A 56,079-nucleotide genomic window follows, 5' to 3' on the forward strand; every position below is an offset into this window, starting at 1 on the left:
ATGCCTACCTTTATCTTCTGACCTGCCAATATTGTTGATAGTTTCTGCCAATTATCTTCTTTCTGTCAAAAAAGTCTGTTAGTGAGAGAAAACTTATCGATTAATATTGGAGAATCTTATGAAAATTGCAGTTCTTGGCGGAGATGGTTTTGTAGGCTGGCCGACATGTTTGCATCTGTCCGACAAAGGGCATGAGGTTCATATTATTGATAACCTCTCACGCCGATGGATCGATACGGAGCTGGGTGTTCAGTCGCTTACACCAATGGATTCCATTCAGGAACGGACCCGCATCTGGCACGAAGAAACAGGGCGTCGCATTCATTTCCATTTGATTGATCTGGCCAAGGATTATGACGTTTTAAAAAATTGGCTGGCTGAACATCGTCCTGATGCGATCGTGCACTTTGCCGAGCAACGCGCTGCGCCTTATTCAATGAAATCGGACAAGCATAAGAATTATACCGTTAATAACAATGTTAGCGGAACTCATAATCTGCTTAACGCAATGGTAGAAATTGGGCTTGATGCGCATTTGGTGCATTTGGGAACAATGGGCGTTTACGGGTACTCCACTGTGGGTGCGGCAATTCCAGAAGGGTATTTGCCTGTTGGCATTGAAACTATGGATGGAGAAACGGTCAAGCAGGATATTTTATATCCAGCCAATCCAGGTTCGATATACCATATGACAAAGTGTCTTGATCAATTGCTGTTTCAATTCTACGCAAAAAATGATCAGGTTCGTATCACTGATTTGCACCAAGGCATCGTCTGGGGCACGCACACCGAGCAAACGCGCGTTCACCCGCAGCTGATCAACAGGTTTGATTATGATGGTGATTACGGCACAGTTCTCAACCGCTTTTTGATCCAGGCAGCGATTGATTTTCCTTTGACTGTTCATGGTACAGGCGGGCAAACACGTGCATTTATTCACATTCAAGATTCGGTTCGCTGTATTGAACTTGCGTTGAATGAGACACCAAAAGCCGGTGATCCAGTTCGGATATTCAACCAGATGACGGAAACGCATAGAGTGCGTGACCTTGCTGAAATGATTGCTAACCTTACGGGCGCAAAAATTGCTTACCTGCCAAATCCTAGAAAAGAAGCTGTTGAAAATGAGCTCGTTGTTAAAAACGATCAATTCCTCGCTTTGGGGTTAGACCCTATCACCTTGGAAAACGGCTTGCTGGATGAGGTTATGGAAGTGGCCAAGAAGTTTGCTTATCGTGTGGACCGCAGCCGCATACCGGCAGTATCGGCATGGACCAAGGACATTTCAAAAACTGTGGAAGCTGACCCTGAAAAACTGGGCCTAAAAATTGTCTCCTAATATGGTTACAAAAAAAGCCTATGTGACGCTGGTTACCAATGATAATTATGCAATGGCCGCACATGCTCTTGTGCGGTCGATCGTCCTTTCAGGTTCTAAAGCTGATATCATTGTCTTGCACACGATAGCGGTTTCGATCAGTTCACTGGAACCGTTGGCGGAGCTTGGTGCGAAACTACGCGCAGTATCTCATCTGCCAACTTCGGACGAGTTTAACCATCGTCATGGCAAGCAAAAAATCCATGCAAACTCACCATTTTTAAAGGGTGAGAAGCCTGAATTTCATACCCCGCTCGATAATTTTATCAAACTTCGGCTTTGGGAACTGGTTGAGTATGAGCGCATTATCTTTCTTGATGCGGATACGATTGTCATACGCAATATTGATAAGTTATTTTCCTATCCAGAATTTTCTGCCGCGCCTAACGTGTATGAAACTGTGGCAGATTTTCATCGCCTTAATTCTGGTGTTTTCGTGGCCACACCTTCGCTTACAACATTCGAAAACATGATCAAAGAACTCGACACACCTAACGCCTATTGGCGACGTACGGATCAGAGTTTTCTTGAACATTTTTTCCCTGATTGGCATGGCCTGCCGGTCTTTTACAATATGCTGCAATATGTTTGGTTTAACCTTCCGGAATTATGGGAGTGGAAGTCGGTTCATGTCATTCATTATCAATATGAAAAACCTTGGCAGGAGGATCATCCTAAGTCAGAGCAACTTGGTATCTTGATCAACCTTTGGAAAGCTTATTACGCCGGATCAGACATCCCAGATTTGGACAAGTTGCCATCACCACCGCATAAAGCGACATGAGTAAAAAACGCATCATTGTAAGCGGTGCAACGGGTTATGTAGGGCGCTTTATTGTTGAGGGGCTGCTATCCGAAGGTCATGAGGTGCTTGCGCTTGGGCGAAAAGAACCGAAGCAAGGCTTTTTCAGCCAGCCAGTTGATTTCGAGCCAATGGTACTTTCGCAATCTGAATATAATCTGGATGTTTTTCAAGGTTGCTCTGGGCTGGTGCATACCGCATTTCACCATGTAGCGGGTAAATATCGCGGCGGCGAAGGTGATCAGCCTGAGGAATTTGTGCAGCTTAATCATGAAGGTTCAGTGGCGCTTTATAATGCTGCAAAAGCTGCTGGCGTTTCCCGCGCCGTGTTTTTATCAAGCCGGGCGGTTTACGGGCAACAAGAGCCCGGCGAGATGCTTTTTGAAACAATGGCACCCTCACCCGACACGTTGTATGGTCAGGTAAAACGGCAAACCGAGCTGGCCTTGGCTGAGCTATCAGATCAGCATTTCCTGCCCATAATCCTGCGTGCCACAGGTATTTATGGCCCTGCAAATCCTTCATCAAACCATAAATGGCATACACTGTTTGAAGATTTTAGAACCAACAAACCCATTGAACCGCGCGTGGCAACAGAAGTCTATGGCAAGGGTCTCGCCAATGCAATTAATCTGTTGTTGGGCGCAGGAACTGATATTCTCAGCGATATATCGGGTGGCGAAGATGCGCCAATTTTCAACATCTCCGACATTGTTTTAGATCGATATGAGTTGCTGCAAGCCTACGCAAAAATGACAGATCTTGATAATCAAAACCTGCCGCAACGCGCAGATGCCGCGAGCTTGAATGCAATGGATTGTACGCGCCTTAAGGCGCTTGGCTGGAAACCTTTAGGACACGTTGATCTATCTTGGTTGACATAAACAAGATAGATCAAACAGTATCATTGCAGTTTGACCAAGAGGTGCTACTTCATCGAGCTTAAGCCAAACATGTTGCCTTCGGTATCCTGACACAAAGTCACCCAGCCAAATTTTCCGATTGAAAATTTTGGTCGCATAACCTTTCCGCCTGCTGCCGCAACTCGTGTTTCCTCAACAGCGCAGTCTTCGACGGAGAAATATAATACCGTGCCACCCATCCCCGGGTTTGCATGTTTTGACTTTACCAAAGCGCCACCTGCACCATACACGTTCATATCAGCGGGAAAACTCATCATCTGCGTTTCACCCGTTGGATCGACAATTTCTTCGAGTTTCTGGCCCAAAACAGTTTCATAGAATGCAACGGCTCGATCTAATTCATCTACATAGATATCAAACCATCCAACTGCGTTCATCTTTGACATATTCAACTCCTGTTTGATGTAAATATGCCAGACACCTATCAAGATGCTGTTGGTGTGTATTGTATATTTCAGACATCGAATTTTTTGGAATATCTTGCCGGCGTATAACCCGTGGCTTTGCGAAACGAATGAATGAAGTGAGACTGGTCAGCATAAGACAATGATGGCTCGCCATTTAGCGCTTGTTGCAATCGCAGAACTTTAAGAAAATCATGCGGCGCAAACCCTGTTGTGCGTTTTAGCGTTCGTTGAAGCTGGCGCGGAGATATATTTGAAATTTCAGCCATGTCGGCAACCGAATAAATATCATCAAGATGTTGGAATATTTTTTCCGTAACAGGGTTCGCAACCACCAAATTATTATCAATCAACATTTCCACGAAACGAGACAAGGCCTGCTGGTTCGCAGAAAAATCCCGTTTGAGTAGATCCTGATTTATATCGATCAATGGCAGAGCGCCATAATATATATTGTCCACCAACCCGTATTCCGCTGGCTCACGATCATTTTGCCAAACACCGGGCAAAAACCGAATATTGATAAAGTGAAATTCCCTGCCCAAATTTAGCTCTTCCGACGATGCACGTAATTTGGTGACACCTGCAATTTGCGCATCTAACTGATCAAAGACGATATAGGTGCATGCATCTGGCAAGGCGTGAAATCGATAATCTTCGGGCAGTGTGCCATTGGTTTTAAGTTCCAGGAAACGATGGACAATGCCGCGTAAATGGCTTGGCGGCTCTAGCTCGACAAATTGCACAGATTGTACTGTTTTTTCTTTGCCATTTCCTTTTGGATCATACATGTCTACTGCATTTCTCAGTTTAGTTTTGAAAACAGTGATACAGCAATGACGACTATATAGGGAATAGTAAAGTCTGCTTGGTTCAACCGCGCTTCAAACAGCTGATTTTGCAGATCCATTTACCTGTTAACAGCCATGTGTGAAATCAAGTGGTTACCCCTCCTCCAACCGATCTGTTGCTGGTGCAGGTGATTTGCTCAAAGCGGTGATTTGCTCATAAAGTTCTTGCGTCATCTCAAAATCCACTGCGGCCAGTGAGGGTTTCAACTGCAAGGCCGAACGAGCCGAGATAATGGGTGATGGCTGGGCGGGGTGCGCCGCTGCCCAGGCAACGGCCAGCGTTGCAGAGGCGATGCCCATATCAGCCGCAATTTCTGCAAGATCATTTGCAGTTTTATGCATCCAAGGCTGATCATAACGCGCCTTATAGCGTGCATCCTCGCTCAACCGCCCTATCCCGCTGCTTTTCGAATATTTACCCGTAAGCAAGCCAGCACCAAGCGGTGAGTAAGGTATCAGGCGAATATCCTGATCTTGTGCCATTGGGATAATCTCAACCTCGGCTTGACGTTTAACAAGACTGTACATTGGCTGAATGACATCAATCTTTGTGCCGAGAGATTTTGCGACACCTTGCGCCTTCATCACTTGCCACGCGGCATAGTTTGAAACGCCAATATAGCGAATTGCACCAGATGATTGGAGCTCCGTTAATGTCTCAAACGTTTCTTCCAATGCGACATCTTCATCAAATCGGTGCATATAAAGCAGATCAACGGCATCTTCTTGGAGCTGCCGTTTGCATATCTCGAATTGTGTTATGATATTCTTGCGCGACGCGCCACCAACATATCCAACCTTGGTTGCCAGAAAGATATTATCGCGCTCATGCTTTATAAATTCACCAATTAACTTTTCAGATCGACCATCCGTATAACCCATAGCCGTATCAAAATGCGTGATGCCAGCATGTCGGACAGCTTCATACATTGCATAGCTTTCGCTCGCATCAGCATTGCCGCCAAATTGCATGGTTCCAAAAGTCAATCGTGAAGTGGATTGCCCGTTTCTGGTTGTGAGTTGTGTATAAGGTTTTTGCATTTGCAGCGGCTAACATGCCTATATGACAGAGTAAAGACTGGCCACTTAGACGCATTTTTGCATTAAATACGTGCAAACAGACATATTTTTGCATTCGCCAAGCCATTTGAGTGCTATAAATGCACATAACTAAAAAAACAACGGGACTAAATCATGTTGAAATGGGGCATATTATCGACCGCCAAAATTGGGGTTAAGGATGTTATTCCGGCAATTTTTCGATCAGAGAATTCAGTCGTTGAAGCCGTTGCATCACGTGACCTGACGCGGGCACAGAATGTGGCCGATCAATTTGGTATCCCTCAAGCATTTGGGTCTTATGACGAGCTTTTGGCTTGCGATGATATAGACGCTGTTTACATACCGCTCGTAACATCTGAACACGCCGAATGGACGATCAATGCGGCCAATGCCGGCAAGCATGTGCTTTGCGAAAAACCAATGGCGCTAAAAGCTGATGATATTCACGCGATTATTTTGGCTGCAGACCGCAATAAGGTTGTCGTTTCTGAAGCTGTGATGATCACATATCACCCGCAATGGCTCAAGGTCCGCGAACTTATTGCATCAGGAGCTATTGGCGAGCTCACCCATGTGCAAAGTGCTTTCACCTATTTCAATGATGACGCAAGTAATATGCGAAATATACCCGAACTCGGCGGCGGAGCATTGCTTGATATCGGCATATACCCTATTGCAGCTACGCGCTTTGCAACGGGCAAAGAACCACATCGTGCGATGTCCGAAATTAAGTTTGATGAGACATTTGGCACTGATACCTATTCATCGAGCCGCATTGATTTTGGTGATTTTGAGCTCTCTATGTATGTCTCGACACAGATGGCGCACCGCCAATCTATTGTTTTCCACGGCGATAAAGGCTGGATCGAACTCAGCGCTCCATTCAACGCTGGAAAATATGACGCTGATTGCGTGACATTACATAATGCTGCGCATAATAAGGTTGAAACTTTCCGATTTATAGACATCAACCAATACACGGAACAGGCGGATGCATTTACACGTATGGTTGTAAATGAAGTGCAACCAGATGGTATTGAAGTTCTTTCGTTGGAGAGCTCATACAATAATCAAAAGGTCATTGACACTCTATTTACTGCCAGCATCATAGAAACGTGGACCCAAGTATAGTTTTTATTGCTTGATGTTTTACTCTAAATTACAAGTGTATTTTGCAATACACATGTCATAAAATTAGAAACTATCAAGAGATACAACCGAATACAACTCTATTTTCACTTTCATAAAAGTGACAATAAACTGCCATAATTTTGAATTTCCCATACAAATCATATAATTAGTAAAATCCATTCACTTGTCATGAATACTTGGAAGTACATGAGATTGCACTAGTACAATTTCGTTGATTATTGCAAGGTTTTGTTAATCATAAATATGACATTCTAAGGAAGAAATAATCGTAAAAAGTGTATTTATCTTTTCCTCTACGTACACTTTAAAACCAACCTGTTAACTGCGAGCTATAATGATAAAAGCAATGAGCACAAATACACTCGACGAGCGGATGGGTTTTATAAAATTCGGTGAGAATGAAAAGAAAGCGCTTCTGGAAGCCAAACCAGCTATCAACGATGCGCTCGACAATGCCCTCACAAATTTCTACGAGCAAATTATGAAATTTGAAGAAACCGGCAAATTCTTTGATAGTAGAGACCATATGGATGCGGCCAAAAGTGCGCAGGCACTCCATTGGGGACGTATCACCGATGCAAATTTCGATAGTGATTATGTTCACGCAGTAAGCCAAATTGGTCTTGCACATGCGCGTATAGGGTTGGAACCACGTTGGCATATTGGCGGATATGCACTTCTTATTTCAGACCTGTTAGACGCTGTTATCAACGATGAATGTAAGGGTTATTTCAACCGTAAGATTGCTGATGGGCTTTCAGCAAAAGCAGGTGCAATTGTTAAATCCGCTCTACTGGATGTGGACTATGCTATTGAGGTTTATCTGAATCAGATTGCAGGTGAAAACCAAATCGCTGAAGATAAAGAAAAAGTACAGAATACAAAGCGAGATGACGCCTTAGCAATATTTTCAGACGCACTGGATCAACTTGCAGAGGGCAACCTTGAGGTCAGGCTTTCCGACGCCCTACCGGAAGAATTTCTGGACATGGGTGCAGCCTATGACAAAGCAATGGAGCGTTTATCCGGTACGCTTGCGTCTGTGCGATCATCCACCAATGCTACACAGGAAAACTCCGAAAGCATATCTCAAAGCGCATTGCACTTGGCCACACGCACAGAACAACAAGCAACGTCGCTAAATGAGAGTTCCGCAGCGTTACACGAGCTTACAGAAAGCGTTCAAACGACCGCCGATATTACCGCTGAAGCCAAAGAAACAATTTTAAACTTTACGACAGAGATAACACAAGCAGAAGGCGTCATGGTCGAAGCACTAAGCTCAATGAATGGCATTGAGAGTTCATCTAAACAGGTGGCCAATACAGTTGCTATTATTGATGAGATTGCTTTTCAAACCAATTTATTGGCGCTTAATGCAGGTGTTGAGGCCGCCCGCGCAGGTGAAGCAGGTAAAGGCTTTGCTGTGGTTGCGCAAGAAGTACGCGAACTTGCACAAAGGTGCGCAAGTGCTGCGAAAGAAATATCAGATTTAATAAACGCCTCCGGCAAACAAATTGATGCCGGTGTCATTAACGTGAAAGACACATCAGACGCGCTGACCAAGCTCGTTGGTGAAACGTCGGGACTTGGGTCGCTTATTAATCGCGTTGAATCATCCGCTAAGGAGCAATCATCCACCCTTAGCGAGATTAATAACGCAATTGTTGATTTGGACACCATCACGCAACAAAACGCCGGGATGGTTGAAGAAACTACAGCTGCAACAGCATCGTTGAGAGATGATGTAAATCAGCTTGTAGGGGCAATGGCGCAGTTCAAAACTAGACAGAATCCCCATTCTAGATCTGGTGGCTCGCAAGAGGCAGCTTAGCCATTGCCCACAAATTTGTGGTCTGTCATTTCCCCCAAAAATGATCATGATCACAAGCGTAGAGAGGGTGATGGACCCACATTGCACAAGGTCCATCACCCTTTTCATTTTACAAAGATTTATAACCGTATTTTGGAATACATTTTACAATCGGTTGGCTCGCTTGAGATGTTTGGGTGAATAAAGTAACGCCTAAGGGTACCTTCATATTCCAGTCCGCACTTTTCAATTACACGCTGGGAATTACGATTATCCACATGGCAGAATATCTGTGCACGATAAATCTTATCTTGCGCTAAAGCCCAGTTGATAAGCATAGTGAGTGCCTCGGGCACGATTCCCCTCCCCCAATAGGCACTTGCAATCACATAGCCAAATGATACTCTAGGCGGCATAAGATGCATACCCGCCATGCCCATAGGCTTGCCTTTATACTCGATGACGAATTCATAATTTTTCCCGGCTTCCCATTGCTTGATGCAATGATCGATCCACCATTCGGACTTGCTTAATTCTGTGTGAGGCTTCCAACTCATAAATTTAGGTACATCTGGATCAGTCATATAGGCATCATGCAAAATGGCAGCATCAGATGCCTGAGCTTTGCGCAAGATCAAACGCTCGGTTTCTATCCGTTCTGGTGGCTGGAATACATCTCTGTCTGACATACTTTATACTTTCCAAGTAACCTACTCAGTAGAGCATCAGACCACACTGTAATCGAACTCTTGCTTCCATTCGAATTCAGACTTTTGATAGGTCCATTATTGTCTCTTATTGATCTTCGTTATGTTATCTCTCAATAACCCTCTTGAGCTTTTGACAATGGAGTTTAGTGTGCAACATATGTCTTACTCAACATCATCTTTCAGGTGATTCGCAGGTAATCTCATGAATAAAAACCTTTTTCCGCTCTTAGCACTATTATCCGGCTCTGGCTTTCTGTTCTTTGCCGGTGGTATCAATGGGTTGATCCTGCCCATTCGCGGTGCTGATGAAGGGTTTTCCACCTTCTCACTTGGCCTTTTGGGTACGGGTTGGTCGGTGGGATACATTTTGGGCTGTATCTATGCCCCGCGCTTGGTCTCGCAAGTTGGACATGTGCGCTCTTTTGGAGCGATGGCGGCTGTGGCTTCGCTGTCGGTCCTGCTCTCGGCTTTGATCATTTCTCCTGCGGCATGGATCATATTGCGCTCGCTGGCGGGCTTTGCCTTTGCCGGTGCTGCGATGATTGTGGAAGGTTGGCTCACAGATAAAACCGATGCAAAGTCGCGCGGTTCCGTTTTTGGCATCTACACGATGGTCAATCTGGCGGCCTCGACAATGGGGCAAGTTTCGCTTGCCGTTAGCGGTTCAATTGGCGTTGAGATATTTATTTTAGCCGGAATATTTTACTCGCTTGCGTTGCTGCCAACCGCAGTTTCTGCCTCAGTTACACCCACACCCATTGTGGAAGCAAAGCTGGACATCAAAGAACTTTGGCGAAACTCGCCCATTGCTATCGTCGCGATTTTATTTGTAGGCATATCTAATGGTGCATTTGGAACGCTTGGCGCAGTATATGCAAAAGACATTGACCTTAGCATTACTGAAATTTCCATATTTATGAGCATCCCTATTTTAGCCGGTGCTTTGGCACAAGTTCCAATCGGCTATCTGTCCGATCACATGGATCGCAGAATAGTATTGATGGGAGTTTGCGCCGTTGCGCTTGTCGCGGACGTGGCGTTTGTCATGTCTTCACCCGATAATGTCACACATCTTATTATATTGGCCGCAGTCTTTGGTTCCACGATTTTTTCAATGCACCCTATTCTGATAGCCCATGCAAACGACCACGCGGCACCTGGCTCTTCACTTAGGGTATCTGGTGGACTACTTCTCATGCTCGGTATTGGTTCCGTCATCGGGCCAATCGTTGCAGGTATTCTCATGTCCGTAGAAGGGCCGTCTGGACTGTTTATCCTCATCACAGCAGCTCATGCGGTCATTATTTTATTTACGGTCGCGCGAACCTTGATCCGAGATGCGGTTGATAGGAAAGACAAAGGCTACTTCATTTTCCTCAACCCAACCCGGAATTCTACGCCTCAAACATCAGTTTTATCGGGCATATCAACCGAAGAGACGATTGAAGAAGAGGATAAGTCAGATGAAAGTGATACGAAATCCTAAGTAACTAGCACTTATATGAAAATCGTTTATGGTGTCCGATGATGTCACTATTAACACTACCCTCGCTGGATTCTATCCTCATTATTCTGACCGTTATCGCGACTGCTGTTATGGCGGCATCGGCTGCCTTGCAAGGTGTGCGGCAGGGTTTTGATCCATTTGGCACCACCGTATTAGCGGTTGTAACCGCTGTTGGTGGCGGTACGTTTCGTGATATGTTAGTGGGCTCCACACCTGTTTTCTGGCTTAATGATATGACCTATTTATCTGTAGCCATACCCATTGGCCTACTGACCTATTTTCTGGGCAGTAAACTAGAAGCTGGTGGTGGGCATCGACTGACGATTTTGCTATATCTGGATGCAATCGGTCTGGCGCTGTTTACGCTTGTGGGCGTGGAAGTTGCATTAGCTCATGAATTATCATTCCTGCCGGCCGTGATATTGGGTTGCACAACAGGCGTTGTCGGCGGCATGTTGCGCGACCTTTTGTGTGGGCAACAACCGGTCATCCTAAAGCAAGATCTTTATGCTACAATCTCTCTATTAGGTGGCGGCGTATTCATTATTGCATTGAACTATACACCACCGGAGCTGAGCCTTACGATCGCATTCCTTTTCATGGTAATCTTTCGCTTTATTGTGATTTTTCAGAAGCGAAAAGCAACTTAGGTTTCAACTCTATTTCGCCCAATTTTGAGCTTCTGCAGCTTTTTCACCAAGCCATAGAACATCATATCCGCATATCACTTTGTAACCCTTGGCGAAAAGCTCATCGACATAGTCTTTTGTCATCGCCACATTCCCTAAAGGTATGCCTGCCTTGTTCGCCACCTTTTCAATCCGAGTAATGGCTGCAATAACTTTTGGATGATTAAACTGCCCTGAAACGCCAAGATCAGTCGACAAGTCAAACCTTGCAGGAATTATTAGATCAACGCCCGGGACAGCGCAGATTTCATTTATGTTTTCAACACCTTCTTTTGTTTCTACCAACAGGCAACAAGCGACGTTTCCATCTGCCATTTCTTTATAATCCGACAGATTTTTCTGCCATCTAGATTGCGCCATGAAAGGACCAAACCCACGCACGCCGACAGGCGGATAGTGAACAGAAGCGACGGCACGCTTCGCATCTTCTGCATTTTTAGTCATTGGAAAAAGAATACCCTCGGCACCCAGATCAAGCGCACGTTTAACCTCAACATGATCATTTTGTGTTACCCGCACCAATGGCGCGCAAGAGGTCCCTGCCGTAGCGGCAATCATGGCATGCGCAGAAGCTTGATCAATAGGCCCATGCTCAAAATCAATAATCACCGCGTCACTACCGGCAGCGGCAATGGTCTGAGTAACCATTGGAGACGGGATAGAACAAAAGTGCGCCGTCAGTTTGGCGTCTTTTTCTGCCAACTTCTTCTTAAATGTGAACTCAGTCATAATTGCCTCTTAGATTACCACTTTAATCAAAGCACTTTGCAGAAATATTTAAATCGGCGCAATCACACAATTTTACAGGTGTATTAGGTTCAAGCGCGTCAATCACCTGCCACTCATCATTGGCATGAATAAGGCTGATGGGGTGAATAGCGCGCGGCGACGTTGACCTTGCATTAATGCGCACTATATTTTTTTGATCAATGGCTTGGGCAAATGCGGCTATGCGTGGGTCAGGTTCAGGCAAATTGTCTGACGCAAATTGGTATTTCTGCTGTGTTGTTTTCACCCGTTCGCGCACAATATCCGGCAAAGATTCAACAAGCTTGCTACGTGCGCGATTAGCAGCTGATGCTAAACCAAGCTCTTCAAGTTCGGGAATAGGTTTGGATAAGATTATGGCCAGTGCCATGGCTTCATCTGCGGCAAGCCCCGTGAGCCGTGTGCGATAATTAAAACCAAGCTCGATGCCGCCCTGATTTCCCTGCAGAACAACAATTGGCAGCCCTGCTTCCGTCATTGCATCCACATCACGCATAATCGTGCGGCGCGTAACCTCAAGTTCTTGAGACAATTCAAGGCTGGTCATCCGGCCTCGGTTTTGCAAAAGCAACATGATTTGCAACAATCGCGCAGCACGCATTTTTATGAGTCCCCTCTCAAATATGACATAAGATGTCATATAAGGGTGTTTATATGAAACAGTCAATCAACGAGGAAACGCAATGAATTACATAGAATTTTCAAGCAAGATTGACGCAACGCCTGCCGTTATCTGGGATATATTAACTGATAAAGACCAACTCCTTGCTGGCAACGTGGGCATCACCCGCCTTGAGGGTGATATTCGTCTGGGCAACAAAATTAAGCTCTGGGCGGAAGTTGGGGGTGATCGCGCTTTCCCTATCAAGATTATTGAAATGGATATGAACAAAAAAATGGTTTGGCAGGGTGGCATGCCTCTTGGACTGTTTACTGGCACAAGACAATTTAACATTACACAAGATGGCAATGGTTCTATCTTTCATCTGCGCGAAGATTACACTGGGTTGCTCACCAACATGATCAGAAAATCCATGCCAGACATGAACCCGTCATTTGAGAAATTTGTTCTTGCTATAAAACGCCTTGCGGAAGCCAAAGCTGGAGAGACACAATCATGAGCATGATTACCTATGGTACTGGAGAGCCAGACGACCCCTGGATTTTAAAGACACCACCACTCAGTTCGGAATATCTGGCGTGGAAAGATGAAAGCCTGACCCCGCCTGCTCTCGTTATTCAAGTGGGCAAAACCAAACTTTCCTATCAGTTACGCTGCATTGAAGATTTGCATCAAATGCTGGTTGCGCGAGGCGATTGGATGTTGCTTGGCAATGCCGATGAAGGCAAACCGGTCAAAGACGATAGTGTCGAAGCGTGGGCAAGATCAGAAGATAATCCGGTAGGCGGTTACTATGGTTTGCGAAAGGGCTACCGTGGACGCTTTGCCAATTACGTACCACCTGTTCTCGAGTTATTGGGACTTGTTGAACTGGAGCATGAAAAGCGAGGCAACCGGGTACGAGCTGATCAAATCCCCCAGTAACTATTAATAATCAATCATATAGGTTTCATTAACCAAGCTCCCCAATAATAAGAGTGCCTGACTTACACATAAAATAACATAGCATCAGGTGTTTATGGGGAAAACTATGTCACTGGTTAATAATAACTTTACGGGCTGTCAACTTGCGCTTCCTTAAGGCAACATTGATCGCTATTGTCTTATCTTTTCTGACTGGCTGGGCACCCTCATTTAGCGCAGCAACAACAGTCCGCGCCTCTATAGAAGAACTTAAATTTCTATATAAGAGACCACGATTTACAGTGTTTGATGATGAATCCAGCTATAAACCTCAGATCGTAACATTGGGCAAAATGTTATTCTTTGACCCACGCTTGTCCAAAGCAAAAAATATGAGTTGTGCCACTTGTCACAATCCATCTTTCGGGTGGGAATCCCCTGTTGCCAAATCTATAGGTGCGATGAATGTGAAACTTAAACGCCACGCACCAACAGTGATAAACTTAACTGAAGCAAATCATCTTATCTGGGTTGGATCACAACTTTCTTTAGAAAAACAAATAGAAAGACCCATAATCAACTCTCAGGAAATGAATAACAATTTTGATGACCTTGTAAAACGACTACGCAAAATAAAAAGTTATAATAAATGGTTTCGCAGATATTTTCCGAAGCAAGGCTTAACAGAAGATACAATAATAGAATCATTAACTACATTTGTACGGATTTTACAAAGTGGGCGCGCGCCATTTGATCGCTGGATTGAAGGAGATGAAGCAGCTATTTCTCCACAGGCAAAAACAGGATTTGAGCTATTCAATAACAAGTTTGGCTGTGCAAACTGCCATACTGGATGGAGTTTTTCCGATCACGCCTTACATGAAGTAGGGAGTACCAACGACGAGACTGGTTCAACCAATCAAGATCAACTAGATTCATATCTGGAGAGCGGATTCAAGACATCTGGGCTGCGCGAAATATCCTCACGAGCGCCTTATATGCACAATGGTGCAATCGAAACATTGGAAGATGTAGTCGATCTTTATGCTGAAGGCAGCCAAAGAAGAGACGTCCGTACAAGCTTAATCAAACCGTTTAACGCAACCCCCGAAGAAAAACGGGCACTTATCGCATTTCTAAAAACGCTTACATCTGATGGACAGCACTTTCAAACACCAATGTTGCCGGCGGATTGATGACAAAAGTAAAAGACGTAAAAACACGTTCTGTAAAGCACTTGCTAAGCATCCCGATATTGATCTTGATCACTGTCTCCTTTTTAACGCTTAGCAGTATAGCATATTATGCCTTCTCCCTTTCAGAAACGAGCACTCAACTCATAAATGAAGCTATTTCATCGGAAGAGTATGCGGATCGAATTATTGCAGACGAGCAGAACATTTACAGGCTTGTCGCTTCCACATTTGATATGACGTCTATTAGCAATCAAGATACCATTAGTGATTACTATTATATGCATTCCAGATCATTAAAGATGCATATTGACCTACTTATGGAAACCACGTCTGACTTCCGTGTCAAAGAAGCGATGGCCGAAATCTTCACGGATCTTCAAGAATTACGCAAAAATACCAAAATCATACTCGGAATTGAGAAATCCAAATTCATCCCCACCCAATATTATTATGAGAATGTAAGAGCCAACATAACACAGAGGTTGCACAAAGTATCTGCCCTGGCTCGACGAGACTTGGTAGAATACACAACAAACTCACAGATACAATTCAAACAAAACCTCAAAATGATCACAACGGCATTGTTCATTGTACTGGCTGTAATTGCCTATATTGCATACATGCGCGCGACGCGTATTTCTGTATTGCTGAAAGATTTGTCAAAACAGATGAGTGAAATTCGCAAAGGCAAATACGACACAGAAATTCCAGCGACTATTCGGCACGACGAGATAGGAACTATGGCACGCAACCTGCAACATTTTGCACAAAGTCTAGCCCAGCTTGACGATGCGAAAGTTAAAGCCGAAGATGCCAACAAGGCAAAATCCGAATTTCTTGCCAATATGAGCCATGAGATCCGGACACCGATGAACGGCATTCTGGGTATGGCCGAGTTACTTTCAACATCGACCCTAACTTCAAAACAAAAGATGTTCACTGATATTATAGTAAGATCGGGCAAATCGCTTGTTGCAATTATCAATGATATTTTAGACTTCTCCAAACTTGGTGCTGGTCAGATGACCCTTGAGAATGAATCTTTTCATCTGGGCAAAGCGATCATGGATGTGATTACGCTGTTCTCGGCAAAAGCTGGTGAAAAAGATCTGGAGATTATCGTGCGTATGGAACCTGGCATGCCCGTTAACCTGATTGGCGATGCAGGTCGCTTGCGGCAAATCATGTCTAACCTTATCGGTAACGCCATAAAATTTACAGAGGAAGGCCATATATACCTTGAAATTGGCAAATTTGAATCCAGTGACCCTAAAAAGTTCGGGCTGAAAATCAGTATCACTGACACCGGTATAGGCATTCCCAAAGAAAATCTTTCAACGGTATTTGAGCAGTTCTCGCAGGTTGATACAACCGCAACTCGAAAACACGAGGGAACTGGTCTTGGGTTGGCAATTTCATCTTCCTTTGTCAAACTTATGGGTGGCCATATCTGGGTAGAGAGCGAGGAAGGCAAAGGCGCCTCATTCCAGTTTACACTTGAACTTCCCATTGATGAAAGCCTACCAGTTAGCACACACATATATGATGATCATCTAGCGAATAAGCGCGTACTCATCATCGATGACAATCCATTAAAAAGACAGATCTATACTGAACACATGGAGCTTGGAAAAATTGATAGTGCTGCAGTTGCATCGGGTGGCGAGGCGCTCGAATTTTTGTCTGCTGCTCAAGCACGTAATATCCGTCCAGATGTCATATTACTCAGCTATGAAATGAAAACCGACATAAACGGCCCTGCGCTCCTCGAGCGCTTAAATGCAAATGAGCAAACAAGAGACATTCCTGTTATCGTCTTTGTATTGACGAAAAACTTGAGTGACGAAAAGCTTGTAAATAATATCAGCACAGCAAGAACTCTTGTTAAACCAACGCCGCGACCGGTCATATACAGAGCCATAAAGCAAGTATTGGATGGTACCGAGCGCTCCACAAGAGCTGCATAATAACCAGTGCTGATCTCTCAGTTGCGAAATAATGTCGCTGCGAAGTGATGTCACAGCGACACCATAAAAGGTTTTATTTAGTTTCATCGCGATATCACGACCACATTGGAGACAACATGCGTATCATCGCTATCACGACATCAATTTTACTCGCTCTCAGCGTTTCAGCATTTGCTGAAGGCGATGTAAAAAAGGGCAAAAAAGTATTTAAAAAATGTGCAGCGTGCCACGCTCTTGAAGAAGGGAAAAACAAAGTTGGCCCAAGCCTTTATGGCATTCTGGACCGCCCTGCAGGAACCGTTGAAGGTTTTAAATATTCAAAAGTAGTCTTAGAATCCGGAATTATTTGGGATGACGAGAGCTTACGTGCCTATATTACCAAGCCGAAAAAATTCTTAAAAGGCACCAAGATGGCATTTGCTGGTCTTAAAAAGGAAAAAGACCTCAACAACCTTATGGCTTACTTGATTGAAAACACAAAGCCAGCAGAATAAACTAAGACATTCAGTCAGTTTACATTTAAGAGAATTGGCGTCTCGCACTTTACTGCGGACGTCACTGGTCATCTAAGGTGGACGTTTAGATCAAATCTTTGCGCATCATTGCACATAAATCATTGCGGGGATTTATGATGGTGATCTCATTACAGTTTGCAGCGCGAAACCCGCAAGCGAGATAAAAACCTTTGGCATTTCTTGATGCCTCCAACTGCAAAAAATTCAACCCAAAACCTCGTGCACGTTCTTCCAGTGCAGCGATGATCTTTTGGCCAAGACCTAAACCCTTTGCCGAGGTTTTCACAAAACAGCCACTAATCAAACCCGTGGCAATGTTCATTTCACCAAATCCAATGAGGTCTTGATCTCTTTCAGCAACAACTCGCAATATATGGTCTTTGCAGATGGCAAGTTTTTCAAGGTGGGATTTGCGATCTCCCACCCACTCTTCCAGCTCAGATGCAGAATAAAAGGCGGCATCAATGCTTCTTATAGCTTCATAGCGAACGGCCTCCATCGCCGGTGCATCCGCGGCAACTGCTAATCGTATAAGCGCTTGAAAATCACTCAAACCGATCTCCCCATCCATATGGTACGGCTTACTTCAGAAGCAGGAATTTTGATCTCATCAAAACCTTGTTTTTGCCAAAACCCAACCGCACGATGGTTTGACCGGTTGGCACCGATATGCACGCTCTCAACACCTTTCTTCGCTGCATTATCTAGCCACCGACTAAGCAGTTTACGACCTAGACCTGCACCTTGAACACGCTCATGCAAATTCATGTGAATATGGGCAGGAAACAACTTCGTGACTGTTTGAGGCGGATTATCAGGATAATGGATCATATATGCGCGGCGCTGATCCTCAGTCCTCTGATTTGGTGGAATATGTGAAGGGTCTTCGAGCTGTTCGCGCAATGATGGCCACCACTCTCTCTCCAGAAGATCCGACCATTCCAACGTATCAGGTACGCCAACAACAAAACCTGCAACGCCCTCATCATCCTCTACAACAAAGGAATATTTCGGCATCAGCATTGCATATGGCGCTGAATAGATATTGCCTAGCAGCTTACCGTCTGCGTACAGATGCGATGCATCCTCGCCCATATCACCCGTTGCCAGAGTTATTGCATAAAGCGCATCGAGATCATCTGCTCTATATGATCGTATTTTGTGTGTCATTTAGACTAAACCTCCCCTGCGGAGAAAAAGACGCATAAAAAGTGGCACCTTCTTTGGTTCCATCACCCTTTTTCAATTTTTGACCTGCTGCCGGCAGATAGCCGAGGCTATTCCAAAGTATTTTTGAACTGGCGGCTAGATGATGTCTCTATTTTTTCTCCGCAAGCTCGGTCATTTCTATAGTCGGATCGATCGGATTGACAACACATCATTTACTTTAGCGGCTATCATTTTCATAATCATTGTGCCAAATATTATTGCATGGAGGGCGGGCTGTAGGGAAGACTGCCGCTATTGCCTTTCCAGTCGTTAACAGTTGGTGCATTTTTAGTACTACCCGTTAGATCTTGTCGGACAGGTGGTTCGAACATATTCACTGCGAAGATAAGGAATAATACAAATACGATACCAATTGCGATTAACAAGCCGCTTGCGCGTTGTTGAGTAACTTCTTTAATGGTCATAATGATAATCCTTTAAATGGAAATGGTGTTACTTCTGTTATTTCGTATGATTTTTGGTCATGGCAGAACCAACCGATAAATAGAGATACGGAAACGCAAATACGGTATATGTTCGCTGTGCCTCTGCGGGATCAAAACCAAGTTCTTTGATAAGCTTTGTGCGCGATAAACCAATATCCATTAAGGTGTCATCGTCATAAGATAACAGCTTCTTACGCATTGTTTTATCTCTGTTTTTATTACGCCATGTTATCAATCGCTGCATAATGGAGGCGATCCAATTATCTTCCTTTGCAATCGAGATGGCCTGATTGGTACGGTCGGTATTTCCTTCCATTTCAAAAACTCCTTCTTCTGTGTACAAATAATATAAGACGGAGCTAGACATTTATAAAATGAATAATTAGAATGATTATCATCAATTTAATTCATGTATTGGAGCACCCCATGAATCAACGCTTAGAAAGCGATCTTCTGCGTACATTGGTTGCGATTTCGGAGGCCAAAAACTTTACAAAAGCTTCAAAGATCGTCGGGCGTACTCAATCTGCTGTGAGCGTACAAATGAAAAAGTTGGAGGAAATTGTTGGAGGACGACTGTTTGAACGCGGACCTCGTGGTGTCACACTTACTCTGTCTGGAGAGCAACTTGTAAAGGATGCTAAGCGAATAATTTCGTTACTTGATCAAGCTGTAGCTTCATTTCACTCCGATCCTCTCGATGGATTTATCAGAATAGGCGTACCGGAAGAGTATGGCGGTACAATACTACCTCGCGTTCTGAGTACATTCTCCAAGGCACATCCAAATGTAGAAGTAACGGTTCATTCTGCATCATCCACCGAGCTAAAGCGTGCATTTGATACAGGCGAACTCGATCTTGTGGTGACCCATGAAGACGCCTCTATGATTGGCGGAGAACTTTTAATCAACGACCCTGTTGTCTGGGTAACATCTGACACGCACATGCAACACGAATGTAACCCGATGCCGATTGCGATATGTGAGCGTGGGTGCTGGTGGAGAGAATGGGCGGTTGATACTCTTAACTATCAAGAAACAAACTATCGTGTTGCCTACGAAAGCAATAGCATATCTGGCCTTCAAGCTGCCGCATCATCCGGCATGGCCGTGGCAATTCTTTCTCAAAGTCAGGTACCCAGTGACTGTCGTGAACTGACTGCTGCAGAAGGTTACCCTCCGCTTCAGGGATCAAATATCACTCTTCGACAACAACGGAAGAGTAAATGCAATATTGTTGCGGGAATGGCACAGGCAATTCGTGAAGCATTCCAGACATCTTTACCCTTTAGCCAACATTGAGAGCAATTCACCTGATAGAATGAAAATCAAAACACCGCCAGCCTGAACGGATTAGCGTTGCGTATATCAAGAGAATGCTTAGCCTAACTAATTCAGCTAGGCTAAATTTGTTAATTTAAGCCGCTTTAAGCAGCTGGGTAACATCCACATGAAGTGCTTTATTAGCATCGTCTATTTCTTTAAGGCCATCCATCAATGCCTTTTGAAAAACACCCAAATCATCAATCAAAGCATCCAGACTTGATATTGATGAACCGAGCGATGCGCTTTCAATCTTGCCCATCACACGCGTGACTTCCAAACTGGTAGACAAGCGACGCATATCTGCACAATTTTCTGCAAAGGCATTAATTTGTCGCGAAATTTCAACAAGGCTCGCTGCTGCATTTTTTGTGTGTATTGCCTGTTGAGACTGAAGGTTATTCAGCTCATCTTCATGATCGAAAAAACCGGATGGAGTTTCATTGCCAAACGCTTCGATCATCTCACTTTGAATTTGAGCTGCAGCTGTGAGAAACTGACCATTGTCGATGGTTCGTGCCACCTCTTTACTTTTTTCAGTAAATACCGCCATATCAGACTGCAATTCCTCTGATATTGCCGTGTAATTGTTAGAAACAATACACATGGGTAAGCCGACATTGCCCAGCTGAGTTGCTTGAACACGCAGATTCAACGGAACATACTCATTTTCGGAATAAACTTTGAGAATTTCCTCTGTTTTACCCAAAAGATATTTTGCAGATGTTTCCAACCTGTCAAAGCAGCCAACATTACCATTAACCGACCTGCCAAGTTGCTCATCGCGCGCTTTGATTTCTGCACTTAGTGCATGGGCCATAAAAGATTTATAATCACGAAAACCAAGTTCCTTAATGCGCTCCAACAAGATTTTGGCACTATCTTCTGCATCAAGATTTCGCTCATTTTCGACGATGCGAAGTGCTTCATACTCGCGTTCGATCAGTTTGAATACATCACTACTTGGCTTTATGCGAGTTGACGAATATCCGCCTTCAATAGGCGTTACGATTGCAAACACCCAATAATAGCAACCGTCTTTGGCTTTGTTTTTTACATAAGCGCCAATTGGTTCACCTTTTTTGATAGTATCCCACAACAGCCAAAAAACAGCTTTGGGCATATCTGGATGACGAATAACGCGATGCGGCGCTTTTATGATTTCATCCCAATCGAACGCACTTACTCGCTGAAATACACTATTTCCTGACTGGATAACACCGCGTTCATCAGTTCGAGAGAAGAATAATTCTTCAATAGAGAATGGTTTTTCTTCGTTTATTCGCTCATCAATATTCGAAACTGTACTCATGTTAGTTTGCCTCGTAGCAATACACTTTTGATTGGTTCAAAATGCATCGAATCAAACATAGTGCTATTATTTATTCATGCTAGAAATGCTCGAAAGAAATTAAATTTTGCTGAATCGGGCTTGAATTTGAGTAGCTATGGTTTTCAAAACTTTAATTTTTAAACATACAAACTGAGACAGCTAATAATTGTTGATACGTGTACTAAACTCGCAAATAAGTTTGGGCAGTATCAGGCAATTCGCGCTCAATAAAAATGCGCTCGTTGCGCATCTGTTGAATAAGCACAGGCATCATTTCGCGATATGCATCCAAGATAGAGGGATTTGGCGCTGGCAAGTCATGTTTGAGCATTTCATGTAACTGCGGCAATGCATGATACGGCACCATAAGGAACATATGGTGCTCAATGTGATAATTCATATTCCAGTAGATAAACCGGCTAATAGGGTTCATCAGCACCGTGCGCGAATTCAACCGATGATCAATCACATTTTCAGCCAAACCACCATGCTGCAATAGCCCGGTCATAACATGATGCCAGGCACCATAAAGGCGCGGCAAGCCAATAAGCATAAGTGGTATAAGTGACATCGTCCCAATTGCGATCAGGATAGTTATTAAATAAATGATAAGCCAAATCAGTGCTGTATTGATTGCAACGCGCTCTTCCTTCTCAGGCACATAACTTTTCTCGGCAGCGTTCAATCCGTTGACGCTAATGCGGATCATACTCGCAATGCCCTCATAGGCATCGATTATACCGAAGAAATTTGCGATTATCCTCATCATATCTACAGGTCGCATAATCGCAATTTCAGGATCTCGACCCACAATGATTGTATCTGAATGATGACGCCGATGACTATGCCGCCACACCACCGGATTGCGGATCATCATGAAGCAGGCAATATGGTAGACAAACTTGTTCATCCAGGGTGTTTTAAACGCTGTACTATGCCCGCACTCATGCCAGCGGCTGTCGGCAGCAGAGCCATAAAACACGCCATAAATCAGCCAAAACGGCACACACCAGATGGTGCCCCAAAAGTAAACACCACCCCATGCCGCGCAAATCAGGATGGTAAACCAGATCAGCGTGTCACGAATGGCAGGCTGATCTTTGCGCTTCATGATGGATCTGAGCGAATCTTTGCTAACATCAGTTCGATACCATTTAGCACCAACCAAACCTTGATCTTTGGCCCAATCAGCCCCCTTTCCCAACAACTCATAATCACGAACCATATCTGACATAAGCCGCTCCTTCCGAACATGAACGCTAGATGGCTGGCCTCTAAAGTGTCAAGTGATGTTTAATCCCATCATAAACATTATATCAGCAACTGACCCACGGCAGAACATGGGCTTATCTCAGTTTTCCGCCTTTATTGCTTTACTCATCATCGTTTGGCCGATGCTGGAACGGCCTGACATTGCGCTTCTCCAGATTAAAATCACATTGGCAGCGATCGCCATATCGGCTATGAGCAGACAAACTAATCACAAACGGGCTATTAGACCATGATACTCTCAGATCACGAACTTTCCATCTCTCGCATTATTGAAGCACCGCGTGCAACGGTTTGGAAAGCATGGACAATTGCCGAGCATTTTGAAAAATGGTGGGCGCCGGCACCTGTGAAAACCAAAGTCGGTAAAATGGACGTCGTGGCTGGCGGCGCTTTTGATAATGTTATCCAGATGCCTGATGGCTCTTCTCACATGGCGCGGGGCGTTTTTCTTAATGTTGTACCTGAAAAAATCATCGTCTTTACCGATGCCATGACCGAAGGTTGGATACCATCAGGTGCTGGTTTTATGACGGCCTTCATCACCATGAGTGACCATGAAGTCAATGACGATGGTGAAAGCAAAGTATACACAAAATATGATGCACGCATTGCCCATAAATCCGAGGAAGAGATGACCCGCCACAAAGAAATGGGCTTTCACGAAGGTTGGGGCCAAGCACTTGCGCAACTCAATGATGTGGCGAAAGAAATAGGCTAACCCTGGGTTACGTGCAAATGTGATATGTTATTTTGCTTAGGTTTATTTAATTTAGAAGTTTGAATTTCAACGATACATTGCAGCAGTTGGCCAATTACTTTATCGATAAGCAGTTAGAGCCGGCATGATTCGTCGGTATGGGCTGTTCTGAAAATGACATATACCAGTAGACAAAAAGCTGCACTCGACCATAGCCAATTTCTTGAGCTTGTGGAAACAGTTGCCGGTATTGGTTATTGGCGCCTTGATCTGGTTAACAAACATATTTTCTGGTCAGATGAGGTGTATAAAATTCACGATGTCACGCCGGGTCAGTACAAACCTGGTGTCACAGACTCCATTAATTTTTACCACAAAGACGACCGCGCCAAAGTTCAATCTGCCGTTGATCATACGATTGAGACGAAAGAGCCTTTTGAGTTTGAACTTCGCCTGATAACAGCGTGTGGCAAGCAAAAACATGTGTTTTCAAAAGGGGTCGCGGAAACCGATGATAATGGCCAGATCGTTTCCATATTTGGTATATTTCAAGATATTACCGAACGTGTACAGCGTGAAAGAACCCACCTGCTAGAACAACAGATCCACCGGAACTTCATAGAACAAAGTCATGATGGGTTTTGGGATTGGTACATTAACGAAAGTTACATCTATATATCTCCCCGTTTTTGGAACATGTTAGGTTATGATGGGAAGAAAAACGGCCTCAACCCGGCAGAAATTATCCCATACGCCTTTAATGAAGACTACAGCGAAGCCAGAAACCGTCTTATCAAGCATTTCAGGAGTAATGGTGAAGTCCCATTTGCACATGAGTTACGTCTTTATCACAAAGACGGATCGATAGTTCATGCCTTATGTAGAGGTACCGTCGTTGAATGGGATGAAAATGGCCGCGCCACCAGAATGGTCGGCACGCACACCGACATCACAACACAAAAGAAATTACAAAGACACCTGCAAGATGCGCTCGGTTTTCAGCAACTAATAATGGATAACAACCCCAACCTGATTTTTGTGAAAGACAATCAACATCGTATTGTGCAGGCCAACCCGCAATTTTTATCACTCTACGCAGAAGATAAACGCGACTCCATTATTGGCACCACGACACTGGGACAATATAGCGAGCATGAAAAAGCGACGTTTATGCGAATGGATAAAGAGGCATTGGAGACAGGCTATTCTCAATCTATTCAGACCATCAATTTTCCAAATGGCAAATGTCTGACCTATGACATTCAAAAAACCAGATTTAGCGATGCCAGAGGAGATATGTTCATTCTTGCAATTGGCCAAAATGTCACCCAACGAGAAGCGCTGATCGATAAACTCAGTGACTCTAATGAGCAATTGGAGAGGTTTGCACATATCTGCTCCCATGATTTGCATGAGCCGCTGCGAATGGTGAAGAGTTTTACCGAGATGCTAGAAATGCATCTATCTGAGGTAACGTCTGTCGATGAAAAAGCAAAACGTTATATGGATTTTATAACCAATGGCGCAAAACGCGGACAGCAATTAATCACAGATGTTTTGGCCTATTCTAAGATTTCTAAAGATGTGCGAGCATTGGAAGAGGTAAATGTTTGCGAAATTATCTCAGATGTAAAGCAAGATTTACCTGCATCTGCCTGCCTGAATTATGAAATGCCAACGCCTATCGTGCACGCAAACCATACTCAGATATATCAATTGTTTCAGAACTTGATTAGCAATGGTGTAAAATATCAACCTGCGGGTCAAGATGCTAAATTATCCATCACATGGAAAGAGCAAGACGAATTTTGGCAGTTTTGCATTGCAGATAATGGTATCGGCGTAGAACCGTGTCATCAAGAGAAGATATTCGAGGTTTTTACGCGGCTTCACAGATATCAGGCTTATCCGGGCACCGGAGTTGGGTTATCCATTTGCAAGAACATTGTTGAACGTTATGGCGGCTCTATCTGGATGGATTCCAAACCCGAACATGGCAGTAAATTTTACTTCCAACTCCCGAGAGCATCAGCGAAATGAACCATCAAAAAATTGAAATATTGTTAGTTGAAGATAATCCAGGCGATGTTGAACTCACACGGCAAGCCCTTGATGATGCTGACTTTAACAATAAGCTTAATGTTACCCTTGATGGCGATGAAGCACTGGATTATCTTAATAAACGTAAGGGTTTTGAAGACGCAAAAATGCCCGATATCATCTTGCTGGACTTGAATTTGCCGCGAACAGATGGCCGCGGCGTGCTGAAAGAGCTTAAAGCAAGTGATGAGCTGAAACATATTCCGGTAATTGTACTGTCCAGCTCAAGGGCAGAGCGCGATATTAATGACGCCTATGCGCTCAATGCCAGTTGCTATATTGCCAAACCTAACGGGGCGATGAAATATATGGAAGTTGTGCGGACGGTGAGCAGTTTTTGGTCGCAGACCTGTTATCTTCCTGTAAAATAACGGGGTGGTTTGCGCCCTATTCATCCACGTACAGATCAATACCAGCCACTTTGTGCAGAAGCTTTATGATCTGCTTTTGCTCGGATTCATCTAAGTTGCTGAGGTGATGTTCGTTGGATTCTTTAATGATATTGGGGAGCTGCATGGCTTTATCCCTGCCCGCTCTCGTCAGATAAATCAGAAACGATCTTCGACTATTGGGATCAGGTCGACGTTCGGCGAATCCCTCTTTGACCAGCATATCAATATTGCGACTTGTATAATAATCGGGGAAATCAAGTAAATCACCCAGTTCCCGCTGATTGATACCGTCTCTCTCGAGCAATATCATCAGATTGGCAAAAATCTTCACATCAATGCCGATTTCCGACAATCGCTCTTTCATACCCATATCAATGCGCCTGGCAATGCGCTGCATCAAATAACCAAAACTATGCTCTCGGTTTCGCTGTGCTTGGGAAATTATCCCGTCTGGAATTTGAGTCATTAAGTAGCATCTCCCAAGTATCGAATAGGACATCCAGTTATCTCCAAAAACTTGCAAAACGCAACAGTTGCATTGTTGACTCTTGCATTTTGTATATTTATGCATTTACAATACTTGCAATTACAACTAATGTAAATGCAAATTACCGACAATCTTTAAACAGGAGAAAACTATGACACATCCACTATCCACTTTGCTGTTGGCCGCATGCATAACCACCGTTGGCGCAAATGCAGCCCCGGCTGATCAACTAACAGAAGGCAAACAACTAGCCATTGCCACCTTCAAAAGCATTGACGAAAACGAGCGCGGCTACATTGATATGGGCGAATATAATGCCTTTGGTGATAATATATTTATCTCCATGGATGCCGATGATAACGGCAAAGTGGATGTCGACGAGTTTCTGTTTTGGGATTTTGGTTGGCAGCCCCTTGCAGAAGAACGCGGTTCAAAAGCGGCTCTTGAAACAGCTATGCGCATTGTTCATGCCTTCTGGGATCGCAATGGCGACGGACAACTCACCCGCTCCGAACAGCGCTCATCTTCTCTTTATGATTTCCAACGCGCTGATCTCAATAGTGATGCTGTTCTAACGCAAGCAGAATTCCTGTCGGGTTTCACGGTCATGAAAGCCATCCGCGCAGCTGTCGCGCAAGAAACCAAGTAATCCACTCATAATGGGAGAAGCCCAATGTTAAGAAAGCAAGGCGTTTACGCAATTATTGTGATTATTGCGCTGTTTATGGCGCTGCATCTGGCATTTGCGCCAGAAGCACATGAACCACGTACGACAGGAACAACGATGCTGGGCGGCATTGCGTTTTTATTAATGACGACCTCGATGATTTTATCCACGCGGGCACGGTTTTTGGAAGACCTGTTTGGCGGACTTGATCGCATGTATCAGGTCCACAAAGTCACTGGCACCATGTCATTGATCTTCGTATTAATCCATTTCTTTGGCGTGCCAAAGGAATTGCCAGCTGGCGTGGATGAAATCGCCAATGCACTCGTGCCCTCCGCCCCCATGGGCATGATTGCGCTTATCGTGCTTGTTTTATCCTTGGCGATCACGCTGAACCGTAAAATTTCCTACAGTCGCTGGCGGCCCATGCATAAGCTCATGGGGCTGGTATATTTCCTCGTTATCGGTCACTTTATGACGGCACCTGCGATCTTTTACGAGCGGTTTAGCACCTCTGGAATTTTGATCTTCATTGCCGCTATCATCGGCGCGGGTTCCTTTCTTTACTCGGTCTTTGGTATGAACCGCAAAACAGCACTGCCGTACAAGCTTGCCGCGATCAACGCGCATGAGCGGGCAAAAGAGCTGGTATTAGCACCAATGGGCGCAAAGATGAGCTTTACACCGGGGCAATTCGCCTTTGTGGAAGTCGCTGGCAAAGACTGGAATGAGCCGCACCCGTTCACCATCTCCAGCGCACCCGATGAGGACAATCTTCGCTTCACTATCAAAGTTCTGGGTGACTGGACACGGAAAGTGCGCGAGGAACTAGAAGCTGGTGGCGAGGTTAAAGTGCGCGGCCCCTATGGGCGCTTTGATATGAGCAAAGGTGGCAACAAGCAAATCTGGCTTGCAGGCGGCATCGGCATCACCCCTTTCCTATCCACCATTCGGAATATGAAGGATGATGATGAACGCGACATTCACCTTGTCTATGCAACCAGAGAAGAAAAAGAAGCGCTTTTTCTGGATGAGCTTCTAGACCATGCAAAACGGCTCAAAGGCCTTAAAATCATTCCGCTCTTCTCTGATGAAGGAAATTTCGCCCGCGTGGACATCATGGAAGAAAAATTACCTGATGCACTACCCGGCTATGACTATTTCCTCTGCGGACCCAAAGCCATGACAGGCCCGATCTCCAAAGATCTGAAAGCCAAAGGTGTCAGCCACAAACAAATCCACATGGAAGCCTTTGAGTTCAGATAAGCGCTACAAAATCAGATCTTTAAGCAGCCCTTTCGAGGGCTGTTTTTAAAAAACTTAAGTCAGGCATAAAGATTAAATGTACTTCTAATCAAGCAAATTATGTTGAACTCTTCGGACATGACGCAAGGTGTCCGTTACCATTGCCGTCATAATCCCAAACATTAAAAACCCATTTGCTGCGGTCATACCGCCCAATAAACGCTTATCTGTTGGAATAGCAACGTCACCAATGCCCAACGTCGTATAGGCCACCAGAGAATAATAAACAGCCTCCTCCAAGGTGCCGAAAATTGACATTTGCTTGAAAACAATTGCCCATAGCCAAACCCCAAATGTCATCATAGCCATTGTCGAAAACACAACCATAAAAATCACCAGAAGCGATTTGGCCGGATAAGGCGGACGCCGCAGCCAGGGCTCCATAAATAAAAGCACTTCGTTCAAAACCCACCATAGCACAGCGCCACCAACCAATGAGACGAGAGTTATGGCAGAGCCAAGCAATAATTGTTCGAACATTATCCGCTTATCCTTTATTTACGTTACCACTTATCAAAACTTTATAACTGAACCAAGATCGGTTTAACATGATTAGAAGCAATGATAAGTCCATTCTCTAAGGACTAATTGGGGTCGATACGCGGGATGTCAGGCTAATACTATGATATTTGCACAGATGTGAACATTTGCGCCGCAAGCGGACCTATGCACGATGTTGCTTTCTCAGAAATGTGTCTACATGCTCTGCACTCAGTGGTCCTCCGTGACCAAGGTAAAATTTCTTTGCCCCTTCGTTGAGCAGGAACTTAAGCGACGTTAAAACGGCTTGCCTATCTTCCTCAAAGGGTGGTGGCTTTGGTCGATCCTTTAACATTATGCCGCCTAACAGGATGCCTGAGGCAACCAGATCGCCTGCAACAACCTCTCCATCGTCTAAAAACACCGAAAGAGATCCCGGCGTGTGACCCGGCGTATGTAAGATACGCCCCCTGAAGCCAAAATCTTCCAGAGACAACTCATTGTCGATCATGGTTATGTCCGGTTGGAAATATTTAAATGGTTGCTCAATGGCCCTGGTCTTTATAAAAAATTTTCCAAATGTGCCTGTTGGGTTTAACATGGGGCGCTTTCCGTCCTGAATATAAGGTACATCCCCTGCGTGCGCGACAATAGGTGCGGAGCTTAAAACCCTGGCATGATGAGCTGAACCTACATGATCTATGTGACCGTGAGTGAGGATAATCAGGTCAATATGTAACCATTCCAAGCCCGCTTTTTTTAAAACTTTTTCAATTCGATTAGCTGAGTTGGGAAGACCGGTGTCAATCAATATAGCTCTTTGCTTGCGTATTATGAGATAGGCGTTCAGCATGCCGAACGGCAGCATGGAAATAGGGACTATGACTTGCTTATCCATGAGGTGAAAATCCTTCCAGTTAATTGCAAGCAAACATAAAGTGCTTTAATTGGAAGCTTTCAATTAGGTACTTTTTTGTAACTGGTGATATCTTGACGAATTTAGACGACCACACTAGCTCGTGGGAAATTTCTGAAACTGGAATATGCCCTGTAGCCGAAACACTGCGCATGCTGGGCGGAAAATACAAACCACAAATTCTGCATTGCCTACTGGAACAGGAAACGCATTTCTTAGAATTAAGTCGTAAAATCAAAGGTATAAGTCGAAAAATATTGTCGCAACAATTAAGAGATCTTCTATCTGCGAACCTGATAAATCGCATCGAAAAAAATGATGCCAGACAGCGCGTAGAATACTCACTCACCGAGAAGGGATATTCGCTGACTCTTATTTTATCCCAGATTAATGATTGGGCGATAACCCATGGTAGCTTCGCCGAAGTCACGAAAGATGTTTGAATGTCTTTTTCAGGTCAATTTTTTTGAACAAAACTTCTTGGCTTGAATGACCGCACTCGGGTGTAACTCAGAAACTCTATATGACGCTATCTAATTGAGTATTACATCACACCAATTAGCGAAAAGAAAAAACAAAGAGTGGCATTGGACACAATCCTCCCCATTCTCCCGACCGCATCAAACGCGACGTTATAGCGTCTTACGCGGCCGATTTTCATCAGCTAGAATTTATGCGCGGCATGGAGAGACATGGATAGACATGGATATGAGTTGGCGAGATGATTTCAAACAGAACCAGACACTTTCAATTGCCCTTCATATGATTATATGGGCAGTTTTGAGTGGGGTTGGTATTGTTGTAATCATTGTCATGAAACTGTTTACCTGGCCGTTTATTATCACCGCCATGGTGGGTACATTTATGATCAGTTTTCCAATCAGCGTTTTCATTGCCAAGGCAATGAACGCGCCATCACGCGCGAAGTCAGATGAGACATAGATGACACGATCTGGTCCTGGTCTTGTTCTACTGCATGCACTCCCCTTTAATGGAGGTATGTGGGCTGGTCAGATGTCCCTCTTGCCGGAGCAAACCTATGCACCAAATCTTTATGAGTTTGGTGATGATATTCAAATTTGGGCCGAGCAATGCCTTGCGCAAATCAAACAGGACAAATTCATTATTGTGGGCTGCTCGGTTGGTGGATCCTGCGCGATTGAAATAGCGCGACTAGTGCCCGAACGGGTCACTGCTTTAGTGCTTATCGGCACCAAAGCACGGCGCGACCCCGATCCGAACTTCTTTCAAGATACACTCATAATGCTTGAAACTAAAAATATTGACACCATGTGGCAGACCTATTGGCGAGACCTGTTTGACGGGGTCAGCGATGAAGAAGATGTACAATTTGCCGAACGACTTGCATTACGCCAAAATCAAAACTTACTCAGAAACGGATTGACAGCTTTTCATACACGCCCAAGTCGCGAGCAGGTCTTATGTGATTGGAAATTTCCCATTCATATTGTCACGGGTGAACATGATAAGCTCCCGGGAATTCAATATAGCCAAAACTTAGCGCACAATGCGAAAAACGCGACGCTGCATATTGTCAAATCAGCTGGTCATTATCTGCCGATGACGCACGTTGCTGAAATAAACGCGATCATTGAAAACTGTATTACAAATGCCAGTATTGATGATTTTCTGCCACCTGATTAGACGCTCTGAAAGCCACCTTCGACCCGACTACAGTTACAATAATGCAAGACTGGGCAGAATTAGAATAAAGGAAATACAGCTGTTTTCTTAACGACACCATAAACGAAACTGCTATCAATTGACCCTATGCCCTCAATTGGTTGCAAGTGATTGCGAACAAACCTTTCGTAATCTGCAAGATCAGTAACCACTACACGCAGCAGGTAATCGGATGTCCCAGTCATGATGAAACACTCAAGAACCTGATCGACACGGCTTATCAGTTGCTCAAAGTTTTTGACAACTTTCTCTGAGTGGTTAGTCAGGCTAATGCTCACGAATACAGTCACAGGTAAACCGTAGGCCTGTGCATCGACCTCGGCGCTGTAGCCTTTCAAAGCACCACTTTGTTCAAGCAGTTTAACTCGCCTTAGACAGGGAGAAGGCGATAGGTTCACCTCTGCTGCGAGGTCTTGATTCGTCATCCGGCCATTGCGTTGCAGTGTTCGCAGAATTTGTCGATCTTTTAGGTCCAAAATGGCTATCCTTAGCATATTATGCTAATATCATGGTATTTCATGGCATAAATAGCAACAACCTAATGGTGAAATTGATCTACGCTAGATGAGAAACATTCATCGGAGCCTGACATATGCGTAATCATCCCAATAGCTTTTCCACACTTGCCATTCACCATGGGTATGATCCGATGGAAAACGAGGGTGCGCTGACGCCGCCATTGCATCTGACCTCAACCTTTGCGTTTGAGACGGCAGAAGCTGGCGGAGAGCTGTTTGCGGGAGATCGCGCAGGTCACATCTATTCCCGCATTTCCAACCCGACTTGCGACTTGCTGGAACGCCGCATCGCGATACTGGAAGGCGCAGAAGCTGGACTAGCACTTGCATCGGGCATGGGCGCTATCACGGCTACAATGTGGACACTTCTTGCACCCGGCGATGAGGTCATCCTTGATAAAACCCTCTATGGCTGCACATTTTCATTCATGCAGCACGGGTTAACCAAATTCGGTATTACCGTAACCCATGTGGATCTGACTGTACCGGACAATCTTGAGCGGGCTATCAGCGCAAAAACCAAAATTGTATATTTTGAAACACCGGCAAACCCAAACATGCGCCTTGTGGACATTCAGGCTATTTCTGAAATCGCGCATGCCAATGATACTTATGTGGTGGTTGATAACACCTATGCGACGCCATATCTGACGCAACCGGCCAAACATGGCGCGGACATTGTGCTGCACTCTGCCACCAAATATCTAGGCGGACATGGTGATGTGGTCGCGGGCCTTCTGGCGGGATCGGAGGAGTTGGTTTCTCAAATACGCCTCTACGGGATGAAGGATATGACGGGGGCTGTGATGGCACCGTTTAACGCTATGCTCATCCTGCGCGGCTTAAAAACGCTAGAGCTGCGCATGGATCGTCACTGTTCAAGCGCTGCCACCATTGCCGCAATGTTGGAAGATGTACCCGCCGTGCAAAAGGTCTGGTATCCGGGGCTTGACAGTTTTGAGCAGCATGATTTGGCCAAGCGCCAGATGTCGCAATTTGGTGGCATGATCGCATTTGAGCTGGAAGGCGGTATCGACGCAGGTCGCAATCTGATGAACAATCTGCAACTGATAACCCGTGCGGTATCACTGGGCGATGCAGAAACACTGGTGCAACACCCCGCCACCATGACACACTCCACCTATACGGCAGAAGAACGCGCACTGCATGGCATCAGCGAAGGATTGGTACGTTTATCTATCGGCCTAGAGGGCGTGGATGACGTATTACAAGATCTCGAACAAGCGTTACCCTCCACCCCCAAAAGCCGCGCCGCGTAAAACAATTCGATATGCAAGCATTTGAGTTTCGGCAGGCCAAGGTGAGTTTGAGAGGTCGTGTGGATAGCGTGATATTTGCACAAATGAAATGATGATAGTTTTAAAAGTCTCATTATGTAGGTGAAGCGGAAGAATACTTAGAAAGTAATGAATAATTACATGTGCCAATTACAGTCATGTTTACTGGTAAGAGTGCATATTTTGAATTTTCTTGCAGGGTTCAGATAAGTGGATTTTTGGGACAATTTATATATGGATGGATTGGTAAAGCAATATCTTGATGTTAACTGAGTTTCATGTCTAAGTCATTCGAAGTGGGATTTTCCCAGTGCATGGAACTTGGGGGCATTTATGGCAGATAAAAATATACCTCTTTTCGCAAAACGGGACAGTGGGTTCAATGTGGCATCACTGGTATGGGCTTCCCCAGAGAACCTGCAGAGATAATATTCCGCGGGCGGACGCTATATTTGATACCTTCGAGATCCTCTGAAGATAAGGATAAATACGGAGACCTTTACCCTGTCATTGCGCTTGAACACAGCGGTATGTCCTTCGAAGATGGGCAACGTCTGATAAGCGCATTCATCAATAGCGTTGCATGGGTGCGTAAAGCTGGCATCAACACCGCACAATTCGGCGGCGGTTCACGTGTCCATGGCCTTGGTGGACCAGATGCCCAAGCATTGTATGATGATCATTTCGAACTAAATTACGTGCCTGACCCAACTGACAAAAAAGCGAGGTTAGCGCTTGCATTCTATCGCGAGGGTCTCAATCTCAATTCCGTCGCGTATCAATGCCTCTCGTTCTTTAAGATTCTTAATATTACGCTTCAATCTTCTAAGGCTCAAAAAAAATGGATCGACACGAACATAAAAGCTGCAATGGCACGCGACAAAGTTCGAACCTATGAATGGCAGAAGAAATCGGATTTTGATCCGAAGAAAGAAACTGCAGGAAGCTACCTTTATGTTTCCAACCGATGCGCTGTGGCGCACGCATATAATTACCCCCTAATCGATCCCGATGATCCCTTAGATCGCCGCCGCCTTGCATGCGACCTGCCAATGGTTAGGGCTCTTGCAGAACATTTCATCGAACAGGAATTCGGGGTAAAGTCCAGCACAACAGTGTGGCGCGAACATTTCTACGAACTTGCCGGTTTTGGAGAGATATTTGGCGCCAATCTGATAGACCGGATAAAAGCAGGAGAAGAAGTACCCCTCGAAGATTTTCCCGATGTCCCTCTGTTGTCAGTGCGATTAGCGTTTCATGAGAGATTTCCCTCATTCGAAGAAATGGGTGTACGAGTAATTGATTGCGCCGACGGGACAGTAAATCTCGAGTTGACCTCGACCAATCAACTTGTATCGATATTGCTTGTCCTGAACTTTGGTACAGAACGTCTCGACTTCGAGATATTCGACCATTTAGCGACTGAGGACGATAGCAGTTATGACGGGGCGCAGGCGGAATTGGATAAGTTGCGGTTCATTGATTTTTATCTGATGAATGGGAAGCTGGAGATTTGGGCAGGTATGGACCGACTTTCCAGGAAGGAAGCTTACCTACCAGTAAATGTTGACCTAAACGCCACTCATAAAAGTTACCAAGAAATGATTTTGACCGCCGAGAAAATTCTCGCAAAGCGAAACAGTTAGCATACTGCAACGGTCTTGATGGAGCTCTAAACAGACGTTTATAATCAGTGACTTTGCACAACTTCAAAATCTAATGCAAGTCTCGTTAGGGCCAAACTCCGAAAAATTATGTCGGGTTTGAATGACTGCAATTGATTGCAGTCCAGTAGTTATTAGTTTCGAGTGATACTAATTTTCTGGTTCAAATATCATGACCTTTGCACATCGACATGCCACCACTTTGGGCGACGTCCTTTGTAAGAGTGCGCTAAAGGAATAAGCTCTTTGTTGTTCGTTTTGTCGAAGGTCCCAACCAACAAAGCGATGGTTGGTTCATCATCAATTGCACCTAATGTACTGCCACATACGGGACAAAAGGCGCGGCTAGAGTACTCCGAAGATCGATATGTCGTCGGCATGCCTCCTGCTCCGTTCCAAGATACGGATTCTTTGGGAAATTCTACCCAGACTGCCGTAAGGGAGCCGCTGTGGCGTTGGCACATTTTGCAAGAGCAAGTATGAGGTTTCAGCGCTGGGCCCTTCGCTTGGAAACGGATTGCGCCGCAAAGACACCCTCCTACATGTACTGCTTTGCTCACCATTGCTTGACCTCCTCTAATCTTCTCAAGATACACCTATTAGAAAGCATAAGACATGCGATCAACGAATAAATAAAACCCGCCCTCAATGGTAGCTTTGTCCTCTGTCCGGAGCATGATGGGTCAAGGACCTGGCAAATATCATTGATTCTTTTCAATGTCTTCGAGATAGGTTTTCATAAATTGATTCATGGTTTTGCGGTCTGTTTTGGCAAAGCCTGATACGAGTGTTTTTTGTGTTTTAACATGCGCGCCAACAACTTCATCGATGAGGGTGAACCCTTTATCTGTGAGTTTGATGAGGAACCCTCGTCCGTCATTTTCGTTGGCGATACGCTCGACCAGACCACGTTTAACAAGCTGATCTATCCGATTGGTCATCGTGCCGGATGTGATCATCATTGTTGTCATAAGATCGGTGGGTGACAGCGCATAGGGTGCGCCTGAGCGCCTGAGCGTGGCAAGTACATCAAAGCTTGCAAGATTGAGATCATACTTCGAAAAAGTCTCCCCCATACCTTTGCCAAGGTGATTTGCGATCCGCATAAGTCGCCCTATCAAAGCCATCGGCTCAACATCGAGGTCAGGCCGTTCGCGGTTCCACTGTTCTATAATTTTGTCCACATCATCCATGAAATATCTATATGAAAAATTTATCTTGACGTCAAGATAAATCACCCCTAAGTATCTTGACGTCAAGATAAATTGGATTACTCGCTAGGAGTTTGGTATGAACCGCCCTTTGAATATTGCCCTCACTGGCCTTGCGCCCATGATATGGGGAAGTTCCTATATCGTTATCACGCAGCTTTTGCCCGATGGTTATCCGCTTATGTCAGCGGCCATCCGAGCGTTACCTGCGGGTTTATTGCTGCTGCTTTTCAGCCCTAAACTGCCAACAGGCGAATGGTGGTGGAAAACGCTCGTGCTGGGCGCACTTAACTTCTCGGGTTTTTGGTGGCTGCTCTTCGTCGCGGCCTATCGCCTGCCCGGCGGCGTTGCTGCCACGCTTGGCGCTATGCAGCCGCTGATCGTGGTGTTTGCGGCATTCTTTATCTTGAATGTGCCAATTAGAAAAGTCAGCATTTTCAGCGCAATACTCGGTATTTTCGGCGTTGCATTGCTCCTCCTCACTGCCGAAGCGGGATTTGATCTCATCGGCATTATTGCAGGCTTTGGCGGCGCGGCATCCATGGCGCTTGGTGTGGTGTTAACCCGTAAATGGCAGCCGCCTGTCCCGCTCCTGCGCTTTACTGCTTGGCAACTCATTGCAGGCGGATTGTTGTTGCTACCCGTTGCCATTGCGCTCGAACCCAATTTCCCTGCTTTTACGATGAATAGCCTGGTAGGTTATGGCTATCTGAGCATTATTGGCGGTGCCCTCACCTATATTATCTGGTTCCGAGGCATTGCCAAACTTGACCCCAACACGATCTCCCCGCTCGGCTTTTTAAGCCCATTAATGGCCGTGCTTATGGGCTGGTTGGTGCTCAATCAAAGTCTCACATATCTTCAAATTCTGGGCACAGCTATTGTTCTTCTGAGCATCTGGCTTGCCACTCGAAAACCCGCCGACGGGTAAGCAACATAACAACACTTATCAACACGACCAATAATGGTTACAACAATGACATTAAAATGGAGCAAAGCATGATCACTTTATACACTTGGGGTACACCCAATGGCCGCAAGGTTTCTATCGCACTGGAAGAGATGGGGCTGGACTATGAATGCGTGGGTATTGATATCACCAAAGATGATCAGTTCGGGGTGGATTTCCTCAAGATTGCGCCAAACAACAAGATCCCTGCCCTGACCGATACAGATGGCGACGTTGCGCTGTTTGAATCCGGTGCGATCTTGATGTATCTGGCTGAAAAGACGGGGAAATTTATGCCCGCATATGGCACCTCCCAATATTGGCAGATGATGCAGTGGCTAATGTGGCAAATGGGCGGCTTTGGCCCGATGCTTGGTCAGACCCACCATTTTGTAAGGTTTAATCCTGATATTTCCGAATATGCGGCAAACCGCTTCCAAAACGAAGGTAAAAGACTTTATGGCGTGCTCGACAAACATCTTGCCACCAGCAAATATCTGATTGATGAAATCAGCATTGCAGACTTTGCCATCTGGCCGTGGGCATCGCGCTTTGAGTGGCAGGAGATTGATCTGAACGAGTACCCCAATGTTTTGCGCTGGTACAACGAACTCGCCGCCCGCCCCGGTTTTATTGAAGGCTACAAAAAGCCAACCGATACAGGGCCAATTCCGGCGGCATGATTAATATTTGTAAACGTGTTTGAGGGATGGCATTGAACATTTTGACAATAGTTACAAACGGTTGCAAAACGTAAGGCAAGTTAAGACAATGAAATCAGATTTTGCATGGCTCGATAAATGGTCAGATGACTTGAATGGTAAAAACGTTCTTGAACTTGGCTGTGGCCCGGCAGATGATACACGTAAAATTGCAGAACTTTCGAGTTCTGTAGTTGCTTGTGACTTGTCGCCTCCATCCCAAATAGAAGGCGCTAAACAGGTTTTGGTTGTAGACCACAGCAAGGAGCTCCCCTTCAAACCCTGCACTTTTGATGTGGTCATTGCCAGCTTGTGTTTGCACTATTTCAGCTGGAACACAACGCAAAAAATTGTCTCTGAATTATCGCGTGTTCTGACTCCCAAAGGTGTCATCGTGGTCAGGGTAAACTCCAATAACGATGATAATTACGGAGCAAAAGGCCATACAGAAATTGAATCTGGGCTATATATGGTAAAAGGGCAACAAAAGCGCTTCTTCAGCAAAGCCGATGTCGAACTGCTATTTAAGTCAGAATGGAAGCTTACCGACATCGAAGAGAAGTCAATTGATCGTTATGAACGTCCAAAGCGAATTCTGGAATTTAGCGCGCAGAAAATATGAAGCTAAATCCGGCGATATTAGAGTACTAGAAGCAAACAGCCGCACTTTCGGCTGTTTGCTTGCCCATCATCAACAATCAGAAGCTCTTCATGATCCCGATCGTGAGAAAAATGCTGTGGTCGCGTTCTACCAGCGGGCTATCTTTCATTTTACCGATATTTTCCACGCTTACATTGCCAATCAGTGATAAGTCTTCGCTCATAAAATAGCGTGCGCCAATACTCGCAAAGCCAGCCACGCTGGCATCCGGGGTGAACTGTTTTCGCGTCGCGGTGGCATGGGCGGCAGAAACCCCGTAAAGGTCAAAGTTCAGTTTTTTGTCTCTGTATCTAGCGCCCAGCTTGGCTTCAAAACCAAATCTGCCAAACTGTCGCTCAGCACCCAATGCTGCTTCCAATTCATACCCCCCGTGAACACCTGATATATCAAAAAGCGCCTTTGCTTCTCCGAAAAATCCATAGGCATTATATCTGCCACGAACACCGCCTTCGATGGGCAAGTCACGGTCCATGCCATCGAATATGCTGCTTTTACGCAATGCAGTTTCCCATCTCGGCGCCAAAACCAATGAGAGCTGCCCGCCAGAGGTTTGCGGATCTCCAAAATTTAAAAAATGATAAGCCAGCCCATCATCAACGCCGAAATGAAGGCGCTCACTGTCAAATGCCAGATAGGGCAGCACTGTGGCTTTGTTCTTCTCGCCCACATAGATGCTTTTTCCGCCCGATGCGATTAGCCCAAAGGTCCAGGTTCCATTAGAATTCCATTTGCCCGCAGGTGGGCTATCTATTGGTGAGCTATCTACTGGCGGGCTATCTACTGGCGGATTGCCTTTTGGCAGGGTTTCTTCCGCCAGAAGCGGTGTTGTTGCAAAGCATAGTGATATTGCAACGGCAGTCAGGGATTTACGCAACATTTTACAAGTCTCCAAAAATGATATGTTGCGGCGGTCATATGGAGCGAAATGATAGGTGTCGTCCGAGCAAGCGCGAGAAGGACAAAACAAGTGTCCGACTTTATCTATTAGGACAATCCAGTCTGGAAATGAATTGAAATTGACGCTAAGTAAATCGGCCTGACACAAAAGGTATCTTCATGTTCCATACCGAAAACACCGTCACGCTGCTGGCAACGATTGCAGCCACGATTTCCGCCTTTGGCGCGCTCTATTGTCTTACCCAGGATCGCGACAAACTGGTGTTTCGGCTTCTGGCGTTTTTCCTCATTGCCTCCACAATGGCAGAACTGGGCACGGTTCTTAATCCAATTTTGATATCCCCTTATGCAAAAGCAATTGTGCGCTCATTATGGATAGTGGGCGCTGCGAGCGTGACACCGCTTTTTTGGCTTTATGTGTGGACCCTAACTGCCGAAAATCAACAGTTGCCGAAAAGGCTTATCTGGCATTTTGCGTTGCCTTTGCTCTATGCATTTGCCGCCATAATTATTGCCATCATGATGATTGATGGTGCAATCCCTATTTTGGATGAAGCTGCGGTGCGCAACCAGATTTTGAGCGGAAACTATGAAGGGTTGATGTTTCCCATACCATTTCAGTGGGCCTTCTATTTCACATTAACAGCGCGGCGGCTGGTTCAATATCATGCTCGGTTGAAAGATGTTTTTGCCAGCACCGAGAAAAAAGAGATGCAATGGGTTTCGTTCGTCATGGCAAGCTACGGGGTTTATTGGATATTGCAAACCGGATCCGTTATTTTTGAGATGGTGACCGATCGCCCCGGCGTGCCAGTAGTCGTGGAATATGCGTTTAACATTGTCATTGTTACGACAATCACGCTTTGGGGACTGCGACAGCGCCCCGGCATTGTGCCACATCAGGCGGAAAAATCGCCCGCACCCAGCTATGAGAAATCAGCACTGGATGAGGAGGCAAAAGTCAGAATTGCCAAGAAATTACGCCGAGCAATGCAGGCCGACAAACTTTATCTGAATGCTAACCTGTCTTTATGGATTTTGGCCCGCCATGTGCGCGTGGGGGATAATTATGTTTCTCAGGTTCTGAATGAAAAAATCGGTGAAAACTTCTTTGATTTCGTAAATGGATATCGGATAAGAGACGCGCAAGATCGACTGAAAGACAGCTCAGAAACCATCCTCACCATCGCCTATGATGTGGGGTTCAATTCCCGCTCATCTTTCTATACCGCCTTTAAAAAGGTGACAAATATGACACCGACAGCCTTTAGGAAAGCGCAAATCCATTCTGAACAGATATCACTCAGCTAACTTGTTAGAAAATGGCACCTTCTGGAGATATCCCATTTTATCTTAGCTCTTGAACGCTGTCGAGGTTAAGCTTCGGGCATAACGCTTTCAATATGTGCTCCCAAACTAAATTCAGAAAAGTTTACTTGCGCCCTGTCACATTGTGCGCGTGTGTACAAAAGCTCGTCGAGGCGTTTTGCCTGCATATCATTTCGTGCGCCTGCGCAAGGGTAGAAAGCGCAACGGCCAAGTGTTTTGCCAGTTAAACTTTGATCTTGCATTCTTGCCAACACCATTGCTCCCCATCCGTTTATTCCGGTCATTGGCAAAAGAATACGGCCATTTGGAGTGAGCTGGCTTATCCATTTAGCTGGTATGTGCGTTGCTCCGGCAAAGCTGATGATCAGGTCAAAGGGGCCGTTCTCTTCTAACTCAATGGCAGCGTTGCCTTGTTGGATACCAACATTCGACAAACTTTGTAAGTTTTCTCTGGCTCGCTTAACAAGAGCATCATCAACCTCATAAGCCGTTATTTTTCCGCCTTGGCCAGCGAGCTGGTCTAATATCGCAGTGTAATAACCCACACCTGCCCCAACTTGTAAAATACGCGAATCTGAACGAATGCATGTTCGAGCTAAAATGCGCGCCCAAAATGAGGGTTCGCCGATATTGATGCCCAGCTTCTCATCTAAAACAACCAGCACACAGTGATAGAGCCAGCGCGGATCGGCATCCGGTGTCTTGCGCAATGCCATGTCATAAAACACAGATCGTGTGCTCCAAGGCCCAGGACCTGCAAATGCCTCTCGCGGGACATTTCGGAAAGCATCGAGGACCCTCTCCGTTTCAGGACAATCATCCATTCCGCCAACAATGCGGATTTCATCAGCAAAATGTTCGGCGTGGAGATTTTCTGTCAAATTTGCTCGTAATCTGTCATCTAGGGACATATTCACTCCTCCCAATTAATTTCATGAGATATACCCAATATACGCATGCCGTAAGCATGGGCAATTGCCATCAGGACCAGATCGTACTAATTCCATTATGACCATACATGTTTTCCAAAAGGCAGGAGCCGGACATTGTTATTTAAAATAATAAGGATCGCCGCCCCTGCCATATTGCTGGTCGCCGGGTTACTGGGGCTTTATGTGATTGCCCTTATGATTGATGTGGAACTTGTAAGCTTTGCCTTCTTGTTTGGATTTCCCATTCTATGCGGCTTGATCATCATGCATTTCCGGCCAAAAGGCTCATTCAAATCTTTTGGCAAAGCTCTGCTTTGGCTGATCGGCATCATGGCTATATCCGTTGCCATGTCTGTCACAACGAGCCTTGAAGGAATGATCTGCATTGCGATGGCAGTCGTGCCAATATTATTGGGAACATTGCTGGGCGGCGTTATTTATCTGATGGTGATCCGGTGGAAACAGGAGGCAAACGGGAGTTTGAAAATTGTAACTCTGCCAATTATTGCTTTTGCACTTTTGGGCCTGCCGGAAAACCAGCCGATGCCGCCGGAAATATATGAAATTTCAAACATGATAGAAGTTAATGCGCCTCCGGAAGTTGTGTTTAACATGCTCAAATCAATTCCTGATATTTCGCCGCAGGAAATACCAACCCGCATGTCACACCTTCTTGGCGTGCCAAAGCCAACCGAAGCCATTTGGGAAGAAAGTCCGAATGGCACCATTCGGCATTCTCACTGGGGAGAAGATGTTCATTTCATCGAGCGGATTACCGCTATTGAGAAAAACCGTCGTATTGCGTGGGATTTTGAATTTCCTGAAGGGTGGATTGCAGAGGGACTTGAAGACCCGCATGTCAAAGTTGGCGGGAAGTATTTTAACATCCTTTCAGGCGAATATTTACTTGAGGATATGGACGGGAAAACCCGCTTATCGCTGACCACCCGTACTTATGACAATTCTCAATTAGGCGCATATTCCAAATTCTGGCATGAGTTCTTTTTCAAAGATTTTCACAATGTGATCCTGATCCTTGTCAAAAACCGCACAGAAGCGAAGATATCTGGATAGGTCGCAAACCGCGATACACACTGCCAAAAAAACAAGCAGCATTAGTTTTAGGCAAAATTACTTACTTCTATAGGCGGTAGCTCATTCCGGCAGAATTTTTGCCTCCTCAGGCTGCGTCTCTGTCTCCTTTACCTTTAATAGGAATGGATTCTGCCGCGAGAGCGTCTCTAACGTTTTGCAATGCGGATTGTCAGAAAAGTTACTCAAAAAATAAAAACTTAAAGGGCCTTCCGAAACTCGACTAATGTTTTTACTTGTTGTCATCAACTGATGAGATGCCTGACCAATACTTGCAACAACAGATGAGAAATGTGTTTCAGGCAGAGCTGAAGCCTCATTTGTGAGCGACGAAACGGGTGTATAAAGCGAATGGCTGACTTGATCGATTTTATCAACATGACCCTGAAACACGGAATCATCCAAATCCACTAAACAGTTTTCACATTTGAACCCGGCAACAAGCGATCTTGCAAACCAGATATTTACATCGGATTGAAGCGTATAATCGATGATACTGTTATTGTCATAAACAAGGCGCAAATCAGCAATATAGACCTCGGTTTGCTCTGGTATTTGCTCAAGTTCATCCAAAATGCTCAGAGCGGCAAATTTCACTGCCGAACTTTCATCACGCAACAACAGTGTTAGCGATTGGATGACATTGTCAGACAGGTTCTCATCTTGGGCCAAAAGCTTAACAGCGGCAACCTCAGACGGATTAGCAGGCAATGAAAGTTTGTGCGAATAATCAAAATCCACCCCGCATTCCAAAAACACATCCGGCGCAATACCTATATCGGTATTGCTTCTGGTGCCAACCGACCGCAGACGCTCGCGAAGTCCAGATACCATACTAACACTTGCCAATGCATTTTGCGCTTCAAATTGCTTATTCTGGGCAATTAATTGCTCGGTTTGCGCATCCAGCTTCTTGTTTTGCTCAAACAGCAAAACCGTCCCCGTGAACGCGCCAAACCCGACGAGAAGCGCCACACAGGTGCCAATTACCCAACGATAAAAGCCTGCCCACATATACCATGCTGCACCTGCGCCAACGAGGCTGCTCGTATGTTTGATCGCCTCATCTTTCTTGCCAGTTGTGGCCGCCGTCAGCGCCAGAAGCGCTTCCTGCGAGACATCTTCAATTGAGGATTTGGTGCTTCCAAATATTTTCTCCAGAATTCTGTCCCGGAAAAACAAGATAAGGACAAGTATGAGAATGGCGCTGAACAGCGCGCCAAGAGCAAAGGTGATCATCGCCTTGGCATGCTCTTGCGCAATGCCCCAGGCACCTAGCAATATCGGCACCAACAGCAAAAAAGCAATGAAAAAGCCAATCCAGAAATTTGAATGTTTTTGCATTTAACCTCCCCCACACAACAAGTTTAACGCGATGTTTTTATCAATGCAAATAACAGTTTAAATCAGGCAAATATCCCATTAAACAGCACATCAAGGTGCGCCTCGCAAAATTGGTCAATATTTATCGGATTTATTTCATCAAACACCATGGACCAAACGCCAGCGAATATGATCGGTGCAACAAGCAATCGGGGTTCTTTTAAGATCATATCATTTTTAATCTCACCACGTTCAACACCGTGTTGGACGATTGCATCTAAAATTCCAAGTCCCTTTTCCAGCACAGTATTATAGTAAAACTCCACTAAAGCTGGAAACTTTCGCCCTTCTGCGATCATCACCCGGATTATATCCCTCGCGTTGCTTTGAACAATCTTGGCGTACATCATATTAATCATCATTCGTATGAGGTCTTTTGTGCTGCCTTTATGAGTTAAAACCATTGCACCTACCTGATCCAGATACGGTAATATTTGCGAGCGAACAGCTGCTTCAAACAAAGCCTCTTTGCTTTCGAAATAAACGTAAATAGTGCCTTTGGAGACGCCTGCACGTTTTGCAATATCAATCATTCGCGTGGCGGCAAAACCGTTGATTGCAAACTCTTGCAACCCAGCTGCAATAAGCTCTTGCGGACGATGTTGTTTGCGCCTGTGCGTTGTTTTGTCGTTCATTTTACTCTCAAAATAATTATCCACTTGCAATTCAGATGATTTTATATAATTAATGACCCGTTGGTCAATAATTATATGTGCGACAGATTAAATGAATGAAAAAACAGATAAAATTGAGCTTCCACTGGTGGATAACGGGCTTGTAAAAAATGATAAGGCAGACGAAAGTTCGCCCGCTGCAAAGCCACGACGATCATCTCGCAAGCTTCTATTCATCCCTGTTGCCATGATGTTGATTGTCTTTGGCGGGATTGTAGGGATGTATTTTCAGCCACCGGGATTAAAGGCATTTTTCGGCATTACAGGCCTGGCACCTGGCGGCGGCACATCAACCCCGATTGCTGTGGCACTGGATAAAGTCACCAGTCAGGAAGAAGTTGCGGTTTTGAGCGAAGGCGATATTTTTGCCCTTGGTCGCCTTATTCCCGATGGCGATGTGATAACCATTGCAACACCCTTTGGCGCTGGTGATGCCCGTATCGCGGCATTGAATGTGGGTATTGGCGACAAAGTACAGCGCGGTGACACGCTTGCGGTACTTGATAATCTGACCCAACTTGAAAATGCTGTTGAAACAGCCAAGGCAACCCTCAAAGTTCGAACAGCCACGCTAAACCAGACCAAAAGCAAAACCGAGGCAAGCCTGAGTGAAGCACGGGCGACATTTTCCCGCGCGGAAGTCACCTATGAGGCTGCGAAAGTTGATCTGGAGCGAGCCACGTCGCTGCTTGAACGTGGTGTGACAACACGTGCTAAATTTGACAATGCGCAAGCGCGGGCAACTGAAACACTGCTGGACGTGGAGCGTGCAAGGGCGACACTGTCACGTTATGACACAGAAAATGGTGTCTTACAGGCCGATATTGCAGTAGCAGAAGCAAACCTTGACGCTGCTTATTCTGACCTCACAAGAGCGCAATCGGATTTGGGCAAAGCCTATGTTAAAGCATCTGCCGATGGCACTGTGCTTGATATTCACGTAAATCCGGGTGAACGCCCGCCATCCACGGGGATTTTAAACCTTGGAAATACGGAAAAAATGACAGTGGAAGTGGAGGTTTATCAAACTCTGATTGGGCGCGTATCACTAGGCGATCCGGTAACAATATCTGCCAAAGCATTGCCGCAAGAACTCATGGGCACCGTATCCGCTATCGGGTTGGAAATTGGCCGCCAGACCATCACATCAGATGACCCGGCGGCAAATACCGATGCGCGCGTTGTTGATGTGATTGTTGCCTTGGATGATGCATCATCGGCAATTGCATCGCGTTTGACCAATCTGGAGGTCGTTGCGCGCATTGATGCAGGTCGTGATCAATGAGCCATCTGCTTAAACTGATATTTGGCCGCATGCCCATCGGCTGGCTACAGCTTTCTCATAGCAAGGCAAAGCTGGCAGCTGCAGTCGCTGGCGTTGCTTTTGCCAACATCTTGGTATTTGTGCAACTTGGCATTTTAGGTGCTCTAAATGGTGCATCCGTTGCGCCCTACGCTTTGTTTAATTCTGATATTATGATTTCATCGGAAGATACCAACACATTGACCGATGGGAGCAATCTTTCGCGTCAACGCATGTTTCAAGCACTTGGTGTTGCGGGTGTTTCAGATGCAACACCGCTTTATATCGCAACGCTGGAATGGCAACAGCCAGATGGCGGTTCTTCAAATTTACAAAGTTTTGGCATCGACCCTGACGCAACTCCGTTTCTAAGCGCTGAAATATCTGAAAAGCTTGATCTGTTGCGCTTGCCCAATACATTGCTAATTGATGAAAGCACGCGCGGCGCATCGCAGGACCAGTTTAATGATGTTAGCAGAGCCAAGCCGCTTGATTTCGAACTTAACGGCACTGCGGTTAGAGCCGTGGATCTGATCAAGGTTGGTGGTGGTTTTACCGCCGATGGCACGTTATTCACCTCAGATCAAACCTTCCTGAGCTTGTTTCCAAAACGCATTGCCGGTGCGCCTAATCACATATTGGTCAAAGTTGCAGATGGCATTTCGATCGATGTTGTGGTTGAGCGGTTACGCAAAGTCCTACCCGGTGACAGTGTTATTGTTCGCTCGGTGGAAGATGCAGCCGCCGCCGATCTGAAATACCAAACCACAGAACGACCTACAGGCGTGATCTTCGGGTTTGGCGTTTTAATTGGTGTATTGGTTGGCATAGTGATCGTCTACCAAGTGTTGGCAACAGATGTGTCTGACCACCTTAAAGAATATGCGACTTTTAAAGCGATGGGTTATGATCACAGCTTCTTTCTGGGCATTGTATTTGAAGAAGCGCTGATTTTGGCAGTGTTTGGTTTCATCCCAGGCGTCATTCTCGCCAGTTTGCTTTATTTGGGCCTCTCAAATGCAACCGGATTACCCGTTGAGATGGGCTTAGCTCGCGCTGTTATGGTGTTTTTTGGAACTTTAATCGCTTGCTCCATATCCGGTGCCATTGCCACGCGCCGCCTTGCTGGTGCTGACCCGGCAGACTTGTTTTAGGAGGCGTAATGGCAGAGCAATATCCAATTATCGTTGAGCATCTTGATCATTGGTTTGGTGTGGGTGAAGCACGAAAACAGGCAATCTTTGATATTAATTTGAAGATTAAAAAAGGCAGCCTGACCATTCTTATGGGGCCATCCGGCTCCGGCAAAACCACCGTACTGACGCTTATGGGCTGCTTACGCGACGTGATGGGCGGCAGCGTGAAACTGCTGGGAACAGAATTAAATGGCGCGACAGAGGCACAAAATGTTGCTGCACGGCGTAAATTAGGCTTCATTTTTCAGGCTCATAATTTGCATGATAGCCTGACAGCCACGCAAAATGTTTTGATGGGATTACAGGTGCACGGCGCTGGACAAGAAGCCAAACAAAAACAAGCGGCGCACCATATGTTAGAGCTTGTGGGGCTAGGTGATCGCAGCAGTTTTTTGCCAGCAAAACTGTCTGGGGGGCAAAAACAACGTGTCGCAGTTGCTCGCGCACTCGTATCCAACCCTGAGGTCATCTTTGCCGACGAGCCCACCGCAGCGCTTGATAAAGAATCGGGTCTTAATGTGGTAAAAATGCTCAAAGAATTGGGCCAAACTCGTGGCACAACCACCGTTATGGTCACCCACGATAATCGCATCCTCGATCTCGCTGACCGTATCATCACATTAGAAGAAGGCCGTATTGTTAAGGATACGGAAAGCGGAAGCTAAGACGGAATACTGTTTCAAGTATACGTTTTTAATTGACCGCAACGTTGGTCCGCTTCACGATCAATATTTAGCTTTCGATCATGAAGATATTCCGCCCACTCACATTGTTTTCAACAGGTGCGAAACCTCGCGCCAAATAATAGAGCGAATTTGCGTCTGTGGCACAAAGATAGCACGTTCGAAATCCCTGTTGCGACGCCTCTTTTCTTGCAGCTTTTATAAGTTCGCCTGCAATCCCCAGACATCTGAATTCCGGCTCCACCCACAATGCAGCAATCCAAGGCGAATATTGGGTTCGTGCGGCTAAATCATTTTCTATCAACAACACAGAACCCATAAATTGAGATGCTCGGTGCGCAACAAGAGCTATGGGAATTCCACTTTTAACGGTCATTTGTTTGATGCCTGCTGAGTAATCCAACAGCGATACATCAGTCTTTGTCCACCATTGGTGCCAACAACGATCAGCAATTATGGTCGCAAAATCATCCACATGTCGCAAATTACTTATTTGCATTGGATTTCCTCAAATAGTGCTCACGTTAATGAGTAGTTTTTTCGTCTAGAACTGGCGATAATCAATATGCGATAATACGACTTGTTCTATCATTCAATTCTCCCAAAGGCTTCGGCTCCAAGGGATAAAGCATTTTAAACCAGCAGCATAAGCACATTTCTGGCCCCGTCCTAACCCTCGAAATTGGACTCTGAGAAATATTTGCATATAGTTGTATCCATGTAATTTGATATTTATAGTTGCTTTTACGTACTTGGGGGGAACAAAATTATGCAAATACTAACAAATAATTTGTTTAAAACAGCAGTCGAAATTCCTGATGATGATCCGAATCTTATTAATGATCAAGATTTCATCGAAGGTATCCATCGAACTATAAAACTATACACATTTTTGGTGCAGGAAACAGTTCAAGTACCAGAACGGCTGTTTCCCAATGAATTTCGCGTTTACAAGTTTAAAGACTTCAAGGGAAGACCAGCTACTGCTGAAGAGTGGCAAAATCTGGAGAAGATCAATAATGGTCTATTTGGCCTCTTAGACGAACCTGCGCGCCGTCGGTATATGGGGCAGCAAATCCCGCTTTGGTTCCCGAAACTGGCAGGATACCTTTGTTTTTTTGCGGCACTGTTACTGATATCTGCTGTCCTCATTCAAACAATTGACTTTATAGGTGGAGATAAAATCTCTCCACGGCAAATTGTTCTTCCGATCTATGTGTTTTGGCTTCTTCTTCTCGGTGCTCTGGGGGCGATTGCATCAATTGGTTTCAACGCCATAGCGGTCTCTGAGGAAATCACGTTCGATATTAACAATCGACTATTGCTGCTGCTAAGAATGCTGCTTGGTGCCTTGTTTGCACTCATTATTACAATTCCATTTGGTTTCAATGATTTTGTTGAATTCACACAAGGGCTGATCAAACCAGTGCCCGTGGACAACGGCGCAGAAGGCGGAAAAATAGCGCTACAAGCGGTATTGTTGCTCCTACCATTTGTCTTGGGTTACAGCACATCACTAACCATCGTTATTTTAAATAGGTTCCTGTCCGCAATAAAGGCTTTCTTCGGGGTGGCTGAGACAAAAACGACTGTCGTTAAAGTACCGACACCAGTGCCTGCAGCTGGCAAACCTCCGAAAAAGTAATATTCAGGTACACGGAAAGCGGAAATTAAGGTGTTTCTGATCGGCAGAGCATTGCTGGGGAAAGCAAAAGAACCGCGGCTGCATATTCCAAAAATTCTTCCACTGAATTGGTCAGCGTTTCCACGTAACCATTAAGTGTTTGCCCAACAAAAAGAATATGGTCTGGAGACAAAACAGGCAAAAACCAGATACATGACAAACGTGCCAATCAGAACTCCAAATATTAGGGATATGGCGGTGGCTAGAATAGCATTGAGTGAAATTTTCGAAAACACGGGCTTCTCATGATTTGGAAATTTGCATTTTACAGTTGCTTTCACAGTCACAACACGGGCGGCGAAGATTTCCCAGAAAATCAGGTAAAACTAAATCTGGTAAATCTAAATCAGGTAAAACTAAATCAGCTTGGACTATTACTCAGTTTCCCCAAAAGCATGCCCAACTCCTGACATTGCGTCTGTGATAATTTCTGACCCACCGTATCTTCGATTTTCGGACCATAGATGAGCCACATTTTTTGACGCAATGCCCTGCCCTTATCTGTAATGTGTAATCGCTTTCCGCGGCCATCCTCTTTGCTTGCCACACGCTGCAAACAGCCATCTTTTTCGATTTTTTCGACAAGACGAGAGACGCTATATTGCTTGAGCAGCAAAGCATTTTCCAACTCAAACTGCCGCAACCCCTTGCCCTTTACCCGCTCCAACTCCAACAACACATCGTACCAACTAAGCGGCGGTAGTTCATTGTCCTGCAAGGCTTGTTCGATATCTGACATTGCTTTGCCGAAGGCTCGGGCTAGCTTTATCCAGGTTTGTACTGTGATGTCGTTTGGCATGGTCATAATTAAAAGTAGATGCATTTGCATTGACATGCAAGGCAAAACATCCTAATTACATGCAAATGCATCTAAATGGAGTTTTACTATGAATAGTTTTCACCTCATCAGTCATCACCTGTGCCCTTACGTCCAACGGGCGGTCATTGTTTTGTCCGAAAAGAATATTGAACATCGCCGCACATATATTGATCTGGCGGATAAACCTGACTGGTTCAAACAAATGTCCCCGCTTGGCCGTGTGCCTATTTTGGAAACCGAAACATCTGTGCTTTTTGAAAGCCAGGTCATTGCCGAATATCTGGATGAAACCACGCCCGGCTCGCTGCATCCAACAGACAGTCTGGAAAAAGCACGTCATCGTTCGTGGATTGAGTTCGGGTCAGAAACTCTGGCTGGGATTGGCGGGTTCTATAGTGCAAAGGATGCCGATAGTTTTGAGCAAAAACGCGCTGCACTTCGTGCAAAGTTTCAACGCATTGAGCAAGAAGTATCAGGCAATTACTTCGCCGGAGACACATTCCACATGATCGATGGCGTTTGGGCAACCATATTCAGGTATTTCGACGTATTTGACCAGATTGACGATTTTGGAATCATGAGCGATCTGGATGCCGTGCAGAAATGGCGACAAACACTTGCGGCGCGTCCGTCCGTTATCAATGCACCACCAGAAGGCTATCCCAAACGCCTTGAGCAATTTTTGCAGAAAAAGAACTCTTATCTAACCAGCCTGATGATGCAGGATGCCTGAGGCCGCCTCAAAAACATCTCATGGCTTTAGGAATGACATGAAGTAAGACAAAAGCTCGAGCCGTATAAATGTCCTGTAATCCGGACGGTTTATACGGCTTATTGCCAATTTACTTCTGAAATAACTCACCCTGCATAAGGGGCTTTAAATCAATCAGTTCCTGCATCAAAAAATCCACAAATCGCCGAACTCGAACTGTTCCTGCCAAATCTTCGTGGCACACAATCCAAAGATATCTATCAAGCGTCACTTCAGCTTGTGGTACGCGACAGATATCGGTGTAGAGGCTTTCAAATATTAGTGGTAGGTGAGACATTCCACACCCCTGACGCAGCAGGCACAAGCGCATATGTCCATCTGTAACGATATGGCGTATATCTGCCAAAGGATATCCTGCGCGTTTCATCAGATTTTTTGTATCCTGATTTTCAGACATTCCAATCCAGCTTAATCCCGCACCATTTGAACCTGCGGTCGGAAAAACAGTCTCGACATAGGTTTGGCTAGCGAAAAGCGAAACGGCTATGCGATAAAGCTTCTTTGCGACCACATCTTCATCAATTTCATATGCGCCACGCAGCCCAACATCTGTGGTGCCATCAGGAATACTCTCCACATCAGATGTTATGCGTACTTCGACTTGTATAGCGGGATAAAGATTTTGAAACTTGGCGATGATGGGTGCAACAATGTCGTAGCCCAGCATCTGTGGAAGCGAGAATCTTATTCGACCAGCTTCGGTTCGGTCCAAACCTTCCACACGATGTCGTGCCTTTTGAAGAATTTCTTCACTACTTTCCGCAAGTGGTAATATGGCCATACCTGCCTCAGTCAGCGTAAACCCTTTGCGAGATCGATGGAACAGACGCGCCCCATAACTGCTCTCTAAGGCTTGAATATTGCGATTGAGCGTGCCGTAACTCACATTCAATAAACTTGCACCAGATCGCAGCGACCCCGATCTTGCAACGGCAAGAAAATAGGGCATCATTTCCCAATCAATTGATCGCAAAGAACCTCTCTTTGTTACACTGACGTAACATTAAGTTTCAAATTAGTTTATTTATATACAGCATATGTAACATTAGAATAGAAATTAAATTGCTTAAAATGGCAAAATTTGAACATGTATAATCAAGAAAGAAAATGGAAATGACGCGTTATCACCCCTTACTCGTTGCCCTGCATTGGGTTTTGGCATTTATGATTTTACTCGCATTGATCGTCGGCGGCCCCACGCTGGCAGATATGGCAAATACAGACCCTGAAAAAATGTTTGGCCTGACAGGTCATATGATTTGGGGAATGGTGATTGGCACCCTGCTTATTGTGCGTATTATTGTTAAAATGCGCTCAAAAAACCCGCCTAAAGCGGATGCAAAAAATGCTGTGCTGAACCTGGGTGCGCAAGCCGCACATTGGGGACTTTACCTTCTCACCGCAGCAATGGTTATGAGCGGGGTGGGAACAGCAATTAATGCGGGATTATTTGGTATAATATTTGGTGGAAACGGGCAGCCCATTCCCGCCGACCTCATGCAGTTTGCGCCGCGTGTGGCACACGGATTTATAGCCAATTTGATGTTAGCCCTTATTATTCTTCATGTACTGGGTTGGGCCTACCATCAGTTTATTCTACGCGATAAACTGATTAGCCGGATGTGGTTTGGCAAACGTGACGGCGGTAAGAACCAATAAGCGCGAAATGATCGCGCCTTTAACCTGATCTTGGCATAGTGGCGTTGAGGGTCACATTTCCATGTAAGCTCGTTTTGGTTCGGATTAGCTAACTTTCAAAGATAGCTTTCGTGATCCACTGATAAGCACTGTGTTTATTGCATAAGATGCTTTTAAACTGCTTTTTATTTATACCATCACTTAACGCAAACCCCTGCCCCCGCAATATAATATCGCAGGGGCGGAATATAATGTTTTAACCGCCAAGTTTGCGCGATTGATTTAGCCCGATGACCAAACTGACACACATGGCTAGAAGTACGATAGTAAATGGAAACCCTGTACTTACAGCCATGGCCTGAAGCGCCGTTAATGCGCCCGAACCGCCGACCAACAGCAGAGTTGCCGCGACGATACCTTCAAAGCTACACCAGAAAACACGTTGCGATACTGGCGCTTCGGTTTTCCCGCCTGCGGTTATTGTATCAATAACGAGTGAACCTGAGTCAGATGATGTTACAAAGAACACCAGAACCAAAACGATGCCGATAAAGGATGTTAAACCAGCTAATGGCAATGGTTTGAGCATCTCAAACAGTTTCAATTCAAGCGCTGCATCTTTGACCGGAGCCGCAGCATCGGCAACCACTTGTGAAATTGCTGTTCCGCCAAATACGCCCATCCACAAAACGCTGACAAGCGCTGGAATGACCATAACGCAGAAAACAAATTCTCGCACTGAGCGTCCACGTGACACGCGGGCAATGAACATGCCGACAAAAGGCGACCAGGAGATCCACCATGCCCAGTAAAATGAAGTCCAACCTTGCGAGAAGTTCGCATCTTCGCGGCCAAACGGCATCGAAAGCGGAACAACATTGGCTATGTAAGCTGCGCCGCCGGAGAAGATTGTGGAAATGATGTCCCCTGTTGGCCCGACAAACAATATGAAAACCAGCAACAAGGCCGCCAACGCGATATTGACTTCGGAAAGAATTTTAACACCACCATCCAGACCGCGGATAACGGAAATGAGCGCCAATGCAGTGATGATCGCAATCAACAATACCTTTGCACCATTGCCAGTTCCCCAGCCAAATAGATGGTTGAGACCTGCGAGCGCTTGTTCTGTGCCAAAACCAAGTGAAGTGGCGAGGCCAAAAAGGGTTGCAAAGACCGCAAGGATATCGATTGCATGTCCCCACCATCCCCAAATACGGTCACCCAGAAGCGGATAAAAAGCAGAGCGAAGCGTGAGCGGCAGGCCACGATTATACGTAAAAAACGCAAGCGAAAGCGCAACAACAGCATAGATTGCCCAAGGATGTAAAGCCCAATGGAAAATGGTTGCGGCCATGCCTAGATCACGCGCAGCATCCACATCGCCAGCGGCAGCGCCGAGCGGTGCCCAGTCTGTACGAACACCACCCTCTACTGCCGTTCCTCCCATTGAGGACGCAAAATGTGACATCGGCTCCGAAACACCGAAGAACATAAGGCCGATCCCCATACCGGCCGCAAATAACATGGCAAACCAACCCAAATAACCATAGTCGGCTTTAGCGTCTTTACCACCCAGTCGAATCTTCCCAAGTGGTGTGACCATTAACAGGAAGCAAAGCAACACGAAGACATTTGCTGCGCTTAGGAAGAACCAATCAAATGTCGATGTAAGGAACGGTCGTAACCAACCAAAAAAATCGGTCGCCCCTTGCTGAAACATCAATGTAATCAGAACAAACGCGACAATTGACAGAGCGGACACCAAAAATACCGGATTATGAATATCCAAACCAAATGGTGTGATGTTGTGTTGACCAATCTTAAAATCGGTCTCGATTGGGTTAGGCGCTACCGCACCCGAAGTATCTGATTCTTCTGCCATGTTTCTCTCCAATGACATTGCGTTGCGCGGCTGACATCTGCCTTTAAAAATATCGAACCAGACTGAGCTAAGCCAGACTCAGTCAGCACCATATAGGCCGATCCCAGACTAAACAAATTCAGTCTGAACCACTCGGGCATTGCAGGTCAACTTTTTTCCTAAATATTGGTATTATTGACAAAATTCCCGTAGGAAAACGCTTCATAAGCGCTGATATCTTGCCTTTATCAACAATTTCACCTTCTCATCCTTAAGGCAGATATGCGAATTTAGCGGAAATTGACATCAGCTCAAAAGTTACCTACTACAATCATAGTAATTGGAGCGTTCGTACGCCATTGAGCACGGTTGGGGAGAGATTATATGAAATCTGAGAAGCTTTCAAAATCCGAGCTTGAGGTTATGGTTGTGCTTTGGAGTTTGGGCAAAGGCACTGCCAGTGATATTCAGCAAGAGCTGAATAATGATGATCATGCACCCCGCGAATATGCCTACACAACGATCGCTACACACCTTAATCGCATGGTTGAAAAAGGTGCTGTTAAAGCAAAAAAAAAGGGGCGATCTTACGAGTTCGAACCGCTCGAAAGCCGATCAGATTTCGGTAGGTTTCGCCTTGCGGGTTTGCTTGATCAGTTTTTTGACGGTCGGGCATCTAGTCTGGCATCCCAATTTATCGAGGCAAACACATTCACCGAGAAAGAATTAAACGAGCTTGAAGCGCTTATTGCTGAAAAGAAGTCAAAATGAGTTTTGGGGAATATGCCATTACTGTCAATCTGGCACTGGCCCTAACCATTTTGTCGCTTGTGCTCGTAAAGAGCTTGCTTACATTTTGCCGCATTAATGTAACAGCCAGAACAGAAACAAGCGTCCTGCGGCTCACTTTGGTCGCCGTTATTGCAATGCCAATCGCCTTTATGTTGCTTGAAAAATCAAGCGGAGTTGCGATGGCCCCCATTAAAATTGTCGCGCAACCGGATGATTATTTGGGGGCGTATCTTGTTCATGTGTCAGACTATCTGAGCGATCAAAACGGTATTCATTTGCTATTTGTTCTTCTGGCGGGTGCAGGGGTAATGTTGGTTTTGATTGATATCCTGAAACTTTTCCATCTATCTGCGAGCAGCATCCCGCTCCGGCAACATGGCCGCGTAACCATACGCATTGGTGCGCCGCATACGCCGCCATGCGCT

General features: G+C 45.4%; 63 protein-coding genes (1 of these 63 only partly in view). 36 read left to right on the forward strand and 27 right to left on the reverse strand.

The window, feature by feature from the left end; translation table 11 throughout:
- The first annotated feature begins 118 nt into the window (after positions 1-118).
- Genes AB2J24_RS12320 through AB2J24_RS12330 form a run of 3 tightly spaced genes read left to right on the forward strand, consistent with a single transcriptional unit; the run spans position 119 to position 3,064 of the window.
- Entirely contained in the window at positions 119-1,339 is a 1,221-nt protein-coding gene (locus AB2J24_RS12320; RefSeq protein WP_367385665.1) for an NAD-dependent epimerase/dehydratase family protein, read from the forward strand.
- Position 1,340: 1 nt separating this feature from the next.
- The gene (locus AB2J24_RS12325; protein ID WP_367385737.1) at positions 1,341-2,162 is read left to right on the forward strand and encodes a glycosyltransferase; all 822 of its coding nucleotides are present in this window, start codon (positions 1,341-1,343) and stop codon (positions 2,160-2,162) included.
- Positions 2,159-3,064: an NAD-dependent epimerase/dehydratase family protein gene (locus AB2J24_RS12330; RefSeq protein WP_367385666.1), complete on the forward strand. Its 906-nt coding sequence runs from the start codon at positions 2,159-2,161 to the stop codon at positions 3,062-3,064. The genes AB2J24_RS12325 and AB2J24_RS12330 overlap by 4 nt, the downstream gene beginning before the upstream one ends.
- A 44-nt stretch (positions 3,065-3,108) precedes the next feature.
- Here AB2J24_RS12330 and AB2J24_RS12335 read toward each other — a convergent pair whose 3' ends face one another.
- From AB2J24_RS12335 to AB2J24_RS12345, 3 genes are all read right to left on the reverse strand, one after another.
- A complete protein-coding gene (locus AB2J24_RS12335) occupies positions 3,109-3,489 on the reverse strand; it encodes a VOC family protein (RefSeq protein WP_367385667.1) in 381 nt (126 codons plus the stop codon).
- A 68-nt stretch (positions 3,490-3,557) separates the two neighbouring features.
- On the reverse strand, positions 3,558-4,298 hold the full coding sequence (locus AB2J24_RS12340; protein ID WP_162651244.1) for a helix-turn-helix domain-containing protein: 741 nt from the start codon (positions 4,296-4,298) through the stop codon (positions 3,558-3,560).
- A 153-nt stretch (positions 4,299-4,451) separates the two neighbouring features.
- Positions 4,452-5,399, reverse strand: a complete 948-nt coding sequence (locus tag AB2J24_RS12345) for an aldo/keto reductase (RefSeq protein WP_367385668.1) — start codon at positions 5,397-5,399, stop codon at positions 4,452-4,454.
- 153 nt (positions 5,400-5,552) lie between these two features.
- On the opposite strand from AB2J24_RS12345, the gene AB2J24_RS12350 reads away from it, so the two are divergent.
- On the forward strand, positions 5,553-6,551 hold the full coding sequence (locus AB2J24_RS12350) for a Gfo/Idh/MocA family protein (protein WP_367385669.1): 999 nt from the start codon (positions 5,553-5,555) through the stop codon (positions 6,549-6,551).
- Between the two features lie 367 nt (positions 6,552-6,918).
- The gene (locus AB2J24_RS12355) at positions 6,919-8,406 is read left to right on the forward strand and encodes a globin-coupled sensor protein (RefSeq protein ID WP_162651247.1); all 1,488 of its coding nucleotides are present in this window, start codon (positions 6,919-6,921) and stop codon (positions 8,404-8,406) included.
- A gap of 119 nt (positions 8,407-8,525) precedes the next feature.
- On the opposite strand, the gene AB2J24_RS12360 is transcribed toward AB2J24_RS12355, so the two are convergent.
- Positions 8,526-9,074, reverse strand: a complete 549-nt coding sequence (locus tag AB2J24_RS12360) for a GNAT family N-acetyltransferase (protein ID WP_367385670.1) — start codon at positions 9,072-9,074, stop codon at positions 8,526-8,528.
- A gap of 223 nt (positions 9,075-9,297) precedes the next feature.
- On the opposite strand from AB2J24_RS12360, the gene AB2J24_RS12365 reads away from it, so the two are divergent.
- Entirely contained in the window at positions 9,298-10,581 is a 1,284-nt protein-coding gene (locus AB2J24_RS12365) for an MFS transporter (RefSeq protein WP_367385671.1), read from the forward strand.
- 41 nt (positions 10,582-10,622) lie between these two features.
- Positions 10,623-11,252: a trimeric intracellular cation channel family protein gene (locus AB2J24_RS12370; protein WP_367385672.1), complete on the forward strand. Its 630-nt coding sequence runs from the start codon at positions 10,623-10,625 to the stop codon at positions 11,250-11,252.
- 9 nt (positions 11,253-11,261) lie between these two features.
- Here the strand turns inward: AB2J24_RS12370 and AB2J24_RS12375 are convergent, their stop codons facing one another.
- Both AB2J24_RS12375 and AB2J24_RS12380 read right to left on the reverse strand, forming a co-directional pair.
- Complete coding sequence (locus AB2J24_RS12375) at positions 11,262-12,020, reverse strand: HpcH/HpaI aldolase family protein (protein WP_162651251.1); 759 nt, start codon at positions 12,018-12,020, stop codon at positions 11,262-11,264.
- 22 nt (positions 12,021-12,042) lie between these two features.
- Positions 12,043-12,660 (reverse strand): helix-turn-helix transcriptional regulator, encoded by a 618-nt coding sequence (locus AB2J24_RS12380; protein ID WP_162651252.1) that lies wholly within the window; start codon positions 12,658-12,660, stop codon positions 12,043-12,045.
- A gap of 82 nt (positions 12,661-12,742) precedes the next feature.
- Between AB2J24_RS12380 and AB2J24_RS12385 the strand changes: the two genes are divergently transcribed.
- The 5 genes from AB2J24_RS12385 to AB2J24_RS12405 all read left to right on the forward strand — a co-directional run bounded on the left by AB2J24_RS12385 (position 12,743) and on the right by AB2J24_RS12405 (position 17,241).
- Positions 12,743-13,180 (forward strand): hypothetical protein, encoded by a 438-nt coding sequence (locus tag AB2J24_RS12385; protein ID WP_367385673.1) that lies wholly within the window; start codon positions 12,743-12,745, stop codon positions 13,178-13,180.
- Positions 13,177-13,605, forward strand: coding sequence for a DUF6855 family protein (locus AB2J24_RS12390; RefSeq protein ID WP_162651254.1), 429 nt, complete (start codon positions 13,177-13,179; stop codon positions 13,603-13,605). Before AB2J24_RS12385 ends, AB2J24_RS12390 begins: the two co-directional genes overlap by 4 nt.
- 281 nt (positions 13,606-13,886) lie before the next feature.
- Positions 13,887-14,780, forward strand: coding sequence for a cytochrome-c peroxidase (locus tag AB2J24_RS12395; RefSeq protein ID WP_367385674.1), 894 nt, complete (start codon positions 13,887-13,889; stop codon positions 14,778-14,780).
- A complete protein-coding gene (locus AB2J24_RS12400; protein ID WP_367385675.1) occupies positions 14,780-16,747 on the forward strand; it encodes an ATP-binding protein in 1,968 nt (655 codons plus the stop codon). Before AB2J24_RS12395 ends, AB2J24_RS12400 begins: the two co-directional genes overlap by 1 nt.
- A gap of 116 nt (positions 16,748-16,863) precedes the next feature.
- The gene (locus AB2J24_RS12405; RefSeq protein ID WP_162651257.1) at positions 16,864-17,241 is read left to right on the forward strand and encodes a c-type cytochrome; all 378 of its coding nucleotides are present in this window, start codon (positions 16,864-16,866) and stop codon (positions 17,239-17,241) included.
- 85 nt (positions 17,242-17,326) lie between these two features.
- Here the strand turns inward: AB2J24_RS12405 and AB2J24_RS12410 are convergent, their stop codons facing one another.
- From AB2J24_RS12410 to AB2J24_RS12425, 4 genes are all read right to left on the reverse strand, one after another.
- Positions 17,327-17,815 carry a GNAT family N-acetyltransferase gene (locus tag AB2J24_RS12410; protein ID WP_367385676.1) on the reverse strand — a complete coding sequence of 163 codons (489 nt, stop codon included), beginning with the start codon at positions 17,813-17,815 and terminating at the stop codon, positions 17,327-17,329.
- The gene (locus AB2J24_RS12415; protein ID WP_162651259.1) at positions 17,812-18,432 is read right to left on the reverse strand and encodes a GNAT family N-acetyltransferase; all 621 of its coding nucleotides are present in this window, start codon (positions 18,430-18,432) and stop codon (positions 17,812-17,814) included. Before AB2J24_RS12415 ends, AB2J24_RS12410 begins: the two co-directional genes overlap by 4 nt.
- 254 nt (positions 18,433-18,686) lie before the next feature.
- Positions 18,687-18,896 (reverse strand): hypothetical protein, encoded by a 210-nt coding sequence (locus AB2J24_RS12420; RefSeq protein WP_367385677.1) that lies wholly within the window; start codon positions 18,894-18,896, stop codon positions 18,687-18,689.
- A 37-nt stretch (positions 18,897-18,933) separates the two neighbouring features.
- Positions 18,934-19,233, reverse strand: coding sequence for a hypothetical protein (locus AB2J24_RS12425; RefSeq protein WP_367385678.1), 300 nt, complete (start codon positions 19,231-19,233; stop codon positions 18,934-18,936).
- Positions 19,234-19,343: 110 nt separating this feature from the next.
- On the opposite strand from AB2J24_RS12425, the gene AB2J24_RS12430 reads away from it, so the two are divergent.
- Positions 19,344-20,219 carry a LysR family transcriptional regulator gene (locus AB2J24_RS12430; protein ID WP_367385679.1) on the forward strand — a complete coding sequence of 292 codons (876 nt, stop codon included), beginning with the start codon at positions 19,344-19,346 and terminating at the stop codon, positions 20,217-20,219.
- Between the two features lie 115 nt (positions 20,220-20,334).
- On the opposite strand, the gene AB2J24_RS12435 is transcribed toward AB2J24_RS12430, so the two are convergent.
- Positions 20,335-21,552, reverse strand: a complete 1,218-nt coding sequence (locus AB2J24_RS12435; RefSeq protein ID WP_162651263.1) for a PAS domain-containing protein — start codon at positions 21,550-21,552, stop codon at positions 20,335-20,337.
- A gap of 202 nt (positions 21,553-21,754) precedes the next feature.
- Positions 21,755-22,807: a fatty acid desaturase gene (locus AB2J24_RS12440; RefSeq protein WP_367385680.1), complete on the reverse strand. Its 1,053-nt coding sequence runs from the start codon at positions 22,805-22,807 to the stop codon at positions 21,755-21,757.
- Positions 22,808-23,074: 267 nt separating this feature from the next.
- Here AB2J24_RS12440 and AB2J24_RS12445 point away from each other — a divergent pair, with 267 nt between their 5' ends.
- The 3 genes from AB2J24_RS12445 (at position 23,075) to AB2J24_RS12455 (ending at position 26,013) form a co-directional block, all read left to right on the forward strand.
- Entirely contained in the window at positions 23,075-23,563 is a 489-nt protein-coding gene (locus AB2J24_RS12445) for an SRPBCC domain-containing protein (protein WP_367385681.1), read from the forward strand.
- Positions 23,564-23,716: 153 nt separating this feature from the next.
- Positions 23,717-25,582, forward strand: coding sequence for a PAS domain-containing protein (locus AB2J24_RS12450; protein ID WP_367385682.1), 1,866 nt, complete (start codon positions 23,717-23,719; stop codon positions 25,580-25,582).
- The gene (locus AB2J24_RS12455) at positions 25,579-26,013 is read left to right on the forward strand and encodes a response regulator (protein ID WP_162651268.1); all 435 of its coding nucleotides are present in this window, start codon (positions 25,579-25,581) and stop codon (positions 26,011-26,013) included. Before AB2J24_RS12450 ends, AB2J24_RS12455 begins: the two co-directional genes overlap by 4 nt.
- 16 nt (positions 26,014-26,029) lie before the next feature.
- Here the strand turns inward: AB2J24_RS12455 and AB2J24_RS12460 are convergent, their stop codons facing one another.
- Entirely contained in the window at positions 26,030-26,500 is a 471-nt protein-coding gene (locus AB2J24_RS12460; protein WP_162651269.1) for a MarR family winged helix-turn-helix transcriptional regulator, read from the reverse strand.
- Positions 26,501-26,672: 172 nt separating this feature from the next.
- Here AB2J24_RS12460 and AB2J24_RS12465 point away from each other — a divergent pair, with 172 nt between their 5' ends.
- Together AB2J24_RS12465 and AB2J24_RS12470 are read left to right on the forward strand one after the other, a co-directional pair.
- Entirely contained in the window at positions 26,673-27,170 is a 498-nt protein-coding gene (locus tag AB2J24_RS12465) for an EF-hand domain-containing protein (protein WP_367385683.1), read from the forward strand.
- Positions 27,171-27,194: 24 nt separating this feature from the next.
- Positions 27,195-28,454 carry a ferric reductase-like transmembrane domain-containing protein gene (locus AB2J24_RS12470; protein ID WP_367385684.1) on the forward strand — a complete coding sequence of 420 codons (1,260 nt, stop codon included), beginning with the start codon at positions 27,195-27,197 and terminating at the stop codon, positions 28,452-28,454.
- An 84-nt stretch (positions 28,455-28,538) separates the two neighbouring features.
- Here AB2J24_RS12470 and AB2J24_RS12475 read toward each other — a convergent pair whose 3' ends face one another.
- Both AB2J24_RS12475 and AB2J24_RS12480 read right to left on the reverse strand, forming a co-directional pair.
- Positions 28,539-28,973, reverse strand: coding sequence for an ion channel (locus AB2J24_RS12475; protein ID WP_367385685.1), 435 nt, complete (start codon positions 28,971-28,973; stop codon positions 28,539-28,541).
- Between the two features lie 184 nt (positions 28,974-29,157).
- Positions 29,158-29,871: an MBL fold metallo-hydrolase gene (locus AB2J24_RS12480; protein WP_367385686.1), complete on the reverse strand. Its 714-nt coding sequence runs from the start codon at positions 29,869-29,871 to the stop codon at positions 29,158-29,160.
- Positions 29,872-29,963: 92 nt separating this feature from the next.
- On the opposite strand from AB2J24_RS12480, the gene AB2J24_RS12485 reads away from it, so the two are divergent.
- The 3 genes from AB2J24_RS12485 (at position 29,964) to AB2J24_RS12495 (ending at position 31,554) form a co-directional block, all read left to right on the forward strand.
- On the forward strand, positions 29,964-30,332 hold the full coding sequence (locus AB2J24_RS12485) for a winged helix-turn-helix transcriptional regulator (RefSeq protein WP_162651274.1): 369 nt from the start codon (positions 29,964-29,966) through the stop codon (positions 30,330-30,332).
- A gap of 265 nt (positions 30,333-30,597) precedes the next feature.
- On the forward strand, positions 30,598-30,831 hold the full coding sequence (locus tag AB2J24_RS12490; RefSeq protein ID WP_367385687.1) for a hypothetical protein: 234 nt from the start codon (positions 30,598-30,600) through the stop codon (positions 30,829-30,831).
- Positions 30,832-31,554, forward strand: a complete 723-nt coding sequence (locus AB2J24_RS12495; RefSeq protein ID WP_367385688.1) for an alpha/beta fold hydrolase — start codon at positions 30,832-30,834, stop codon at positions 31,552-31,554.
- Positions 31,555-31,613: 59 nt separating this feature from the next.
- Here the strand turns inward: AB2J24_RS12495 and AB2J24_RS12500 are convergent, their stop codons facing one another.
- Entirely contained in the window at positions 31,614-32,069 is a 456-nt protein-coding gene (locus AB2J24_RS12500) for an Lrp/AsnC family transcriptional regulator (RefSeq protein WP_367385689.1), read from the reverse strand.
- A 116-nt stretch (positions 32,070-32,185) separates the two neighbouring features.
- Here AB2J24_RS12500 and AB2J24_RS12505 point away from each other — a divergent pair, with 116 nt between their 5' ends.
- Positions 32,186-33,391, forward strand: a complete 1,206-nt coding sequence (locus AB2J24_RS12505; RefSeq protein WP_367385690.1) for a methionine gamma-lyase — start codon at positions 32,186-32,188, stop codon at positions 33,389-33,391.
- 470 nt (positions 33,392-33,861) lie between these two features.
- Positions 33,862-35,055: a methylamine utilization protein MauJ gene (gene mauJ / locus AB2J24_RS12510; RefSeq protein ID WP_367385691.1), complete on the forward strand. Its 1,194-nt coding sequence runs from the start codon at positions 33,862-33,864 to the stop codon at positions 35,053-35,055.
- A 188-nt stretch (positions 35,056-35,243) separates the two neighbouring features.
- Here the strand turns inward: mauJ and AB2J24_RS12515 are convergent, their stop codons facing one another.
- A complete protein-coding gene (locus AB2J24_RS12515) occupies positions 35,244-35,636 on the reverse strand; it encodes a GFA family protein (protein ID WP_367385692.1) in 393 nt (130 codons plus the stop codon).
- A gap of 138 nt (positions 35,637-35,774) precedes the next feature.
- On the reverse strand, positions 35,775-36,266 hold the full coding sequence (locus AB2J24_RS12520) for a MarR family winged helix-turn-helix transcriptional regulator (protein ID WP_367385693.1): 492 nt from the start codon (positions 36,264-36,266) through the stop codon (positions 35,775-35,777).
- A gap of 97 nt (positions 36,267-36,363) precedes the next feature.
- Here AB2J24_RS12520 and AB2J24_RS12525 point away from each other — a divergent pair, with 97 nt between their 5' ends.
- The 3 genes from AB2J24_RS12525 to AB2J24_RS12535 all read left to right on the forward strand — a co-directional run bounded on the left by AB2J24_RS12525 (position 36,364) and on the right by AB2J24_RS12535 (position 38,556).
- A complete protein-coding gene (locus AB2J24_RS12525) occupies positions 36,364-37,215 on the forward strand; it encodes an EamA family transporter (RefSeq protein WP_367385694.1) in 852 nt (283 codons plus the stop codon).
- 68 nt (positions 37,216-37,283) lie between these two features.
- On the forward strand, positions 37,284-37,916 hold the full coding sequence (locus tag AB2J24_RS12530; RefSeq protein ID WP_367385695.1) for a glutathione S-transferase family protein: 633 nt from the start codon (positions 37,284-37,286) through the stop codon (positions 37,914-37,916).
- An 88-nt stretch (positions 37,917-38,004) separates the two neighbouring features.
- Positions 38,005-38,556, forward strand: coding sequence for a class I SAM-dependent methyltransferase (locus AB2J24_RS12535; protein ID WP_367385696.1), 552 nt, complete (start codon positions 38,005-38,007; stop codon positions 38,554-38,556).
- Between the two features lie 76 nt (positions 38,557-38,632).
- On the opposite strand, the gene AB2J24_RS12540 is transcribed toward AB2J24_RS12535, so the two are convergent.
- Entirely contained in the window at positions 38,633-39,472 is an 840-nt protein-coding gene (locus tag AB2J24_RS12540; RefSeq protein ID WP_367385697.1) for a MipA/OmpV family protein, read from the reverse strand.
- Positions 39,473-39,651: 179 nt separating this feature from the next.
- Here AB2J24_RS12540 and AB2J24_RS12545 point away from each other — a divergent pair, with 179 nt between their 5' ends.
- On the forward strand, positions 39,652-40,803 hold the full coding sequence (locus tag AB2J24_RS12545; protein ID WP_367385698.1) for a helix-turn-helix domain-containing protein: 1,152 nt from the start codon (positions 39,652-39,654) through the stop codon (positions 40,801-40,803).
- A 65-nt stretch (positions 40,804-40,868) separates the two neighbouring features.
- Here AB2J24_RS12545 and AB2J24_RS12550 read toward each other — a convergent pair whose 3' ends face one another.
- The gene (locus AB2J24_RS12550; RefSeq protein WP_367385699.1) at positions 40,869-41,732 is read right to left on the reverse strand and encodes a protein-L-isoaspartate O-methyltransferase family protein; all 864 of its coding nucleotides are present in this window, start codon (positions 41,730-41,732) and stop codon (positions 40,869-40,871) included.
- A 135-nt stretch (positions 41,733-41,867) separates the two neighbouring features.
- Here AB2J24_RS12550 and AB2J24_RS12555 point away from each other — a divergent pair, with 135 nt between their 5' ends.
- Positions 41,868-42,827 carry a hypothetical protein gene (locus AB2J24_RS12555; RefSeq protein WP_367385700.1) on the forward strand — a complete coding sequence of 320 codons (960 nt, stop codon included), beginning with the start codon at positions 41,868-41,870 and terminating at the stop codon, positions 42,825-42,827.
- A gap of 81 nt (positions 42,828-42,908) precedes the next feature.
- On the opposite strand, the gene AB2J24_RS12560 is transcribed toward AB2J24_RS12555, so the two are convergent.
- A complete protein-coding gene (locus tag AB2J24_RS12560; RefSeq protein WP_367385701.1) occupies positions 42,909-44,189 on the reverse strand; it encodes a hypothetical protein in 1,281 nt (426 codons plus the stop codon).
- Positions 44,190-44,251: 62 nt separating this feature from the next.
- Complete coding sequence (locus AB2J24_RS12565; RefSeq protein WP_367385702.1) at positions 44,252-44,863, reverse strand: TetR/AcrR family transcriptional regulator; 612 nt, start codon at positions 44,861-44,863, stop codon at positions 44,252-44,254.
- A gap of 91 nt (positions 44,864-44,954) precedes the next feature.
- On the opposite strand from AB2J24_RS12565, the gene AB2J24_RS12570 reads away from it, so the two are divergent.
- Genes AB2J24_RS12570 through AB2J24_RS12580 form a run of 3 tightly spaced genes read left to right on the forward strand, consistent with a single transcriptional unit; the run spans position 44,955 to position 48,066 of the window.
- Positions 44,955-46,187 (forward strand): HlyD family efflux transporter periplasmic adaptor subunit, encoded by a 1,233-nt coding sequence (locus AB2J24_RS12570; RefSeq protein WP_367385703.1) that lies wholly within the window; start codon positions 44,955-44,957, stop codon positions 46,185-46,187.
- A complete protein-coding gene (devC, locus tag AB2J24_RS12575; protein ID WP_367385704.1) occupies positions 46,184-47,359 on the forward strand; it encodes an ABC transporter permease DevC in 1,176 nt (391 codons plus the stop codon). The genes AB2J24_RS12570 and devC overlap by 4 nt, the downstream gene beginning before the upstream one ends.
- Before the next feature lie 8 nt (positions 47,360-47,367).
- The gene (locus AB2J24_RS12580; protein WP_367385705.1) at positions 47,368-48,066 is read left to right on the forward strand and encodes an ATP-binding cassette domain-containing protein; all 699 of its coding nucleotides are present in this window, start codon (positions 47,368-47,370) and stop codon (positions 48,064-48,066) included.
- A 67-nt stretch (positions 48,067-48,133) separates the two neighbouring features.
- Here the strand turns inward: AB2J24_RS12580 and AB2J24_RS12585 are convergent, their stop codons facing one another.
- Complete coding sequence (locus AB2J24_RS12585; protein WP_367385706.1) at positions 48,134-48,583, reverse strand: GNAT family N-acetyltransferase; 450 nt, start codon at positions 48,581-48,583, stop codon at positions 48,134-48,136.
- A gap of 270 nt (positions 48,584-48,853) precedes the next feature.
- On the opposite strand from AB2J24_RS12585, the gene AB2J24_RS12590 reads away from it, so the two are divergent.
- Complete coding sequence (locus tag AB2J24_RS12590) at positions 48,854-49,729, forward strand: hypothetical protein (protein WP_162651291.1); 876 nt, start codon at positions 48,854-48,856, stop codon at positions 49,727-49,729.
- Positions 49,730-49,754: 25 nt separating this feature from the next.
- Here AB2J24_RS12590 and AB2J24_RS12595 read toward each other — a convergent pair whose 3' ends face one another.
- Together AB2J24_RS12595 and AB2J24_RS12600 are read right to left on the reverse strand one after the other, a co-directional pair.
- A complete protein-coding gene (locus AB2J24_RS12595) occupies positions 49,755-49,937 on the reverse strand; it encodes a hypothetical protein (protein WP_367385707.1) in 183 nt (60 codons plus the stop codon).
- Between the two features lie 192 nt (positions 49,938-50,129).
- Positions 50,130-50,603: a MarR family winged helix-turn-helix transcriptional regulator gene (locus tag AB2J24_RS12600; protein WP_367385708.1), complete on the reverse strand. Its 474-nt coding sequence runs from the start codon at positions 50,601-50,603 to the stop codon at positions 50,130-50,132.
- A 52-nt stretch (positions 50,604-50,655) separates the two neighbouring features.
- Here AB2J24_RS12600 and AB2J24_RS12605 point away from each other — a divergent pair, with 52 nt between their 5' ends.
- Positions 50,656-51,321: a glutathione S-transferase family protein gene (locus AB2J24_RS12605; RefSeq protein ID WP_367385709.1), complete on the forward strand. Its 666-nt coding sequence runs from the start codon at positions 50,656-50,658 to the stop codon at positions 51,319-51,321.
- Positions 51,322-51,430: 109 nt separating this feature from the next.
- On the opposite strand, the gene AB2J24_RS12610 is transcribed toward AB2J24_RS12605, so the two are convergent.
- The gene (locus AB2J24_RS12610; protein ID WP_367385710.1) at positions 51,431-52,333 is read right to left on the reverse strand and encodes a LysR family transcriptional regulator; all 903 of its coding nucleotides are present in this window, start codon (positions 52,331-52,333) and stop codon (positions 51,431-51,433) included.
- Positions 52,334-52,467: 134 nt separating this feature from the next.
- Here AB2J24_RS12610 and AB2J24_RS12615 point away from each other — a divergent pair, with 134 nt between their 5' ends.
- Complete coding sequence (locus tag AB2J24_RS12615) at positions 52,468-53,019, forward strand: cytochrome b (RefSeq protein ID WP_162651295.1); 552 nt, start codon at positions 52,468-52,470, stop codon at positions 53,017-53,019.
- Positions 53,020-53,254: 235 nt separating this feature from the next.
- Here the strand turns inward: AB2J24_RS12615 and AB2J24_RS12620 are convergent, their stop codons facing one another.
- Positions 53,255-54,883, reverse strand: a complete 1,629-nt coding sequence (locus AB2J24_RS12620) for a BCCT family transporter (RefSeq protein WP_162651296.1) — start codon at positions 54,881-54,883, stop codon at positions 53,255-53,257.
- 363 nt (positions 54,884-55,246) lie between these two features.
- Between AB2J24_RS12620 and AB2J24_RS12625 the strand changes: the two genes are divergently transcribed.
- Complete coding sequence (locus AB2J24_RS12625) at positions 55,247-55,633, forward strand: BlaI/MecI/CopY family transcriptional regulator (protein WP_162651297.1); 387 nt, start codon at positions 55,247-55,249, stop codon at positions 55,631-55,633.
- A protein-coding gene (locus AB2J24_RS12630; RefSeq protein WP_367385711.1) for a M56 family metallopeptidase crosses the window boundary here: on the forward strand, positions 55,630-56,079 show its beginning. The gene runs 588 nt beyond the window's last position; 450 of the gene's 1,038 nt are visible here — the first part of the coding sequence; its start codon is at positions 55,630-55,632; its stop codon lies beyond the right edge, outside the window. Before AB2J24_RS12625 ends, AB2J24_RS12630 begins: the two co-directional genes overlap by 4 nt.

Source organism: Lentilitoribacter sp. EG35 (assembly GCF_040784015.1).
Classification (GTDB): Bacteria; Pseudomonadota; Alphaproteobacteria; order Rhizobiales; family Rhizobiaceae; genus Lentilitoribacter.

Bases quoted from the DNA above. Each gene is read 5' to 3' on its own strand.
- AB2J24_RS12605 (WP_367385709.1), top strand. From the start codon at position 50,656: ATGAATAGTTTTCACCTCATCAGTCATCACCTGTGCCCTTACGTCCAA.
- AB2J24_RS12570 (WP_367385703.1), top strand. From the start codon at position 44,955: ATGAATGAAAAAACAGATAAAATTGAGCTTCCACTGGTGGATAACGGG.
- AB2J24_RS12405 (WP_162651257.1), top strand. From the start codon at position 16,864: ATGCGTATCATCGCTATCACGACATCAATTTTACTCGCTCTCAGCGTT.
- AB2J24_RS12435 (WP_162651263.1), bottom strand. From the start codon at position 21,552: ATGAGTACAGTTTCGAATATTGATGAGCGAATAAACGAAGAAAAACCA.
- AB2J24_RS12525 (WP_367385694.1), top strand. From the start codon at position 36,364: ATGAACCGCCCTTTGAATATTGCCCTCACTGGCCTTGCGCCCATGATA.
- AB2J24_RS12455 (WP_162651268.1), top strand. From the start codon at position 25,579: ATGAACCATCAAAAAATTGAAATATTGTTAGTTGAAGATAATCCAGGC.
- AB2J24_RS12600 (WP_367385708.1), bottom strand. From the start codon at position 50,603: ATGTCAATGCAAATGCATCTACTTTTAATTATGACCATGCCAAACGAC.
- AB2J24_RS12620 (WP_162651296.1), bottom strand. From the start codon at position 54,883: ATGGCAGAAGAATCAGATACTTCGGGTGCGGTAGCGCCTAACCCAATC.
- AB2J24_RS12335 (WP_367385667.1), bottom strand. From the start codon at position 3,489: ATGTCAAAGATGAACGCAGTTGGATGGTTTGATATCTATGTAGATGAA.
- AB2J24_RS12520 (WP_367385693.1), bottom strand. From the start codon at position 36,266: ATGGATGATGTGGACAAAATTATAGAACAGTGGAACCGCGAACGGCCT.
- AB2J24_RS12475 (WP_367385685.1), bottom strand. From the start codon at position 28,973: ATGTTCGAACAATTATTGCTTGGCTCTGCCATAACTCTCGTCTCATTG.
- AB2J24_RS12380 (WP_162651252.1), bottom strand. From the start codon at position 12,660: ATGCGTGCTGCGCGATTGTTGCAAATCATGTTGCTTTTGCAAAACCGA.
- AB2J24_RS12440 (WP_367385680.1), bottom strand. From the start codon at position 22,807: ATGTCAGATATGGTTCGTGATTATGAGTTGTTGGGAAAGGGGGCTGAT.
- AB2J24_RS12330 (WP_367385666.1), top strand. From the start codon at position 2,159: ATGAGTAAAAAACGCATCATTGTAAGCGGTGCAACGGGTTATGTAGGG.
- AB2J24_RS12420 (WP_367385677.1), bottom strand. From the start codon at position 18,896: ATGACCATTAAAGAAGTTACTCAACAACGCGCAAGCGGCTTGTTAATC.
- AB2J24_RS12360 (WP_367385670.1), bottom strand. From the start codon at position 9,074: ATGTCAGACAGAGATGTATTCCAGCCACCAGAACGGATAGAAACCGAG.
- AB2J24_RS12490 (WP_367385687.1), top strand. From the start codon at position 30,598: ATGAGTTGGCGAGATGATTTCAAACAGAACCAGACACTTTCAATTGCC.
- AB2J24_RS12365 (WP_367385671.1), top strand. From the start codon at position 9,298: ATGAATAAAAACCTTTTTCCGCTCTTAGCACTATTATCCGGCTCTGGC.
- AB2J24_RS12480 (WP_367385686.1), bottom strand. From the start codon at position 29,871: ATGGATAAGCAAGTCATAGTCCCTATTTCCATGCTGCCGTTCGGCATG.
- AB2J24_RS12355 (WP_162651247.1), top strand. From the start codon at position 6,919: ATGAGCACAAATACACTCGACGAGCGGATGGGTTTTATAAAATTCGGT.
- AB2J24_RS12340 (WP_162651244.1), bottom strand. From the start codon at position 4,298: ATGTATGATCCAAAAGGAAATGGCAAAGAAAAAACAGTACAATCTGTG.
- AB2J24_RS12450 (WP_367385682.1), top strand. From the start codon at position 23,717: ATGACATATACCAGTAGACAAAAAGCTGCACTCGACCATAGCCAATTT.
- AB2J24_RS12390 (WP_162651254.1), top strand. From the start codon at position 13,177: ATGAGCATGATTACCTATGGTACTGGAGAGCCAGACGACCCCTGGATT.
- AB2J24_RS12415 (WP_162651259.1), bottom strand. From the start codon at position 18,432: ATGACACACAAAATACGATCATATAGAGCAGATGATCTCGATGCGCTT.
- AB2J24_RS12460 (WP_162651269.1), bottom strand. From the start codon at position 26,500: ATGACTCAAATTCCAGACGGGATAATTTCCCAAGCACAGCGAAACCGA.
- AB2J24_RS12505 (WP_367385690.1), top strand. From the start codon at position 32,186: ATGCGTAATCATCCCAATAGCTTTTCCACACTTGCCATTCACCATGGG.
- AB2J24_RS12560 (WP_367385701.1), bottom strand. From the start codon at position 44,189: ATGCAAAAACATTCAAATTTCTGGATTGGCTTTTTCATTGCTTTTTTG.
- AB2J24_RS12425 (WP_367385678.1), bottom strand. From the start codon at position 19,233: ATGGAAGGAAATACCGACCGTACCAATCAGGCCATCTCGATTGCAAAG.
- AB2J24_RS12445 (WP_367385681.1), top strand. From the start codon at position 23,075: ATGATACTCTCAGATCACGAACTTTCCATCTCTCGCATTATTGAAGCA.
- AB2J24_RS12465 (WP_367385683.1), top strand. From the start codon at position 26,673: ATGACACATCCACTATCCACTTTGCTGTTGGCCGCATGCATAACCACC.
- AB2J24_RS12370 (WP_367385672.1), top strand. From the start codon at position 10,623: ATGTCACTATTAACACTACCCTCGCTGGATTCTATCCTCATTATTCTG.
- AB2J24_RS12540 (WP_367385697.1), bottom strand. From the start codon at position 39,472: ATGTTGCGTAAATCCCTGACTGCCGTTGCAATATCACTATGCTTTGCA.
- AB2J24_RS12585 (WP_367385706.1), bottom strand. From the start codon at position 48,583: ATGCAAATAAGTAATTTGCGACATGTGGATGATTTTGCGACCATAATT.
- AB2J24_RS12550 (WP_367385699.1), bottom strand. From the start codon at position 41,732: ATGTCCCTAGATGACAGATTACGAGCAAATTTGACAGAAAATCTCCAC.
- AB2J24_RS12430 (WP_367385679.1), top strand. From the start codon at position 19,344: ATGAATCAACGCTTAGAAAGCGATCTTCTGCGTACATTGGTTGCGATT.
- AB2J24_RS12625 (WP_162651297.1), top strand. From the start codon at position 55,247: ATGAAATCTGAGAAGCTTTCAAAATCCGAGCTTGAGGTTATGGTTGTG.
- AB2J24_RS12545 (WP_367385698.1), top strand. From the start codon at position 39,652: ATGTTCCATACCGAAAACACCGTCACGCTGCTGGCAACGATTGCAGCC.
- AB2J24_RS12615 (WP_162651295.1), top strand. From the start codon at position 52,468: ATGGAAATGACGCGTTATCACCCCTTACTCGTTGCCCTGCATTGGGTT.
- AB2J24_RS12495 (WP_367385688.1), top strand. From the start codon at position 30,832: ATGACACGATCTGGTCCTGGTCTTGTTCTACTGCATGCACTCCCCTTT.
- AB2J24_RS12530 (WP_367385695.1), top strand. From the start codon at position 37,284: ATGATCACTTTATACACTTGGGGTACACCCAATGGCCGCAAGGTTTCT.
- AB2J24_RS12565 (WP_367385702.1), bottom strand. From the start codon at position 44,863: ATGAACGACAAAACAACGCACAGGCGCAAACAACATCGTCCGCAAGAG.
- AB2J24_RS12580 (WP_367385705.1), top strand. From the start codon at position 47,368: ATGGCAGAGCAATATCCAATTATCGTTGAGCATCTTGATCATTGGTTT.
- AB2J24_RS12515 (WP_367385692.1), bottom strand. From the start codon at position 35,636: ATGGTGAGCAAAGCAGTACATGTAGGAGGGTGTCTTTGCGGCGCAATC.
- AB2J24_RS12400 (WP_367385675.1), top strand. From the start codon at position 14,780: ATGACAAAAGTAAAAGACGTAAAAACACGTTCTGTAAAGCACTTGCTA.
- devC (WP_367385704.1), top strand. From the start codon at position 46,184: ATGAGCCATCTGCTTAAACTGATATTTGGCCGCATGCCCATCGGCTGG.
- AB2J24_RS12535 (WP_367385696.1), top strand. From the start codon at position 38,005: ATGAAATCAGATTTTGCATGGCTCGATAAATGGTCAGATGACTTGAAT.
- AB2J24_RS12470 (WP_367385684.1), top strand. From the start codon at position 27,195: ATGTTAAGAAAGCAAGGCGTTTACGCAATTATTGTGATTATTGCGCTG.
- AB2J24_RS12590 (WP_162651291.1), top strand. From the start codon at position 48,854: ATGCAAATACTAACAAATAATTTGTTTAAAACAGCAGTCGAAATTCCT.
- AB2J24_RS12320 (WP_367385665.1), top strand. From the start codon at position 119: ATGAAAATTGCAGTTCTTGGCGGAGATGGTTTTGTAGGCTGGCCGACA.
- AB2J24_RS12375 (WP_162651251.1), bottom strand. From the start codon at position 12,020: ATGACTGAGTTCACATTTAAGAAGAAGTTGGCAGAAAAAGACGCCAAA.
- AB2J24_RS12350 (WP_367385669.1), top strand. From the start codon at position 5,553: ATGTTGAAATGGGGCATATTATCGACCGCCAAAATTGGGGTTAAGGAT.
- AB2J24_RS12325 (WP_367385737.1), top strand. From the start codon at position 1,341: ATGGTTACAAAAAAAGCCTATGTGACGCTGGTTACCAATGATAATTAT.
- AB2J24_RS12385 (WP_367385673.1), top strand. From the start codon at position 12,743: ATGAATTACATAGAATTTTCAAGCAAGATTGACGCAACGCCTGCCGTT.
- AB2J24_RS12345 (WP_367385668.1), bottom strand. From the start codon at position 5,399: ATGCAAAAACCTTATACACAACTCACAACCAGAAACGGGCAATCCACT.